This window comes from Pelagibacterium mangrovi, assembly GCF_036662815.1.
GTDB lineage: Bacteria > Pseudomonadota > Alphaproteobacteria > Rhizobiales > Devosiaceae > Pelagibacterium > Pelagibacterium mangrovi.
On the sequence record NZ_JBAFXA010000003.1, the window covers coordinates 113,137 to 170,434 of the forward strand.

Below are 57,298 nucleotides of genomic sequence, written 5' to 3' on the forward strand. Positions count from 1 at the left end.
CCTGAAATTCCATCGCGTCATTGACGGTTTCATGGCGCAGACCGGCGATCCGCTGGGCAATGGCACGGGTGGTTCGGATTTGCCGGATCTGGCGGCCGAATTCTCGAACGAATCCTTTGTCCGGGGCACGCTCGGAATGGCGCGGTCGATGAGCCCGGATTCGGCCAATTCGCAGTTCTTCATCGTTACAGCGGATTCCCCGCACCTCAACGGCCAATACACCCTGTTCGGCAGTGTCGTCTCCGGCATGGAACTGGTCGATGGGCTGGAAAAAGGACCGGCCAGCGCCAATGGCGCTGTCGCAAATCCCGACATCATGGTTTCTCTGCGCGTCGCAGAGCCCGAATAAACAAGAAGGAACGCCAAACATGGCCGATTACGCCGATCCCGAAAACACGATCCTCATGGAAACCAGCAAGGGCAATATTGTCATCGAACTGCGCCCCGACGTTGCGCCCAACCATGTCCAGCGCATCAAGGAACTGACTCGCGAGGGGTTTTACGACGGCATCGTCTTCCATCGGGTGATCGACGGTTTCATGGCCCAGGTGGGTTGCCCCAAGGGCAATGGCACCGGCGGATCGGACAAGCCCGATCTCAAGGCCGAATTCAGCCAGGAAAAGCATGTGCGCGGCACGGTTTCGGCCGCCCGTTCGTCCAACCCGAACTCGGCAAATTCCCAGTTCTTCATCTGCTTTGACGATGCGCCCTGGCTCAACGGTCAGTATTCGGTGTTCGGTAAGGTGATCGAAGGCATGGATGTCGTCGATCAGCTCGAGCGCGGCGAACCCGTCCGCAATCCGGACCGGATCGTTTCGATGCGCGTCGCCGCCGACGCGGCCTAAGCGATTGCCGGTCCACGGAACGATGCGATGAAAGTCGACCTTTTCGACTTCGACCTTCCCGAGGACCGGATCGCGCTGCATCCGGTTTCGCCGCGCGATAGCGCGAAGATGCTGGTGGTCGGTGCCGACGGATCGCTTGCCGATCGGATCGTCACCGACCTTGAAGAGATATTGCAGCCGGGAGACGTGCTTGTCGTCAACGACACGCGCGTCATTCCCGCAGAGCTGAGGGGAATGCGGCATCGCGATGAGTTCGTGGCGTCCGTCTCCTTCAATCTTCACAAGCGGGTCAATGGCAATACGTGGCTCGCTTTTGCGCGTCCGGCCAAGCGGCTGAAGGCGGGCGACCGGGTCGTGTTCGGCGCGACGTCCGAAGTCTGCATGCTCGATGAGTTGGCCGCTACGGTCAAAGCGGTCGAGGAGGGGCAGGTGACGCTCGCCTTCGATTTCTCCGATGCCATACTCGATGAAGCCATCAAGGCGCGTGGGGCCATGCCGTTGCCGCCCTATATCGGGGCGAAGCGGGACATCGAGGACCGCGACAAGACCGATTACCAGACCGTCTATGCCGAGCATGATGGCGCCGTCGCGGCGCCGACGGCCGGGCTGCATTTTACGCCCGAACTGCTGGAACGGCTGGAAGCCAGGGGCGTATCGATCGAGCATGTGACGCTGCATGTGGGAGCAGGGACCTTCCTGCCGATGAAGGCCGACGACACCGAAGACCACAAGATGCATGCCGAATGGGGCGTGGTTTCGCCCGAGACCGTCGAGCGCATCAAGGCGGCGAAAGCGGCTGGGGGACGTGTCGTGGCCGTTGGGACCACGAGCTTGCGGTTGCTCGAAAGCGCGGCGCGGCTGACGGGTGCTCTCGAACCCTTCGCCGACGAGACCGATATCTTCATCACGCCAGGTTTCGCGTTCCAGGTGGTCGATGTGCTGATGACCAATTTTCACCTGCCACGCTCGACGCTGTTCATGCTGGTCTCGGCCTTTTCGGGCTTAACGACCATGCACAAAGCCTATAAGCACGCCATCGACGCGCACTATCGCTTCTATTCCTATGGCGACTCCTCGCTGCTGTTCCGAGCCGACAGATGACCGAACATTTCCAGTTTACCCTTTCCACCGCCGACGGGATGGCGCGGCGGGGGCAGATCGACACGCCGCGCGGTGAAATCCGCACGCCGGCCTTCATGCCCGTGGGGACCGCCGGAACTGTGAAGGCGCTCTATCCCGAGCAGGTGCGCGAGACCGGCGCCGATGTCCTTTTGGGCAACACCTATCACCTGATGCTGCGGCCCGGCGCGGAACGCGTGGCGCGGCTGGGCGGATTGCACGAATTCATGGATTGGCAGCGGCCGATCCTCACCGATTCCGGCGGGTTTCAAGTGATGAGCCTCGCCAAGCTCAGAAAGCTCGATGAAAACGGGGTGAAGTTCAAATCCCATATCGACGGCTCGTCATACGACCTTACGCCAGAACGTTCGATCGAGATTCAGAAGCTGCTGGATTCCGATATCATCATGCAGCTCGACGAATGCGTGGCGCTGCCCGCCGAACATGACGAGCTGGAACGGGCGATGGAGCTTTCGATCCGCTGGGCCGAGCGTTCCAAGAAGGCATTCGACGACGCGAAGGGCAGGGCGCTGTTCGGGATCGTCCAGGGGGGCGATGATCCCCGACTGCGTTCGCGCTCGGCCGCTGGGCTGGTCGATATCGGCTTTCACGGCTATTCGGTCGGCGGGCTGGCCGTGGGCGAGCCCCAGGATGTGATGTTCAAGGTGATCGAGGAGATCACGCCTGAACTGCCGACGGACAAGCCGCGCTATTTGATGGGCGTGGGCAAGCCCGACGATCTGCTCGGCGCCGTTGGGCGTGGGATAGACATGTTCGATTGCGTGCATCCCACGCGTGCCGGACGGCACGGCCATGCCTATACGCGCTTTGGCGTGGTCAACCTCAAGAACGCGCGCCACAAGGACGACCCGCGGCCGCTGGACGAAGCCTCGCCCAACCCGACCGCACGCCGCTTTTCGCGCGCCTATCTGCACCATCTGGTTCGCAGCGAGGAGATTTTGGGCGCGATGATCCTCAGCCAGATCAACCTCGCCTACTATCAAGAGTTGATGGGCGGCATGCGAAATGCAATTGAGGAACATGCTTTCGACGCTTACTGCGCGTCTGTCCGTGAAGGCTGGGCCAAGGGCGATTTGCCCGCTCTGGAATAGGTGAACACGATGTCGAACAAAATTCGCAAGGCTGCTTTCGAGGACCTCAAAAAGCACAAGAAGCGGCTTTCGGGGACGACGATGCGCGAGCTGTTCGCACATGATCCCGAGCGGTTCTCGGCCTATTCGGCGCGGTTCGGCGATATCCTGCTCGATTATTCCAAGAACCGGGTGGACAGCCAGTCGATGACGGCGCTGTTCGATCTGGCCCGCGCGGTCGAGGTGGAAGGCCGGCGCGACGACATGTGGGCGGGCAAGCCCATCAACATCACCGAGCACCGCTCGGTCCTTCACATGGCGCTGCGCCATTTCGGCGACGAGCCGGTGCTTTCCGACGGCGCCGATGTCATGCCCGCCGTGCGCGACGTTCTCTCGCGCATCAAGGGATTTTCCGATGATGTGCGCGATGGCGGTATTCGCGGCGCCACGGGCGAACAGTTCACCGATGTGGTCAATATCGGCATTGGCGGGTCGGATCTGGGACCCGCGATGGTGACCCTGGCGCTCGCGCCCTATACGCGGCCGAACCTGCGCGCCCATTACGTTTCCAACGTCGATGGCGCCCATATCCACGATACGCTCAAGGGGCTCGATCCGGCAAAGACGCTGTTCATCGTCGCTTCCAAGACCTTCACCACCGACGAAACGATGACCAACGCGCACACGGCGCGCGCCTGGGTCGCGAAATCCCTCGGTGAAGTGGCGGTAAACGACCATTTCGCCGCCGTTTCCACCAATATTGAAGGCTGCAAATCCTTCGGTATTCGCGAGGACAGGATCTTCGGCTTCTGGGACTGGGTCGGAGGACGATATTCGGTTTGGTCGGCTATAGGCCTGCCTGTGGCGATCGCGGTCGGATACGAAAATTTTGAGGCTTTCCTGCGCGGCGCTGGGGAGATGGACCAGCACTTCCTCACCGCGCCGCTCGAGCAGAACCTGCCGGTGATCATGGCGCTGCTGGGCGTCTGGTATCGCAACGCCTGGGGGTTCGCGACCCATGCGGTGCTGCCTTACGACCAGCGCCTGTCGCGGTTTTCCGCCTATCTGCAGCAGCAGGACATGGAGTCGAACGGCAAATCGGTGACGCTCAACGGCAAGAGCGTCGGCTGGGAAACCGGTCCCGTCATCTGGGGAGAGCCGGGCACCAACGGCCAGCACGCGTTCTATCAGTTGATCCACCAGGGCACGAGCGTCATCCCGTGCGATTTCCTGCTGGCGGCCAATCCGCATGAGGAGCTGCCGCCCCATCACGCCAAGCTCGTCGCCAACTGCCTGGCGCAGTCCGAGGCGCTGATGCTGGGCAAGTCCAAGCAGGAGGTTCTTGACGAACTGAAGGACGCCGGCATGGACAAGGACGAGATCAAGGCCTTGACGCCGCACAAGGTGTTTCCGGGAAACCGGCCGTCCAACACGATACTCTATTCCAGGCTCGACCCGGCTACGCTCGGCAAGCTGGTGGCGCTCTACGAACACAAGGTGTTTGTGCAGGGCACGATCTGGAACGTCAATTCATACGATCAGTGGGGCGTCGAACTGGGCAAGCAGCTTGCCAAGGCGTTGCTGCCCGAAGTGGAGAAGGCAGAGCCCGCCGGTTCGCACGACAGCTCCACGCAAGGCCTCTTGGCCCATTTCCATTCGCTGAAGGGCTAACGATGACCATCACCTCCGAAGAAGAACTCGAACGCCTCAAGGTCATCGGCCGCATCTGCGCCGTCGCGCGCGACACCATGGCCACGGCGCTCGAACCGGGGATGACGACGCGGGAGCTCGATGACATCGGGCGGAAAGTTCTCGAAGATCATGGGGCGCGGTCCGCGCCGGAGGTGACTTACGACTTTCCCGGTGCGACCTGCATTTCGGTCAACGAGGAAGTCGCGCACGGCATTCCGGGAAATCGCGTCATCGCCGCCGGCGATCTGGTCAATATCGATGTGTCGGCGGAAAAGGACGGGATTTTTGCCGATACGGGCGCTTCCTACATCGTTCCGCCCGGCACCCCCCGGATCGAAAAGCTCTGCCGCGACGGGAAAAAGGCCATGTGGACCGGGATTCGCGCTGTGAAATCCGGGGCGAGGATGGCTGAGGTGGGCGAGGCCATCGGCAAATTCGCCGGCACCAATGGCTATACGCTGCTGCGCAATCTGGCCAGCCACGGCATTGGGTACAGCCTCCACGACGAACCGGGTGAAATCCCCACATGGCCCGACCGTTCCGAGCGCCGCCGGATCGCCGACGGTCTCGTTTTCACGGTCGAACCGTTTCTGTCATTGGGTGGGCAGATGGCCGAGGAAAAATCCCTGAACGATCCATGGACGCTGGTCAGCGTTCCGGCTGCGCCTTGCGTCCAATACGAGCATACCGTCGTTGCAACGCGGCGTGGCGCTGTTGTCGTGACGCTCGCCGCTTAGACGATTTGTTTTGCCGCGAGCGCTCTAAAAGCTCGTCCGAATACCGATCATCGTCGCGTTGGCGCTGCCGCCGCCGCCAAAGGTATTCCAGGCGCCGGATCGGTGATGCAGGCGCCAGAACATCTCGGTTTCGGGATGGTCCGCCGCGGACACGCTGATTTCCGGGCTTAGGTAAAAGAGAAGGTCGCCGGGCAGTCCGTCGCCGGCTTCCCGCTCGGCTTCGACGCCCATCGTGTCGGTGACGGCGCTGGCCCCGAATGTCAGGGCGGGCGTAATCCGCAGAGTGTCGGCGATCACGAAACCGTCGTAGCGCCCCACGACGCCAGCCCAGACTTCTCCGGTGGTTTCCGCACCGGTCCGAACGGCGGCGCCGGCCTCGATGCCGAGTTTGAAATTTTCGACGGGCTCGACCAGGAAATGCTGATAGCCGCCGCCCAGGACGATGGCGTTTTCATATTCCGCCGTGAACGGGTTGAGCATTTCCCCCTCATGGGAAGCGCCCATGCGACCGCCGAAGATGAAAATCTTTTGGTCTTCGGACGGCACGGGTGACGTATCGAATTGGGCAAACGCCGGAGTCGCGACCACGACGGCAGCAAGGACGAGGGCAAAACGTTTCATGGCAAGAATTCCCGCCCACTTGATGCGGGCTGCTAATTAATTGACGAGGAACGCGACGAGAACGTGCAGGTTCCTGGGCTTTCGGCCTTTCGGATCGGGGTGATGCTGGAAAGCCATATAGGTCCGCGCAAATGCGACACAAGTTTGTCCACATCGCGTTTCCCCGGGCTTCGCCGAAGACGGAAGGGCATTAAGGCTAAGATTGTGTTAGCGGGGCAGCAGGACGATCGCGAGGGGCGCGGCCACAAGCAGCACGAGGATGGCGATCATGCGCAACGGCAATGACGAACGCAGCCAGCTCGGAGAGGCCAGCGATACGGCAAAAACAATCAGGGGCGATATCAGCGCCGATTGGAGAAATTCGAGGCGCAGGAAATTTTCATATCCTGCCAGCCTGAGCGCGATCCAATAGCCCCCGACAAAGCCTGCCAGCGCCGCCATCAGCATGAGAATGACGTCGGCAAATATGGCGATCATCTTATCGAGATAAGCGCTGGAAAAGAACAGCACCAGGCCGAACGCAACGAGAAACGCCGCCGTGAGCGTGATCGGTAGCCTGAGATCGGAAAGAACGGCAACGGTATCGTGCGGCCGGTAGCTCGCCAGCGCGCCTTGGAAAGGCACGGGGAAGGGCAGGGCGACCAGCCCCCAGATCAGCGCAAGCAGAACCAGGGCGCTGAGCGCGAAGAAGGCGGCCGTGATGGCGATCGCCTTGAGCCTGCTCGAAACCGGATTCATGGATTATTCGGGCCTGTCGATGAACACCGAATAGGCCGCGTAGCAATAGGACGTCTCGCAATCGACGAGGTCGAGCTCGAGTTCGATGCGGCCATTGGCTTCCGAGACGAAAGTGACGATGGGATAGAAATCGTCCAGCCGATCCTCGCCCAGCAGTTTGCCGGCGGCGTTGTAGATGCCCAGATCGAGATCGATACAGTCTTCATCGCAATCGCCCATCACCTGGATCGAGGTGTTGGCGGGAACGTCGAGTTCGATACGAGCGGTTTCGCCTTCGTCGAGCCGCAGCACGCCGAAGGAATCGAGCACATGACCGGATTCGGTATAATTGATGTTCTCGAGAACCTGCTCGTACAGACGAGAAATGTGAACGTTCTGGGCAAGCCCGGGCGTTGCGGTCATGGCGATGCCCGCCGCCGAAAGTGCCGCGAGGCTGAAGCGAATGAATGCCATATGGTGTCCCCGTATCCTGTCGCGCCTAGCAATAATGCGACACTGCCGGCGCGGCAAGCCGAACAAAAGCTAGAGCGCTTCCAGCAAAAGTGGATACCACTTTTGCGGTTCGCAAGCGCGACGAACAAAGACCTAGAGCAATTGAGCGATTCGAAGAAAAGCGAAAATGCTCTACGGCGCCATATTGAGGGGAATGGGTGACGGCTCGTTGATCACCGTGATCCGGACGCGTTCGTTGGCCGCGAGATAGGGATCGTTGACGAAGTAGGGCTCACTGCTGGCCCGGCCGACGACGGAATGCATGCGTTCCTCCGAAAGACCGAATTCTCCGAGGATGGAGCGCACGGTATTGGCGCGGTCGGTCGAAAGCTCCCAGGCGGTATAGGCCGGGTCGGAATAGATCACACCGGCCGCGGTATGGCCCGAAATACGCACCTGATTGGGCAGGCGTTCGAGGGTGGGGGCGATGGCGGCGATGGCGGCACGCATCCATTCGTAGGGATATTTCGAGCCTTCCTGGAACATCGGGCGGCCGCGTTGGTCGACGATCTGGATATCGAGCCCTTCGTCGGTGGCCTCGACGATGAGATTGTCGGAAATTTCCGTTATTTCGGGCAAGGCTTCCCAAGCCTGGCGGATGCTCGCCGCAGCGCTGTGGAAGAGTTGCGGATTGGTTGCCGAGAGATCGGTGGGGGAATCCTTTTCGGCGGAGTCCGCGTCGCGAACGTTGCCGGAGGCGGAATCGATCGCCGCGTTCTCCCGGCCATCGATATCGGCAATGCCTTCGATGTCGGAATTGCTTGCCATCGCACCCATGGAATCCATCGCGCGGCCGGCCATGGCGCCGCCCGCTCCGCTCAGGCTTTCGCTCACATTGGGCGGGGCGAAATAGTTGGCCAGCCCTTCCTTTTGCTCCGGCGTGGTCATGCTGATGAGCCACATCAGCAAAAAGAACGCCATCATCGCCGTTACGAAGTCGGCATAGGCGATTTTCCACGCGCCGCCGTGGTGGCCGTGGCCGCCCTTTTTGACCTTTTTGACGATAACGATTCCGTTGGCGCGCGACATGGCTTGGGCTCCCGGCGGCTACTGGGCGAGTTTGAGATCGTTGGTGGCCTTGTCGACCTCGGCGAAGGTCGGGCGGTCTTCGGACATCACCGCCTTGCGCGCGAATTCGACGGCGATCACTGGCGGATAACCGGCGACATGGGCCAGCAGACCGGCCTTCATCGAAAGAAAGTATTTCGACTCGGCCTCATTGGTGTTGCGCAATGCCTGGGCCATGGGAGCGAAAAAGCCATAGGCACAGAAAACGCCCAGGAACGTGCCCACGAGCGCGCCGCCGATCAGGTGTCCGAGCACCTCGGGAGGTTCGGTGATGGCGCCCATCGTCTTGATGACGCCGAGAACCGCCGCAACGATACCGAGAGCCGGCGTCGCGTCCGCAAGCGCCTGTACGGCAGAGACGACGCGCTCCTGCTCCTGGTGGTGGGTTTCGAGTTCCTCGTCCATCAGGGCTTCGAGTTCGTGGACGGCGTAGGTGCCCAGCGTGATCATCCGCAAATAGTCGCACATGAATTCCACGGCATGGTGGTTCTTGGCGAAGGTGGGAAAGCGGGCGAACAGATCGGACTGCTCGGGATTTTCGACGTGCTGTTCGAGGGCGAGGAGGCCCTTGGATTGCACCAGTTTGTAGATCGAAAACTGCAGGCCGAGCAATTCGACGTAGGATTGCTTGTTGTAGCGCGGCCCGCGAAACAGCGAACCCATGATGCCGAGGCTTTGCTTGAGCACCGCCTTGGGATTGCCGATGATGAAGGCGCCCATGGCCGCGCCCAGAATGATAACCGCCTCGAACGGTTGCCAGAGAACCTCCAGATGGCCGCCCATGGCGGCATATCCGCCCAGAACGGATAGGAAGATGATGATGGTTCCGGCAATCAGTCGCATGCGTCCTGCATCCCTTGGAGATGGGCACCATTCTGTGCCGCGCATTGATCTATACGCGGCCAAGGTTACCGAACTCTGAGTCGGAGGGCAGGGGTGCGACAGGATGTACCAGGGTCTTTAGACCTTGTTATCTTTTCTCCCTGCGGGCATCATTGTCCGAAAGCACAAGGAGGAAGTTGCTTATGTTTAGAATTGCCCTTGCCGGAACTCTCGCTCTCCTGAGCTCCACCGCATTTGCCCAACAGGCGGAAGGCGATGCCAATCAGCCCTTCGCCGCCGGCGCCCCTCTCAGCATCGTCAACGAAGCTGGCGAAGAGACCACGCCGACCGACAACGTCCGCGTTTTCGGCAGCTTTCACTTTGCCGAGAGCTGCACTTTCGATCCCGATCGCAACCTCATCCTGGTGATGAATGCGGGAGCGCCGCAAGAATCGATCGAAAACGATGGCTATGTTTCGCTGCTCAACCCGGACGGCACCGTCCACACGAGCAAGTGGATCGGCGCAACTCGCGACGGTTTGACCCTCAACCATCCCTTGGGCAGCGCCATTGCCGATGGCACGCTCTACGTTGCGGACCAGAACACCGTCCGTACGTTCGATCTGGAAACCGGTGAGCCCGGCGACGCCTATGAGATCGAAGATGCAACGATGCTCAATGGCATCGCCGCGTCGGAAGGCACCGTTTATGTGTCCAATACCCGTGAGCCCGAACGCATTTACGCGATCAGCCCCGAGGGTGAAACCTCGGTGTTCGCGGAAGGCGCACCGCTCGCGGCCCCCAATGGCGTGGCCATCGATGGCGAGGGCAACATCGTCGTCGTCAATATCGGCAACAACGAAGTGCTGACGTTCAGCCCCGATGGGGAACTGGTGGGAACCGAAAATGCCGTCGAAGGCGGCAATGACGGCATCGTCATTCTCGAAGACGGCACCAAATATGTGAGCAGCGTTCGCTTCGGCAGCATCTCGCGCATCGCACCGGGCGAAGAGGCCGAAATCATCGCCTCCGGCATCCCGAGCGCAGCGTCGATCTGCTACGATTCCGCTCAGAACCAGATCGTGGTTCCGATGAACCCCCACAACGCCGTGGCATTCGTCGGTCTCGAATAGAATCCAAAAACCCTGTGCTCGGCGCTTTGTGCGCCGGGCATGGATTTGCTGACTGCAATTTGGAAAAGTCGGCGGTTTGGTGGGCTCGTCGGGATTCGAACCCGAGACCATTCGATTAAAAGTCGAGTGCTCTACCAGCTGAGCTACGAGCCCGTAACGCTGCGATCATATCGATCGGCCGGCGACGCGCGGAACATAGTGGTTGGCCGGATCGAGTCAACCCGTTTTTGTTGTCTTGATACGCTAAAGCGGCCAGGGTGCACCTTCGTAAGGCGCTGGGTTGCATGGCAATTCCAGCCGCTCCAGCCTGCCGCACATCGCTTCGGCCGACGCAAGATCGGGCAGGGGCCCAAGCACTATGCGAGCAAGCTCTTCGGCATCGGCTTGAGCGACGAGCGGAGCAGTGCCCAGCAAAAGCGTGCCCGCCGCCGTGGAAATATCGGCATAGGTCGCCTCAAGATTTTCGTGCTCGATCGACTCGCCGACGGCAATGCCCTGCAATCCGATATGGGTGATGATCGAAAGCGCGCCCTGGTCGAGCGGTGGGGGCAGGGGCTGTTCCGCAGCTTCGGGCGCCAGTTCATCGAACAGCGGGCTATAGCGCACCACCATGGTGCCGCCGTCGACCTCATAAACCTCCGCCGCCGTTTCGGTGATGGCGGCGGTTAGCAGCGAGCGGTCGATATCGCTTTCGAGCGGCAGCGATTCGATCAGCAGCGGCAGGCTCATCTCGACGGCCGCAAGGCGGCGGATGACTTCGCCATTGTCATCATCGAGAAGATTGAATCGGGCAAGAAGCGCGCGATAATCGCCCACGATGCGGTTGCGGTCCTGCTCGAGTTCGGCCAATTGGGCGCGCATTCGGTTGAAACCGCCCGTTTCGCGATAGGGCGTATGCAGGCCGCCAAGCGCATGCGCGGGAACGAGAAAGGAAAGATTGGCCGCCAGAACGGCGAGTGCGCCGCATGCGAGCGCGGCGATGCCCCAATGGGCGATTTCGACGCGTTCGGTCGGAAGGGAAAACCGTTTCGGCCTTTGCACCTAAATATATCCCGCTTTATCGGCGAATCAGATCAAACCACACTCTATAGGCTCAAACGTAAACGGAGCCGTTACGCCGGTCTGTCAGGACAAATGCCAACACCGTGCTGCCATAAAGATGGGCGAGACGGGCGAAAAGAAAGACGCTTGGGGACATCGACATGACCGATCTTATGGCAATCGTTCTCGCCGCCGGCGAAGGGACACGGATGAAATCGGGCCGGCCCAAGGTCCTCCATGAGGTTGGCGGGCGACCGATGGCCGGCCATGTGCTCAAGGCGGCGCGCGACGCTGGCGCCGGAACGATCGCCATGGTGACCGGGCCGGGCCATGAGGCAGTGCGTCAGGCGATGGCGCGGATAGACCCCGAGGTAGTGTTCTTCGAGCAAGCCGAGCGCAAGGGTACGGCCCATGCCGCTTCGATGGCGCAGCCGGCCTTCACCCAGGCCAAGGGGTATATCGCTGTCGTCTATGGGGATAATCCGCTGTTGCGGGCCGAAGATTTCAAGCGCGTGACGGACCGGCTCGATGCCGGGCTGGATGCGGCGATCCTGGGGTTCGAACCCGCCGATCCCACAGGCTATGGCCGCTTCATCACCGATGGCGACAAGCTTCTGGCCATCCGCGAACATAAGGATGCCAGCGAAGAAGAGCGCGAGATCACCCTCTGCAACGCCTGCATCCTTGCGTTCCGCGCCGAGGTGTTCCAGGCTCTGATCGACAAGGTGGGCACCAACAATTCCCAGGGCGAATATTACCTCACCGATCTCGTCGAACTCGCCAATGCGGCCGGACATTCGGTGGGCTACGCCATCGCTCCGGAAAACAACGTCATGGGCGTCAACGACCGCGCCCAGCTTGCCAAGGCCGAGGCGGTGTTCCAGGAGTTGAGGCGCGAGGATTTCATGCGCGCTGGCGTGACACTGCACGATCCCGCCAGCGTCTATTTCTCCTTCGATACCGAGATCGCGCCCGATGTGGAGATCGAGCCGCATGTGGTTTTCGGCCCGGGCGTCAGGATAGAGACCGGCGCAGTCGTTCACGCCTTTTCCCATATCGCGGGCGCCCATATCGGGGCCAATGCCAGCATCGGCCCATTCGCGCGATTGCGTCCTGGAACCGATCTTGCCGACGACACCAAGGTGGGCAATTTCGTCGAGGTCAAGAACGCGCGGATTGGGCAGGGGGCCAAGGTCAGCCATCTCACCTATATCGGCGATGCGGACATCGGCGAGCAGTCCAATATCGGTGCCGGCACGGTGACCTGCAATTACGACGGATACAACAAGGCAAGGACGGTCGTCGGCGCCAACGCCTTTATCGGCTCCAATTCCGCGCTGGTCGCACCGGTCGAGATCGGCGACGGCGCTTACGTGGCGTCCGGGTCGGTCATTACGGAGCCCGTGCCCGCCGATTCCCTGGGCATAGGGCGATCGCGGCAAGTCAACAAACCTGGCTACGGCAAGGCGCTCAACGAGCGCTTCAAGGCCATCAAGGAACAGAAATAGGGGGCCAGCATGTGCGGCATCGTCGGTATTATTGGAGTCGAGCCGGTCGCCGAACGGCTGGTGGACGCGTTGCGGCGGCTCGAATATCGCGGCTATGACAGTGCCGGCGTTGCAACGCTGACCGGCGCAGGTCTCGACCGCCGGCGAGCCGAAGGCAAGCTCAACAATCTCGCCGGGCGGCTGGCCGCGTCGCCGCTCGAGGGGGCCATCGGGATCGGGCATACACGCTGGGCAACCCATGGCGGCGCCACCGAGAACAACGCCCATCCGCACGCCACCGAGAAGGTGGCCGTGGTCCACAACGGAATCATCGAAAACTTCAAGGATCTGCTCGAAGATCTTGCGCGCGACGGATATCTGCAGAACAGCGAAACCGACACCGAGGCCGTCGCGCTTTGGGTTACGCGCGAACTTGATCGCGGAGCGACGCCCCGGGACGCCGTTGCGCGAACGCTGCCGATCCTGCGGGGCACGTTCGGGTTGGTCTTCCTTTTTGCCGGCAATGACAGGTTGCTGATTGCCGCACGGCAGGGCTCGCCGCTGGCGGTCGGTCATGGACGTGACGAGATGTATCTGGGCTCGGATGCATTCGCGCTTGCGCCATTCACCAACCAGGTGACCTATCTCGAAGAGGGCGATTGGGCGATCGTTACGCCCGGCAAGGCGGAAATCTTCGATTTCGAGGGCAATCCGGTTCAGCGCATACAACAGATTTCGTCGGCATCGGCGGCTTTGGCCGACAAGGGCAATCATCGCCATTTCATGGCCAAGGAAATCTATGAGCAACCCGAGACGATCTCCCATACGCTGGCTCACTATGTAAATCTCGCGTCGGAAGCCGTAGATCTCCGCGAAACGCTGCCGTTCGATTTTGCCAAGCTTTCGCGCCTGACGATCACCGCCTGCGGCACTGCATATTATGCGGGGCTGGTCGCCAAATACTGGTTCGAACGCTATGCACGGCTGGCCGTGGATGTGGATGTGGCTTCCGAATTTCGCTACCGCGAACCGCCATTGCCCGACAATGGGCTGACGCTGGTTATCTCGCAGTCCGGCGAGACGGCCGACACGCTTGCCGCGCTTCGGTACGCCGCCAAATCGGGCCAGCACATCGCGGCGCTCGTCAATGTGCAGGAATCGACGATTGCCCGCGAAAGCCACGTGGTTTTCCCGACCTTGTGCGGCCCCGAAATCGGCGTGGCGTCCACCAAGGCGTTCACCGCGCAGCTTACGGCGTTGGCCAGCCTTGCCATAGCGGCGGGGCAGGCGCGGGGTATCCTGAGCGCGTCCGAGGCCCATACCTTGGTGCGCGCCCTGATCGAACTGCCCAGCGCGATCTCCGAGACATTGCGCCACGAACCGCGCATCGAGACCATCGCGCGCCAGCTCGCCCGGGCTTCGGACGTTCTCTATCTCGGACGCGGGCAAATGTTTCCGCTGGCGCTCGAAGGCGCGCTCAAGCTCAAGGAAATTTCCTATATCCACGCCGAGGGCTACGCCGCCGGTGAGCTCAAGCACGGCCCGATCGCGCTGGTGAACGAGGAAATGCCCGTCGTCGTCGTCGCTCCGTCCGATCCGCTCATGGAAAAGACGCTTTCCAACATGCATGAGGTTGCGGCGCGCGGCGGCAAAATCATCCTGATCACCGATGCCCTCGGCCGGCAGGAAGCTGGCGATGATGTCGGCGAGATCGTGGAAATGCCGCGTGTCCATCCGTTCATCGCGCCGATCGTTTCGGCGATCCCGGTCCAGATACTGGCGTATCACACAGCGGTTTTCATGGGCACGGACGTCGATCAACCGCGCAATCTCGCCAAGTCGGTGACCGTGGAGTAGGGAGTTTTGCTCCTTCATGCCGTCGCATGGAGGAGCAGCTTCTGTTCTCGACACCATAACGTGACAACCGCATACAATTAGCGACAACTGCCAGGAGGATTGCCTTGGAGTTACAATGCACTAGCCGGAAACCTCGAAGCGAGCGAGGCAACGCGTTGGCTGCAACCTTCTCCGCGGCCAGCCTCCCACCCCACTGCCAGCGTCGTTGCTCTTCCGATTAAGAGCCCGACTGTCTGTCAGCCTTCAAGCGCAGCCACTCAGCCTCGATAACGCCGACCCGGCTGAAAGATGTGCCAATGTCTTGCGCAATGCGTTGAGCGTGCGAGGGCTTTAGTTGGGCGATCCACTCAACCTCGCGTGAGTCACCCTTGTCCCTCTCCATTGGCCCCCAAGCCAGACAGTTGCGCCGTGCCGCCTTTGACCTTGCCATGACTCAAGGAGAATCGCGACAATCCTAGTGCAGGCCTCATGCGTTATGCCCAGATATGTCACGGCTGCAATTTGTTGGACTGCCGATTGTCGTCACGGCAGGCGCCTCCCGCCTTCCCGGTGTGGCGCAGAAGGATAGGGCGGCGGGAGCGAATTAGCTCTTCGGACCACTTATTTTCTGAAAGAATAGACGCGACTAACCTTCGATTCGCCAAAGAGACAGGATGCCCAGGAAAAGCCGTCCGGTTGAACCCGAATTCCAAGCAATACTCCATGCCTTTCTGGAATTCAGCGTTAAGCGCAAGGGTAGCGGAGCATTGGCGAAAAACGTTGAAACCACCGCGGCTAAGTCCCTATCGGCCTTCATGACGGCAAACCCGGGGGCGCCGCTCTCGTTCGAGGCTCTGGTATCGGCCAAGGGAGCCGACGTTGAGGAATTTCTCGGACAGCTTCAGGTCTCCACCGCGGCATCATATCGTTACGCACTTAAGCGCTTTTTCGATTACCTGGTAGCGCATGGCCACGCCAACGCAAATCCTGCGGACGAATGTGAATTGGTGTTGCACGCTCCACTGTCCACGCAACCAGCGCTGACGGAGGAAGAGTGGGACGATCTCCTAGCTTTGGTTGGGAATGAAACGAGACATTCGGCCCCCTGGATTGCAGCCCGAAACGTCGCCGTTCTCACGATGTGCCGCAGCCTGTCGCTTTTGCCAGGCGAGCTCGACCGCATAACCGTGCAAATGTTCCGATCCGGGGTCGTCAGAGTAGAGAAGCGACGTAGAACCGAGATGCGCGTCCTGAAATTGGATGACGAACCGAAGGCGGCGATCTCGCGGTACCTGGCCCTCTTACCGACCAAACTGGATGATGAGGACGCATTGTTCCGACGCGCGGACCTACAACCAGCCCGCATGTCGGTGGTGCTCAACGGTATTAAGGTTCGGGCAAGGGAGGCCGGCATCCGCTTCCGGATCAACCTGATCCCTCCGAAAAGGCGGATTGAAAATAGGGAGGAGCCTTGGCCGTCCTCAGACGTCGAAGTCGACCTTGAGAAACTATTCGTCGTCTTTCGTCAGCTTCACCCTCGATGGACCAGCTAGCCGAAATGGAGATCGATGGTGTCTGGTAGGGCTAGACGTGCGGTGCATGAAGGAATCGTTGTTCGGCAATGGTTGAATCGGCTGAAAGCGCTTGCGCTGTCTCCGTCTTCGTATCCGAAGACAAAGCTAAGCCGGATTCGTACCTGGGCCATTGCCGAATTGGTGTACTCGAGCGGCGTGGCACCTGCCGAAATCATTTCGTTGCGACCTCGGGATTTGGACAGCCGACGTCCCGCGCTCTTCCTGCTTGCGAGAGAAATACCGGTGACGCAGGCCGCTCTCGAAGCGATCGAAGCTTGGACGTCCGTCTCTACAAGTTATTGGGGCAGGAATTCGGCCTATCTTTTTTCGTTGGTTCAACAACCCGACGCGCCGATGACGACCGAAGGACTTGCGATTGAATTCAACGACATCGGCGACCAGATCGGCTTCAGGATCAGTGCCCGCGAACTCCGAAATGCCTTGATCCTCGAATTGTTGCGGTTAGGGATGCCGGCTGACCAGCTTGCCTACATCACCGGTATGTCAGCAAAAAAGATCGCCGCGATGTAAGTAGCGCCGCGCCACGAGGCCACCTGGCTTCCGATATCTGCCCTCAACCGCGGGCTCTCTATGGAACTCGGGCTAAACCGTCATCGTAGCTCGGACTGGGAGCGCTGGCGACGGTATAGCTGCCGGTATCGAGCACATCGTCAGATGGCCCCTTCATGGCCATCAACCCGGACAAATAGGCCTTTGTACCCGCGGTTCTGATTGCCGCGAAGAGAGCAGGATCCGTCATCGCCAGTTCAGGTTCGGGCCCGAACTTGATAACATCCATGAAATCGCGCAGGGCCTGCCACTGCCGTTGCCGAACCATGGGACCGACGACATTTTCCCCCAAGGCATAACGCACAAGGCGGTCAACAGTCCTCGCCCAACGTTCCCGGGGCAACGAGAAATGGGGCGTTTTCCCACGCGAAAGTGCGTTGCACGCGAGAAAGACCTTCACCGGCAGGTTCTTCTCTCCCGCTTCATAATAGGCGTACATCCTCAATGACAAACCGAGGGATTCCGCAGCCTTCTCTCGGGAGAGCGCAAGACCGTCTCGCCAGGAACGAAGAAACTTCGCTCCCTTCTGACCGGAGATCGGCCCCTCATCAGTGCGATGGTCATTTGACTTATGCATCGTTCGAACCCAATTGTGCAATGGTTGCACGGAGATCAATATGACGATTGGCAAAGATGAAATCAAGGCATTGCTCGAGAAGCTCGATGATAGCCTGGAGACGCCGCAGACTATCTGCCTGATCGGTTCCATCGCATTGATCCTGATGGGTCATGCCGAGCGCAATACACAGGATATCGACGTCTGGGCCCAAGCCTCCGATTTCGACGAGATCGCCATGCGACACGCCGCCGAAAATGCCGGTCTGCTGTATAATCCTTTGGATGAGATTCCCGAACTGCCCTACATTCAGATCGTCCATCCTGGTATCGTTCAAGTCCCCGGATATGACGCCGTAAGCGGGAACTGGTTCGACCAGCCTCCGCACGTCTTGTGGAAAGGTCGACATCTTACGGTGCAGTGTCCGCCGCCCGAGGTGATCGTCGCCTCCAAGCTTCGAAGATTCAGCGATCGCGACGTGACCGACAGCATTTGGTTGATTTCCCACAGCAAACTCGCGGCAGAGGCGATCATGGAAGCAGTCAAGCTGTTGCCGGAAACCTATCGGGAAGATGCGGAAGACAACCTCGCGATGCTGAAGGCAATCATGTAGCGAGGTGGCGTCGAATGCCTGCGACAAGGGTCGTCCTTATGCAATGAACCCCCGAGGGCATGCATTTGTCCAAGAGGCCCGGAGTCCGGCGGCTTCCGTGATCTTCACATGAGGCCGGAACGTGGGCATGTGCAGTCAAACGGCCTTCAAGGTGCGCGGTCTGTTTCGTACGTCGCCTGTTGTACCCGGGGGCTCCTGAATATCTGGAAACAATCGAGGGGTTGACGTAGTTCATGTTTTGTTCTCTTATGCCCCTACCTTCACGTAAGCAGCACGTGACCTTCCCCTGAAATTGTTCTCGCCGGCTTCCCACTCGGGAGGAGCGAGTCATTCCAAAAGGAACACGTGATGACAAAAGAGACACCCGCGGGAGAACCCGCGGACCTGCTGGCCCGCGCCTACATCGATGCCCTGGCGCAGGCAGAAGGTGTAAAACACAAATCGATGCTGCATAGGCTATCGGAACAGGATCCTGTAGCAGAAATGCTTGCCGACCTTGAGGGTGAGCCTTCTGAAGACGGCCCACAGCTTCGCGTCGATCTTGTTGCGGCCGCCGTGCTGACGGCCCGGGCAATTGCGGCCGAGCCTGGGCTTGCCAAGCGCCTCCGCAGGGAAGCGCCGATCGTGACCATTGCTACACATACTGCCGATATGGCACCCCTTGTGACCTCCATCATTGAGGATTGCGCAACTGCGGATCATCGCCGCAAGAAAATCCTCGGGCGCGACGGCACCGAAAAGAGTCACACGCCGGAGCGGAACAATCCAGATATTGTGCTCTCCTTGAATCGGCGCGATCTGATCGTTGGCATTGCACCCGATCCTAAACGGCACCTGCCGAGCGCATTGCTCCGGACTGCCGAATATCGTCTGTCGATTTCAGCGTTGGACGAAAAAGCGTTGCGGTTGATCTTGGAAGCCATCACCGGCATGGTCCATACGGGCCCTATCGACACTGATCTAATCAGAGCTACCGACATTTCGGATCTGAGCCTGGCATTTCGTGCCGGCCTCACGCCCGAAGAATGCCTCGCACGTCTCGCCGCGACGGTACAAAGCAAGACCGAGTATTTGGCGGATGGTCCCACGCTCGAAGAACTCGATGGCTACGGTACAGCAAAGACATGGGGCCTGGAACTCATCGCCGATCTCGCTGAATACAGGACAGGGCGATTGCCTTGGGACATGGTGGATCATAAGGGGCTGTTGCTTTCCGGGCCGCCGGGCACGGGTAAGACCACTTTCGCTAAAGCGTTGGCGAAGTCCGCCGGAGTGCCGCTGATTGCCACGAGCGTGGCGCAGTGGAATGCGTCATCGTATTTGTCGGGCACGCTGCAGGCCATTCGCCATTGTTTTGGTGAAGCCCGTCGAGCTGCACCTGCCATTCTCTTTATTGATGAGCTCGACGGTATTTCCGATCGCGCCGCTCTGCGCGGTGACTACGTCGAGTACTGGTCGCAGATCGTCAATTTGTTGCTCGAGAACCTTCAAGGCATAGAGGATAGGCCCGGCGTCGTGGTGCTGGGCGCGACGAACTATCCAGACAGGATCGATCCGGCGATCAGGAGGGCCGGGCGGCTCGATCGGGAGATTACCCTCGAAAAGCCCGACAGGGAAACCTTATGCAAGATTTTCCGGTATCACCTCGGCTCAGATCTTCTTCTTGGGGATGATCTGATGCCGGCTGCGCTGGCGGCTGGCGAGGCGACCGGTGCGGATGTCGAAGCTTGGGTGAGGCGCAGCAAAGCTGCGGCCCGCCGTGCTCGGCGTGAGCTCACTCTAGAGGATCTACTCAAGCAGATCCGTTCGGGCGAACCCGGGTTGTCCGCCGAAACCCGTCGACGCGTTGCCGTTCACGAGTGCGGCCATGTCATAGTCGGTACAATGCTGAACGCCGGGCATTTGGTTGGTGTGTCGATCAGCGACCGCGGAGGCGCTGCCGAATTCGATAAGGGCGTCAGTGGAGCGATGACCGGTGATGCTGTCGAGCGTCAGATCGCTGTATCGCTGGCCGGGCGGATCGCCGAAAAGTTGATCTTGGGCGACGTCGGAATAGGGTCGGGAAACGGTGCCTCATCGGATCTCGCAAAAGCAACGCGGATGGCCGAACTGCTGGAAACGCACTATGGGCTCGGCACCTTCGGGCCGGTTCATCTCGGTGATCGACCCTTCCAGGATCTGACTCGCTATCCGGGACTCTTCGAAGCCGTCAGAGCGCGGCTTGACGCGGCGGAGGGCCGTGCCGAAGCCATTCTGTCCGAACATCGGATCGTCTTGGAAGCGCTGGCGGGAGAGCTCGGCCGTCGCGGATATTTGTCGCCCGACGACATAGAAGCGATAATCGCCGGCCAGGCGATGCCTGCCAACACTGGTCGGGAGGCGGCAGAATGAGGAGTCCGTGGGTAAACATTGGAACTCCAGCCTCGGGTGGATATGCACCCGAGGACCTTGATGACTTCCTGGAAGCGACGGAGGAGTTCGAACTGGAGCATCACGTCGAGCAGGGTCATGTGTTGCGGCAATTGACCCGGATGCTACGAAAGCTATCCACGGCCAAGGCGTTGCGGAGTGAGTTCGATTATCGGCAAGAATCGTAACGATCGTCGGCAGATAGGAAGCGGTGCCGTTCCGAAGGACTGTCTCGGCAGTCCTTCGGGGCGGATCTTTGGGATCGGCAGATCACCTTGCTTTACTTCGAAGGCTCGGATCCTGCCCATCAGGAAGAAGAAAATGTCGAGGATGTGTGTGCTATTATGAAATGAGCGGGCGTTTATAAATGAGCTGGCCGTCCCAGCCCGAGTGAAAATCGCTGGTGTACTACATCCGCTCTTCCTACAGCCTCGGCGACGAACCGGTGGGCGTCAGCTACCCGGCACCGGCCTATCCGCAGAAATCGGTGCACTCCTTAGCGCAACGGCGGAGCACTTAGTCTCGAGGTGGGCGCTCGACTGCCCCGACTGGGTCAATCTCCCTCCGTTCATGGGAGATGGTCGCGCACGTTTTTACCCCGCCGATATAAGGGTGAGGCCAATACTTATTGTCGAGAGCCCGCCAGCCTTCCGGAGAAGGGTGCTGTTCACTGTTGCAGAGCCGCTGATCCGCGCGAGGTTTCCCGGAGACTCGAAGACGGAAATGCCGTTCAGGACAAGTGACAAGAGTTGTCCGGTGTGGAGCCCCTCTCAGACAGGGCAACGACTTCCAGAGCGACACCCTTTCTCGGCGTCTGGACGCCAATCACCCAACGAAATGGCATTTAGAGTCGCCGGCTGATGCTTAGGTCCTCGATCTCGTCCAGATCCGCCAGTGAACGACGTAGGCAAGGAGCTACGTCAACGCAATAAGCATTAGCTCCACCGGGGCTATTTCCGGCCGCCACGTCGGGAATGTCCGGAGCAGTGCCTGAAGAGACAGACGGGCCTCATCAGCCGCAGCCGCCAACCCTCGTCGTCTTCCGTAACGAGAGTTGTACCTGTGGTAACCATTCGTGACATAATTATCCGCCCGTCATCGGCGGGAAAAGGGCGATGGTTTCGGCCCCGTCGAGTGTCGCCTGTTGGTCGACGAGTTCATCGTCGATCGCGGCGCGTATCAGTAGCCGGTTTTTCGTAGCCAGAGCGAAGCCTTCATCACGTTCGGCCAGCCAGGTAATCAAATGGTCGACGGTTCTCACCGCTTCGGGCGGCTCGATCTCGTCGGAGTCGCGGCCGAGCCGTTCGCGGAGCCAGGCGAAATAAAGAACTCTCATACGTCGTCCTCATCATAAAACGGCCGGCTACGTGCCTGCCAATGCCCCGACTCCCGGTCTACATGGCACGGCTCCGATCTGCCTCAGCCGCCTGTCACCGACATATGCCGTTCGACCGCCGGTGCCGAACGGCGGGAGATGACGAAATCGTGCCCCTTGGGCTTGAGGATCATCGCCCGTTCGAGCGCCGCATCGAGCCCTTCCGGCCCGCCTTCGCGCAAGGCGGCGCGCAGATCCACGCGGTCCTCCTGGCCCAGGCACATATAGAGCTGGCCGGTGCAGGTCAGTCGCACGCGGTTGCAGCTTTCGCAGAAATTATGGCTGAGAGGGGTGATGAAGCCGATGGTGCCGCCAGTCTCGGCCACCTGCATATACCGCGCCGGTCCCCCGGTGCGCTTGGCGATCGGGGTAAGCGTATAGCGCTCGGCCAGCCGATCCCTAACAGTACGCAGCGAGAGGTGCGTGTCCGCGCGATCGAACGAGACTTCGCCCAGCGGCATTTCCTCGATCAGTGTCAGCTCGAATCCTTGGGCGTGCGCCCATTCGAGCATCGGGACGATCTCGTCTTCGTTGACGTTCTTGATCGCCACCATGTTGAGCTTGACCGCAAGGCCTGCGGCTTTGGCCGCTTCAATGCCCTCGATGACCTGGGGCAGCCGGCCACGACGGGTGATGGCGGCAAATTTTTCGGCATCGAGCGTATCGAGCGAAACGTTGACCCGCCGAATGCCCAACTCGGCAAGCCGGATAGCATGCTTGGCCAATTGGCTGCCATTGGTGGTGAGCGTCAATTCGTCCAGCGCACCGGTGGCAAGGTGTTGGGCCGAAAGCGTCTCGATCAATTTCATGATGTCGCGCCGCACCAGCGGCTCGCCGCCTGTGAGGCGCACCTTGCGCACTCCGCGCGCCACGAAGGCGCCGATGACCGTCTGGATTTCCTCGAAACTTAAAACCTCGCTCTTGGGCAGGAACACCATGTCCTCGCCCATGCAATAGGTGCAGCGGAAGTCGCATCGGTCGGTAACCGAGACGCGCAAATAGGTGACGTGGCGGCCGAAGCCGTCGACGAGCGGACGCGGTGAGGATGTTATGGGCGAGTTCATAGCAGAGACTATAGATGCACGGTGCAGGTTGGTAAATCGCCGGGAAAACGGCTTCCCTCGCAGCGGCATGTGGACTACGCTTCCGGCAGCCTCCGTCTGGCGCCATGGGAGGAGAGAATGGGGCAGGGTGGAACGTCCTTTAGCGACGTCCGGCCGATCTCCCGCCGATCGATGATCGGGGGAGTGGCGGCGAGTATTGCCGGACTCTTGGCCATTTCTCACGGACGGGCCGAAGAAGGCAGTTTTCGCTTCGGGCTCACTCCCGTTTTTCTGTCCGACGATCTCGAGCTTCTGACACGTCTCAGCGCGTATTTGGCGGCCGCGATGGATGGTCCGGTCGAACTCCTTACGCGCAGAACCTATCAAGAGATCACTGCCATGTTGGTCTCGGGACAAGTTCATGGCGCGTGGATCTGTGGCTATCCTTATGTGCAGTTCCAGGACGAATTGGAGTTGGTCGCAGCACCATCTTGGCATGGGAGACCCTTGTATCAGTCCTACATGATTGTGACCGCAGGTCGCCCGGTGTCGGATTGGCACGAAACGCGCGGAGATATTCACGCCTTCTCGGATCCCGATTCCAATTCCGGATTTCTGGTGACGCAGGCGCTCCTCGCGCAACATGATCTACAGCCGGCGAACTTCTTCCGCAGATCGTTCTTCACCTATGGGCACCGCAACGTCATCCGGGCCGTCGGCGCGGGCCTCGCGAATTCGGGGAGCGTCGATGGCTACGTCTGGGAGGTGATGCGGGAGACCGAGCCCGATCTGGTCGCAAAGACACGGATCGTCCGGAAATCGGAATGGCTGGGGTTCCCTCCGATCGCGAGTTCGAGAGCTCTGGCGGGTGACCCGAGGCTCTCGCGGTTTCATGCGGCTCTGGTCGGAATGGGAGAGAATCCGGCAGGGCGCGAGATTCTCGACCTTTTGCGGCTTGACGCCTTTGTCGATGTGGATGCTGAACTGTTCGATCCGATCGCTGCCAAGGTCGAACTGGTGAGGAGGAGTTGATGTCACGAGTGTGGCGCTTCAGATCCATCCCGGTGTCATATCGCGTCCCGTTGATCGTCGCCCTGTTGGTGCTCGTCATCAGCGTTGTGATCTCCGAGCGGGTCCTCGACCGGTTGTCCGACAGTCAGCACGCCCATCTCGAAGGAATCGCCAGCACCTATCTCGATGGCCTGGCGTCCGGGATCATGCCGGCCGTGTTACGCGAGGACGTATGGGAGGTATTTGACGCCCTTGATCGTTCGGCTCTGTCGTACCGTGCCCTGGCGCCGGTTGAGACCGTCGTCACCGATGCCGAAGGCATGGTTCTCGCGTCTATCGATCCGATGGCCGTGCCCGCGTTCTCGTCGCTGACGGCAGACTATAGGGCGCGCTTTCCAGGGCAAGGGGTCGCGATAGAAGATGCCACGATGACCGGATATTCGTTGCGCAGACTGATCCATCAGGGCCAGGAAATCGGTTCCATTTACGCAGTCTTTGACGTGTCGCACCTGTTCGCCGAACGCAAGGAAGTGCTTCTCACGCTGCTGCTGACAAACGGGGCGCTCGCAGGCCTCTTTGCCCTGGGCGGCTTTTTTCTCGTTCGGCGAATGGTCAATCCTATGCTCGTACTCGAACGACATATGCTCATGGCGTCGCAGGGGGCGGCCGAACCCATCCCGACCGCGGATATCCCTTCGCACGACCGAGAGGTCGCCAACCTGTTTCATGGATACAACAACCTGGTCCGGGCCGAGAGAGAACGCGCGAATTTCGCGCTTCGCCTTGCCGAGGAGGAGAGGATCGCGAGTCTGGGGCGACTGGCTTCGGGCATGGCTCACGAGATCAACAACCCTTTGGGCGGGCTATTGAACGCGCTCGACACCCTGCGCACGCATGGCGCCACCCCATCGGTTCGCGAGACCGCCATCAGTCTGATCGAACGCGGCCTGCAGGGGATCGGCGACGTAGTCAGGGCAGCGCTGGCGATCTACCGCCCCGATCGCACCTCGCGCCCTCTGAGGACTGCAGACATAGACGATGTGAGGCTACTCATTCGACCCGAGATCAACCGGAAGCACCAGAGGTTGGAATGGACCGTAAGATGGGACGACGAAAAGGGATCGTGCCCAGGTGCCGTTCGACAGGCTGTTCTCAACCTGTTGCTCAACGCCAGCGCGGTCACGCCTGAATATGGGAGGATCGGAATGGATGTGGCGTCGGACGGCCACCATCTGCGTATCGGAGTGCGCGACGAGGGGCCGGGGATGCCCCGCGAGATCGCCGCAATTCTGACGGAGGACGATCCTGGGTCGGCCGTGCACCCGGGTCATGGCCTCGGTTTGTGGATGGTGCGTCGCGTGGTCGACGAGGCTGGCGGACGCATCGGCGTTGAAACCGGAGCGATGGGCGGCACGAGCGTGACGCTGGAGCTGCCGTTGAAATTAAGGGAGAGGGTCTCCAATGCTGCCTGAAGTAAGCAGGGTTTGCTTGATCGAGGATGACATGGTCATGGGAGGGTCGCTCGTACAGCGGTTGGAGATCGAGGGGCGTGAGGTATGGTGGTCGAAATCGGGATGTGAGGCCATCGAAACCGTCGCGGCCGATCCTAAGGGCATCGATGTGATCGTTTGCGACATGCGTTTGCCGGACCTGTCTGGTGAACAGGTGTTCGAGCGCCTGATCCAGCGGCCGGACTGCCCGCCATTTCTCTTCATCACCGCACATGGCGAGATCGATCAAGCGGTGCGACTTATGCGTGCCGGCGCAGCCGACTTCATGACCAAGCCCTTTGCGATGGACGAATTCCTGCGCCGCCTGGGGGCCGTCTCCCGTTCCGGTAGGAGCCCGGATGCCGATGTTGAAGGGGCGTTGGGAGAATCACGCGGCATTCGATCGGTCGAGCTGTTGTTGCGGCGCTATGCCGAAAACGATTTGCCCGTCTTCATAACCGGGGAAACCGGAACGGGAAAAGAGGTGGCGGCGCGCTTCCTCCATTCCGTCTCCTCCCGTCGGAGCGAGCCGTTCATGGCGGTCAATTGCGCCGCGATTCCGGCAGATCTGCTCGAAAGCGAATTGTTCGGTCATGAGCGGGGGGCCTTCACCGGCGCCCATCAGAGGCATCTGGGCTATGCCGAAAGAGCAAGGGAAGGCATCCTGTTCCTGGACGAAATCGGCGATATGCCGTCGTCGCTTCAGGTCAAACTGCTTCGTTTGCTCGAAAACGGCAGTTTCCACCGCTTGGGGGGAGAAGAGGAGATTCCCTTCCGCGCCAGGGTGGTGGCGGCCACCCACCGCAATCTCACTCCGGGGCCGGCCCAGGAGGGTTTCAGGGACGATCTGTACTTCAGGTTGGCCGTCCTGCCGGTGGAAATTCCGGCTCTTCGCGACCGCCCCGAAGACGTCGTCTGGCTCATGGAGCATTTTTTCGACGAGGCGGTCGAGCGTTCGGGCGCCCGGCTTCGCGGTTTCGGTGCCCTGACCATTGAGGCGGCTCTGTCCCACGGATGGCCGGGCAATATCCGGGAACTGCGAAATCGCGTGGAACGCGCCGTGGCCGTTTCGAACGGGGAATGGATACAGCCCGGCGACCTGTTCCCCGATACGGAGACAGCCGTGGACGTTGCCCGCGGTTTCCCTTCGCTGGCCGATGTCCGGGATGCCGCGGAACGTCGGCAGATCGGTAAAGCCCTAGAGGAAACCAAAGGGCAGATAGGCCGAGCCGCCAAACTTTTAGGAATCTCGCGCAATACTCTTTGGGAGAAGATGACCCGATATCGGCTCAGCGGCCGATAATGTCCTGAACGCCTGACGCCCACACGAAAGCGTGTCACCTTTTACGGACATGCGCACCTCGTCCTCGCTTTAAAACGCTTATCTCCGGTGGAAACGCGGGATGGCACGCCGATTGCAATGTCTTTCTCACCAAACAGGACGATGAGGGAGAAGAGAATGCCTCGGTGCGATAAACTGGTCGATATCGGTCGACGTCATTTCCTCAGGGGAAGCGCCTTTACCGCGGCGGGAGCAGCTGCAGCCACCATGGCGCCGGCACCCGCGGCCGCTCAGACGGCGTTGGCCCGCGTGGACTATCCCTCTAACCGGCTCGCCAACATTGCTGACCTCGTCATCGACGAACCGCTCTATGTCGCTTATCCCGATGAGGCGGCCCAAGGCGTTCTCCTCAAATTGGGAACGACCGTTGAGGGAGGCGTTGGCCCTGATCGGGACATCGTCGGTTTTTCGGTGATCTGTCCGCACAAGGGCTATCCCATGAGTTACAGCGCGTCGGACCGCACCTTGAATTGCCCCGGTCACTATTCTCGCTTCGATTGCGAGGCCGGCGGTCAACAGATCTGGGGACAGGCGACTCAAAACCTTCCGCAATACATGCTGCGGGTCGACGATGACGGCGACATCTACGCTGAAGGTGTAGACGAGCTGATCTACGGCCGCTTGTCGAACGTGCTCTGAGGGAGGACAACATGGCCTACAAAAGACAGATCGATCGCTTGCCGATCGTTCCGGTGGACGCCACCAAGCAAAACGTTGTCTGCCACTATTGCATCGTCGGCTGCGGCTACCATGCCTATAGCTGGCCAGTGAATAAACAAGGTGGCACGGCCCCCGAAGAGAACGCCTTTGGGGTGGATCTGAGCCAGCAGCAATATGCCGAGACCGAGGCCTGGTATGCGCCCTCGATGTACAACATCGTCAAGCAGAACGGGAAGGACGTCCATCTCGTCATCAAGCCCGACAACGCTTGCGTGGTGAACTCGGGGTTGGGCTCGGTTCGCGGTGCCCGCATGGCCGAGATGAGTTATTCCAAGGCGCGCCAGACCCAACAGCAGCGCCTCACGGATCCGCTCGTGTGGCGTTACGGCCAGATGCAGCCGACCGGCTGGGAGGACGCGCTGGACCTGGTTGCCCGCGTCACCGCGCGGGTCGTTGCTGAAAAGGGAGAGGACAGCCTTTTCGTCTCCGCTTTCGATCACGGCGGCGCAGGCGGCGGCTACGAGAACACGTGGGGAACCGGCAAGCTCTATTTCGGAGCGATGAAGGTCAAGAACATCCGCATTCACAACCGGCCCGCCTACAATTCCGAAGTCCACGCCACGCGTGACATGGGAGTGGGCGAGCTCAATAACTGCTACGAGGACGCAGAACTGGCCGACACGATTATGGTTGTGGGAGCCAATCCGCTCGAAACCCAGACCAATTATTTCCTCAACCATTGGGTTCCCAACCTCCGCGGCACCTCGCTGTCCAAAAAAGGCGACCAGTTGCCTGACGAAACGCACGAGCGCGGCCGCATCGTGATCGTCGATCCACGCCGCACCGTTACCGTGGCAGCCTGCGAGGCCGAGGCAGGTGCCGACAACGTCCTGCACCTGCAGATCAAGTCAGGTACCGACCTGGCGCTCTTTAATGCCCTGTTCACCGAGATCGTCGAACAGGGTTGGATCGATCAGGCCTTCATCGACGCTTCCACGGCAACCGAGCCCGGTGAGGGAAATGACGATCCCAACGGGTGGCCGGCCATCCTCACGAACTTTGCCTCTGCGGCAGAGGGCAACAGGATGTCGGTCGAGGACGCGGCCGAGATCACCGGCCTCACCCCTGACGACATCCGGAAGGCGGCAAGATGGATTGCCGAGCCCAAGGAGGGCGGCGCCCGGCGGCGTACGATGTTCGCCTATGAGAAGGGCCTGATCTGGGGCAACGACAATTACAGGACAAACGGCGCGCTGGTGAACATCGCGCTGGCAACCGGCAATGTCGGCAGGCCGGGAGGGGGCGTAGTACGATTGGGCGGTCACCAGGAAGGCTATGTCCGCCCAGGCGATTCCCATGTCGGGCGGCCGGCGGCCTACGTCGACAAACTGCTGATCGAGGGCGAGGGCGGCGTTCACCACATTTGGGGATGCGACCATTACAAGACCACGCTCAACGCGGCCGAGTTCAAACGCGTGTACAAACAGCGCACCGACAAAGTGAAGGACGCAATGAATTCGGTACCATACGGCGATCGTGACGCGATGGTAGATGCCATCGTGGCGGCTATCGAGGACGGCGGTCTGTTCGCCGTCGATGTTGACATCGTCCCCACCAAGATCGGCGAAGCCTGCCACGTCGTGCTGCCGGCGGCGACCAGCGGCGAGATGAACCTGACCTCGATGAACGGCGAGCGGCGGATGCGCTTGACGGAGCGCTATATGGATCCTCCGGGGCAATCCATGCCGGACTGTCTGATCGCCGCGCGCTTGGCCAATCATATGCAGCGTGTCTTCGAGGACATGGGGGAAAGCGATCTAGCGGCTAATTTCGACGGCTTCGACTGGCAGACCGAAGAGGACGCTTTCATGGACGGCTACAACGTCAATGCCGAAGGCGGAGAGCACGTCACCTATGAACGGCTTAAGGCCATGGGCAACAACGGCTTCCAGGAACCCGCGACAGGTTTCGAAAACGGAGCGATCGTCGGAACGCAGCGTCTATATGCCGATGGGGTGTTCGGAACCGAGGACGGCAAGGCGCGGTTCCTGCTTGCCGAGTGGCGGGGCCTGCAAGCCCCCGGAAAGGCCGAACAGCAGGCAAACTATGATTTCCTTATCAACAATGGCCGCGCCAACCAGGTATGGCAATCCGCTTACCTCGATGTCGACAATGACTTCGTCATGGATCGTTGGCCTTTCCCGTTCATCGAGATGAATCCCGAAGACATGACCAATATCGGTGTGGGTGAGGGGGATATCGTCGAGGTCTATAACGATGCCGGTTCGACGCAGGCAATGGTATATCCCACGCCCTCGGCAAGACCGGGCGAGACCTTCATGCTGTTCGGATATCCGACCGGGGTGCAGGGCAACGTGACGAGCGCGGGGACGAACGAGCTGATGATCCCGAACTACAAGCAGACATGGGGCAACATCCGCAAGATTGCCGACGCGCCGGCATCGGTCGCCCACCTGTCGTTCAAGTCCAAGGAGTATTCCGTCGGCTGACCGCGCGTCGGCCGACTCTCGACTCCATTCGCCTGCAGCCAAACCGGAGTTTCCCTTGTCCGTAAATCGCACGATCACCGGATTGCTGTTGATTGCAGCATCCATCCAACCCTCCCTCGCTCAAGATGTGGAGGCGGGACGACAGGTATTCGCCCGTTGCCAGGCCTGCCACAGCGCCGAGACAACCGACAATCGTCTGGGGCCTCACTTGAACGGTGTGATCGGCCGGCCCGTCGGGGCGGTCGAGGGGTTCGCGTATTCGGAACCGATGCTCGGTGCTGCCGAGGAGGGACTAGTCTGGGATGACGATAATCTCAGTGCGTTCCTCGCCGACCCAGCCGGGTTCCTCCCCGGAACGAAAATGGTGTTTCCGGGACTGACGGATGAGGCGGACGTGACCAACCTTCTCGCCTACCTTGCGAGCGTGGCGTCCTAGTTCCATGACGGCCCCGATCCGAGCTCGGGATTGTAGCGCAGGAGCCACCGATCGGGTCCTGAGCGTGGACACGGCGACAGCAATGGTGAACGGCATGGCCGGCCCGATCACGGAGAGCGAGCTGGTCGGTCTGCTCGACGGGGTAGGGCGGGTCCTCGCATTGCCGGTCGTCTCCGAAGTGGACCTACCGTCTTTCGACAACTCCGCCATGGACGGTTATGCCATCGGGGGCGGCGCGATGGCGGCCAACGACGCCCGATCGTTCCGGATTGCGGGCCGGATCCCCGCCGGTAGTGATGCGCCTCTATCGTTGGCGGTCGGCACTGCCGCCCGTATCTTTACGGGCGCCCCGATACCGCAAGGATGCACGGCGGTTGTCATGCAGGAGCGTTGTCACGTTGATGGAGAGTTTGTCGTCATTGATGGCAAACCTTCCCCCGGCTCGAACATTCGCCGGAAGGGAGAATATGTCGCCCGGGGTGCCACGCTATTTTGCGAAGGCCGCGTCTTGGCCCCTCAGGATGTGACGCTGTTGGCCGCCAGCGGCATTGCCGGGATACCCGTCCTTCGTCGAGTCCGTGCGGGAATACTCACGACCGGTGACGAACTGATCGAGCCCGGCGCACCGCTTCGGCACGGCCGCATCTACAATTCGAACCGCATCATGGTTCAGGCGGCTCTGCGTGGGTTGCCTTGGATCGAGTGCCGCGACGTCGGCTCCGTTCCCGACGATCGCTCGCTGCTACGCCGAGCCATGAGCGAGGCACTACAGGATCTGGATGTTCTCGTCACGACCGGAGGCGTGTCTGCGGGGGAGGAGGATCACGTGACCGATCTGCTGGCGGAACTCGGCGGCAGGTGGCACGGGATGAAAGTGGCCATGCGCCCCGGAAAGCCACTCAAGTTCGGCACGTTGGGCACCAAGCTGATCTTCGGTTTGCCGGGCAACCCCAACGCAGCTTTCGTGACCTTTCGCAAGTTCGTTCTTCCTGCCCTTCGCGTCCTCGCCGGAGCAAACGGGCAAGCCACTATCCGCAAGGGATTGGCGAACTTCACTTATCGTAAGAAGCTTGGGCGCACGGAATTCGTACCCGTTCGCGCGGCCGCAGCGACCGCTGGTGACGTGCCAATTCTCGAGATGCTGGGAGTCGGATCGTCGGCCGACGTGTCCGCCATGGCGTGGGCAGACGGTCTCGCCGAGCTGCATGCCGATGCGGAGGTTATCCGACCCGGCGACACCCTTGAATACGACCCGTTCTGACGACCTGTTGCTTCAGGCCTTCGAGCGCACCCGCATCACCAACGTAAGCGCTTTTCCGCAGTGAGGCTGCGTACTGCTCCGCTATAGGCGCGGACGGACAAGACACGACTCGTAATGCACAGGTCGTATTCCAAAGTCTCTATATTAATCAATGGTTTATACTGTCATTGAACTGTCATGAAAATGACATTAAAACGTTGGGCGTGGTTCCTAGGTTGCCCTCGTTTCCGGGATGGAGCCGAAAAAGAGATCAGTCCGGTTTCATCCAACCTTGGGGGCTCACGCCCGGACGCTTCTGACACAGAGGAAGATCAGACATGAAAACCGCACTCTACGCCGGCGCTGCGCTGGCTGTGGTCGCCGCCCTTGGCGCCACTTCCGCGCAGGCCCAGACCCGCGACCAGATTCGCATCGTTGGTTCCTCGACGGTGTTCCCTTACACCCAGGCAGTTTCCGAGCAGTTCGCTGCCGCAACCGGTGGTGCCGCTCCTGTTGTTGAATCGACCGGTACCGGCGGTGGCATGCAGATCTTCTGCGGCGGCGTCGGCGTCGATCACCCCGATATCACTGGCGCCTCGCGTGCCATGACCGAAGGTGAATATCAGACTTGCCTCGATAATGGCGTTGACTCGATTACCGAAGTTCTCATCGGCTTTGACGGGCTGTCGGTCGCCCATTCGCAGAATGCCCCGGAAATGGACCTTACCAAGGCCCAGCTCTTCCAGGCCCTGGCCGCTGAAGTTGAGGTCGATGGCGAAATCGTCGCCAATCCGTACACCAACTGGTCCGAAATCGATCCTTCGCTTCCGGACATGGAAATCACCGTTTTCGGCCCCCCGCCGACCTCGGGCACCCGCGACGCTTTCGTCGAGCTGGTCATGCTCGAAGGTTGCGAGACGTTCGAAGCGATCGCCGCTCTGGACGAAGACGCGATGGAAGAAACCTGCTCGCGCATGCGCCAAGACGGCCCTTTCGTGGAAGCCGGTGAAAACGACAACCTGATCGTTCAGCGTCTGAATGCCGACGAGAACGCCCTGGGCATCTTCGGTTACTCGTTCCTGTATGAAAACCAGGATACCCTGAAGGCCGTGGCTATCGAAGGCGTCCTGCCTGAGCCCGCCACTATCGCTGACGGTTCTTACGGCGTTTCGCGCCCGCTGTTCTTCTACATCAAGAACGCGCACCGCGGCGTCATCCCCGGTCTTGAAGAATTCGTGACGGAATACGTTTCCGAAGCGTCCTTCGGTCCGGGCGGTTACCTCGAAGAGCGTGGTCTGATCCCGCTTTCCGATGAAGAGCGTGAAGCCACCCGCACCGCAGTTGCGGACGGCGAACACTTCACTCGCTACGAATAATCTACCGAAACCGGCGCCGGTCCTTGGACCGGCGCCACTTCAAAGGTCACAAGGCGGGAGACCAAAGTGCTCGGTTACGTTCTACTAGCAATAATCGTCTTCTCCCTGGTCGCCTTTTACGTCGGAAGGGACGCCGGCAACCGCTTTGCGGCGGCGAACGGTCCCGACACTCACTCTCTTCCGGGCTATCACGGCGCTTTCGTAGCCATCTGGGTCGGCATTCCGACCCTCGTGCTCGTGTTGCTTTGGCTTGCGTTCCAGAACTCGGTCATCGAAGGGCTGCTCGTCTCGGGTCTGCCCGCCGAGCTCACGGACGGTCGGTCGGCCGCTCAGGTCAGACTGCTCGTGGCCGAGATCAAGAACGTCGCGGCAGGTATGGTTTTCGGCACGCCCGATCAGGCCATTCTCGACGCTGCGGCTACACTCAATCGCTGGCAGGAGATCGCGAGTTGGGCGATGGCGGTCGTCGCAATCGCCCTGATGCTGATCTGTGCATTCGTCGCCTATACGAGATTGCACCATCGGTTCCGCGCTCGCACCAATGTCGAGCGGTTTCTCACCGGTTTCATGATCGCCTGTTCCATCGTTGCCATCGTCACGACGATAGGGATCATCGTGTCGCTTGTTTTCGAGGCCATGCGCTTCTTTGCGATGGTCCCCGCGCATGAATTCTTCTTCGGCCTCAACTGGGAGCCGCAAATCCCCATTCGCGAGGACCAGATCGCAGGAGCGGGCGCGTTCGGTGCTGTTCCCGTGTTCCTCGGGACATTGGTGATCGCCACTATCGCCATGCTGGTCGCCACACCCATCGGCATTTTCACCGCTATCTATCTGGTGGAGTATGCGGGCGACGCCGTTCGCAATACCGTTAAGCCGATCCTTGAGATCCTCGCCGGGGTTCCCACGGTGGTCTATGGATTTTTCGCGGTGCTTACGGTCGCTCCCGCTATCCGACAGGCGGGCAATCTGCTCGGCCTGGCGACGTCGCCCAACTCGGCGCTTGCTGCTGGTGGCGTGATGGGCATCATGATCATTCCCTTCATCTCGTCACTGTCCGACGATGCACTGCGTGCCGTGCCGCGTTCGCTGCGCGACGGGTCGTTGGCCATGGGCGCGACCCGGGCCGAAACCATAACCAAGGTTCTGCTGCCTGCGGCCCTTCCGGGTATTATGGGCGGCATCCTTTTGGCGCTTTCGCGTGCCATCGGCGAAACCATGATTGTGGTTATGGCCGCAGGGCTGATAGCGACGCTCAACATCAACCCGCTCGACTCGGTCACCACCGTTACGGTGCAGATCGTGACCCTCTTGATTGGCGACACCGCGTTTGACAGCCCCAAGACGCTCGCAGCCTTCGCGCTCGGCCTCGTCCTGTTCATCGTCACGCTGTGTCTAAACATCATCGCGCTCACCATCGTGCGCAAATACCGCGAACAATATGACTGAGGAACGCAACATGGCCGAGATCGCGACCCCGAGCCTCAGCACAACCGATCCCGATTACCGCGCCGCCTTGCGCCGCCGCCGTAACGCCGCCGACCTGCGGCTGCGTCTGTACGGCATCGCAGCCATCACGGTAGCCATAGGCTTGTTGGCAATCCTCATTTTCACGCTGGTGCTCGGCGGCTACCAAGCGTTCACCCAGACGCACGTGCGGGTGGACTTCCCGATTTCCGAAGAGAACGTCGATGCCGAAGACATTGCCGCCGGCAACTGGCGCGCGGTGACCTCTGAAGCGGTTGAGATGCTTTTCCCGGAGCTCGAGGATCCCGCGCAGCTTCGCACGGCCGGGCAAATCCTAACCAACAACACCCAGTTTCTGGTCCGCGATGCCGTGTTGCGTAATCCTTCGGTGATCGGCGACACGCTAACCCTCGAAGTTCCGGCTTCGGACCCTTATGACCAGCTTAGCAAGGGCGTAATTGATCGCGATCTGCCGGAGACCAGGCGCCGCGTGTCTGACGAGCAGATCGCTCTGTTCGATCATTTGGCGACCGAAGGTCGGGTGAGCAAACCCTTCAATTGGGGCTTGTTCTTCAATGCCGACAGCCGCTTTCCTGAATTGGCCGGTCTCGCGGGGGCGATCACCGGGTCCTTCTATGCACTGCTGGTCTGCTTCGTCATCAGCTTCCCCGTAGGCATCGCCGCGGCGATCTATCTCGAAGAATTCGCGCCCAAGAACCGGCTGACGGATATCATCGAGGTCAACATCAACAATCTGGCGGCGGTGCCATCCATCGTATTCGGGCTGCTCGGTCTGGCGGTGTTCCTGCAGGTCTTCGGCCTGCCGCGTTCGGCGCCTTTGGTCGGCGGACTAGTGTTGGCGCTAATGACCCTGCCCACCATCATCATTGTCACGCGCAATTCGCTCAAGGCCGTTCCCCCTTCGATCCGGGAAGCAGCTTTGGGTATGGGTGCCTCCCGGCACCAGGTGATCCTTCATCACGTACTGCCACTCGCGATCCCGGGCATCCTCACGGGAACCATCATTGGTCTAGCCCAGGCACTGGGGGAAACCGCGCCGCTTTTGCTTATCGGCATGAACGCCTTTATCACGAGTCCTCCGGGGGGGCTGATGGAAGCCTCGACGGCGCTCCCGACCCAAATCTTCATCTGGGCCGACAGCCCGGAACGCGGCTTCGTAGCGCGCACGTCCGCCGGCATCCTGGTGTTGCTTGGCTTCCTCATTGTGATGAACGGCATTGCGATCTTTCTCCGCCAACGCCTGCAGCGCACCTGGTAACCCAACAAGGATTGTTCGACTATGGCTACCGCCGCTCCTGCGCAAAACTCTATTCACCAGACCGTGCGCACCGCCGATCCCAACGCCAACCCGACCAAGGTCAATGCCAAAGACGTGTCAGTGTTCTACGGCGAAAAGCAGGCGCTGTTCGACGTCTCGATCGACATCCCTGAAAAGTCGGTTTCCGCCTTTATCGGCCCGTCGGGCTGCGGCAAGTCCACCTTCCTGCGGTGCATCAACCGCATGAATGACACCATCGAGGGGTGCCGGGTGACCGGTGACATCTCGCTCGACAAGGACAGCCTTTACGATCCGTCCCTAGACGTCGTCGAGCTGCGCGCCCGGATCGGTATGGTGTTTCAAAAGCCCAACCCCTTCCCTAAGTCGATTTTCGAGAACGTCGCTTATGGTCCCAAGATCCACGGGCTGGCCCGCAATAAGACCGATCTTGAGGAAATCGTAGTGACCTCGCTGCAGAAGGCCGGGCTGTTCGAAGAGGTCAAGGACCGGCTTCACCAGCCCGGCACCGGTCTTTCGGGCGGCCAGCAGCAGCGCCTGTGCATCGCGCGCGCCATCGCCGTGGGCCCGGAAGTGATCCTTATGGACGAGCCTTGCTCGGCGCTCGATCCGATCGCCACGGCGATCATCGAGGAACTGATCGACGAACTGCGCACTAACTATACCATCGTTATCGTCACCCACTCCATGCAGCAGGCCGCCCGCGTGTCGCAAAAGACGGCGTTCTTCCATCTTGGCAAGCTGATCGAAGAAGGGCCGACCGAAGAGATTTTCACCAATCCGCGGGAAAAGCGCACGCAGGATTATATCACCGGCCGTATCGGCTAAGGAGGAAGACCAGATGCCCCCGTCGACAGAACACATCGTCACCTCCTACGAAGACGAACTCACCGAACTGGCCCGCTCGATTTCCGAAATGGGTGGGCTCGTCGAAAAGGCTATCGTCAATGCCACCGAAGCGTTGATCCGCTCGGACGGCGACCTCGCGCTCGCTACCGTCGCCGGCGACAAGAAGATCGACGCCATGCAGGCCCAGATCGACGACCTTGCGGTTTCGATCATCGCCCGCCGCCAGCCCATGGCGCAGGATCTGCGTCTGGTGATCGCCTCGATCCACGTCGCCAACGATCTCGAACGCATCGGCGACATGGCCAAATCCACGGCGCGCCGCTCGACCCAGATCGAGGGGCTCGCCATGTCGGTGCAGTTCAAGAACGGGCTGCGTCACATGGGCGAGCTTGCCCTGCGCCAGGTCAAGCTCTCGCTCGACGCCTTCGCCGCGCGCGACAAGGATATGGCCGTCGATGTCGTCGAACGCGACACCGAGGTCGACGCCCTCTATGTCTCGCTGTTCCGCGAGCTTCTAACCTACATGATGGAAGATCCGCGCAACATTACCATGTGCACGCACCTTCTGTTCTGCGGCAAGAACCTCGAACGCGTCGGCGACCATTCCACCAACATCGCCGAACAGGCCTATTTCCTGGCCACCGGCAAGTCTCTGGCTGCCGATGCCGAGGACGTAAAGCGCGAGCAGATCAAGGGCTGACCATATGACGCCACAGGTTCTTGTCGTCGAAGACGAAGCCGATCTCGTCGAACTGCTGCGTTACAATCTCGAGGCCGAAAATTTCTCGGTTTCCACCGCCGAAGACTCCGAAGAGGCGATGCTGCGTATCGCCGAGGCGAAGCCTGACATCATCCTGCTCGACTGGATGCTGCCGGGAGCTTCGGGCATCGAGATCTGCCGCCGTATCCGCGCGCGTACCGACACCACACATATTCCCATCATCATGCTCACCGCCCGCGGTGAGGAGGAGGAGCGGGTGCGCGGGCTCGCGACCGGGGCTGACGACTATGTCGTCAAGCCCTTCTCGCTGCCCGAACTGATGGCGCGCATCAATGCACTGCTGCGCCGCTCCAACCCTCAGCTCATCGCGGCCGTGCTCAAGGCCGGCGATATCGAACTCGACAGGACCACGCACCGCGTGCGGCGCTCGGGCAAGGAGGTCCATCTCGGCCCTACCGAATATCGCCTGCTCGAATATCTGATGGGCAATCCCGGCCGCGTCTATTCGCGCGAGCAGTTGCTGGATGGGGTCTGGGGCACGGACGTATACGTCGACGAACGCACAGTCGATGTGCATGTCGGCCGCCTGCGCAAGGCCATCAACAAGGGCCGCGCCAAGGACCCCATCCGCACCGTGCGCGGGGCGGGCTATGCGTTCGATGAACAATTCCTACGAGCCTGAGCGGAGGTCGCGTGATCCGCTGATCGACGAACTGTTCGTAGAAGGTTCGTTGACCCAGGCGGAGCGCAATCGAATCCACACTTTCCTGAGCGGAGCGCATTGCCGCAATCTTCCCGCTCGTGAACGTCGTCTCAGCGATGTCGCCAAGGCACTCCAGTTCATCAACAAGACAAGGCGGCATTCATTGTCGCCGCAATTGTTGATGATTTTGACGTACTGCGCCGAAGAATGCGGCCAAGATTACTTCTTGCCCTTGCAGTCGGATTTCTCCATTGGCGAAAAGGTCGCCCTTCGTAGAAGGGAATACGACCGGCGTAGGGAACACGACAGTCTCATCATCCGATTGCACGACACTGAGGGTAAGTCGTTTCCGGAGATCGGCTCGATGTTCGGTCGCACGGCCGGGCACACGAACCGTCTGTACGTTCGCGAAATCGAGCTGCGGCGGCTGGAGGCCGAGTTGCGCAGAAGCAAACCACACCACAGCACCGATCGGCAAGTCGACGGCAATGTCGAGAAGAGGTGATCCCGTTGGTCATGCACGGGTTGACACCGGGCATTATATCGGAATAACTCGATACATGGATACGAATTCTGCACTCAAAGCCTTTGATGCCCTATCGCAAGTCACGCGACTCGAAATCTTTCGCGTTCTCGTAAAGGTCGGCGAGGAGGGAATGCCCGCCGGCGAAATCGCCGAAGCGGTGAAGGGCCGTCAGAACACCGTGTCCAGCCACCTTGCTGCCCTCAGCCGCGCTGGCCTCGTCGCGTCCGAACGCGAGGGGCGCATTATCCGCTATCGGGCCAGCTTCCGCGCAGCAGGCGAACTCGTAGCCTTCTTGCTTGAGGACTGCTGCAGTGGCCGTCCGGAAGTCTGCGCTCCTCTTGCCGCCAATCTCGCCTGCCTGCAAACGTCCGCCACGGAGCCCTGTTGTGACTGAACCCTACAACGTCCTGTTTCTTTGCACGGGCAATTCCGCCCGTTCGATCATTGCCGAAGCCCTGCTCAACCGTGACGGGGAAGGGCGCTTCAAGGCCTTTTCAGCGGGCAGCCATCCCAAGGGAAGGGTCCATCCTTTTACCTTGGAGTTGCTCGGGAGCATGGGGATTGATACGGGTTTTGCGCGCTCCAAGAGCTGGGACGAATTCGCCGTAACCGGCGCGCAAGAGTTCGATTTAATCTTCACGGTGTGTGACGACGCGGCAAATGAGCCTTGTCCGGTTTGGCCCGGCCATCCCATGACTGCCCACTGGGGTGTACCTGATCCGGCAACAGCCGAGGGTACCGACGCAGAAAAGCACCTGGCATTCGCTGAAGCCGCGCGGCTTTTGGGCAATCGCATATCGCTACTGCTCAATCTCCCACTCGCCAGCCTCGACCGCCTGGCGCTCAAATCCAAACTCGACGCCATCGGCAAGTCGGGGGACTGATCGGCTATGACTTTCGACACAACCGCGCCCGCGCCTGCGGGCGGCATCGGCTTTTTCGAAAAGTGGCTTTCGGTCTGGGTGGCAGCTTGCATCGTCGCCGGTATCGTGTTCGGCAACCTCTTCCCGGACCTGTTCGCCGTTCTGGCCGGATTAGAATACGCCTCGGTCAATTTGGTCGTCGCCGTGCTCATCTGGGCGATGGTCTACCCCATGATGGTGGCTGTCGATTTCACCTCCATCGGCCAGGTCGGCCGCCAGCCCAAGGGGTTGATCCTCACCCTTGCGGTCAACTGGCTCATCAAGCCGTTCACCATGGCGCTCCTGGGCGTCCTGTTCTTCAACTTCCTGTTCGCGCCGCTCGTCGATCCCGCCGACGCCCAGCAGTACATTGCCGGACTGATTCTGCTTGGCGCCGCCCCTTGCACGGCCATGGTGTTCGTCTGGTCGCAACTGACCAAGGGAGACCCCAACTACACGCTCGTTCAGGTCTCGGTGAACGACGCAATCATGGTCGTTGCGTTTGCCCCGATCGTCGCCTTGCTTCTGGGTCTCACCGAACTCACCGTGCCTTGGGAGACTCTGTTGCTCTCGGTCGGGCTCTACGTCATCATCCCGCTCGTCGCCGGCGCCATCACGCGTCAGGTTCTCCTGCGCGGCACCCCGTCCGACACACGCCGCATCGACCGATTCAACGCCCGCATCAAGCCAGCTTCCGTCATTGGGCTGCTCGCGACCGTCGTGCTGCTGTTCGGCTTCCAGGGTGAAACGATCCTGGCCAACCCGCTGGTGATCCTTCTGATCGCCATTCCTTTGCTCATCCAATCGTATGGCATTTTCACCATAACTTATTGGGCGGCCTGGAAATGGAAGGTGCCTTTCTCGATCGCCGCCCCGTGCGCCCTTATCGGCACCTCGAACTTTTTCGAGCTCGCCGTGGCGGTAGCCATTTCACTGTTCGGGCTCAATTCGGGTGCCGCGCTCGCCACCGTGGTTGGCGTTCTCGTCGAGGTGCCCGTGATGCTTTCGCTCGTTGCCTTTGCCAACCGCACTCGAAACCGTTTCGAGGCCTGAAATGACCGTCACCATCTACCACAATCCCGACTGCGGCACCTCGCGCAACACGCTTTCCATGATCCGGCAGTCCGGCGAGGAACCGGTGATCATCGAATACCTCAAGACGCCGCCCAGCCGCGAAACTCTAGCTGAAATGATCGAACGATCCGGCCTCTCGATCCGCGACGCCATGCGCAAGAAAGAGGCCCCGTATACGGAACTCGGCCTGGGCGACCCCGCCGTCACGGACGATCAATTGCTCGACGCCATGCTGGCCCACCCGATCCTGATCAACCGCCCCTTCGTCGTGACACCGAAGGGCGTGCGCCAATGCCGTCCCTCAGAAAGGGTGCTTGATATCCTGCTTAACCCCGATATCGGCCCATTCACCAAGGAAGACGGCGAAGTGGTGATCGACGAGAACGGAAAGCGCCTTGTCTGAAATCGATACCTTCCCCGCGCTCGACGAGGAACAGTTCCGGTCTATCGACGAAACGGCCCTCATTTCGCCCCAACATAAGACCCACGCCCCACGCATTCTGCTCCTCTATGGTTCCCTGCGCGAGCGCTCCTATTCGCGCTTCGCGACACAGGAGGCCGCACGCATCCTTCGTCGGTTAGGCGCCGAAACGCGGATATTCAATCCAGAGGGCCTGCCCCTTCCGGACGGCGCTCCCAATGATCACCCCAAGGTGGCCGAACTGCGGGAGCTCGCGCTATGGTCCGAAGGCATGGTCTGGTGTTCGCCCGAGCGCCATGGAGCCATGACCGGTGTGATGAAGTCCCAGATCGACTGGCTCCCGCTCTCGATGGGCGGCATCCGACCCACCCAGGGGCGCACGCTCGCGGTCATGCAGGTCAACGGCGGTAGCCAGTCCTTCAACGCGGTCAACCAGCTTCGGGTGCTCGGGCGCTGGATGCGGATGGTGACCATCCCCAACCAGTCCTCGGTACCCAAGGCCTTCAACGAGTTCGACGAAGCCGGCCGCATGAAGCCCTCGCCCTTCTACAACAGGATCGTCGACGTGATGGAGGAACTGGTGAAGTTCACGCTACTGGTCCGCGACCGCGCCGACTATCTGGTCGATCGATACTCCGAGCGGGTGGAAAGCGCGGAGGCGGTGTCGAAGAGGGTTAATCAGAAGGGCCAGTAGGAAGGCCCTGGCTCGCCGCGAATTGCCAGTTGCCGAAGTGGACCAGCATTCCATTCGAGATCGGCGGGTCCTCGTGAACGGCCAGCACTGCGTTAAGGAGTCCCGATATTGTTTTGTTTGTCATTTGAGGCGAGCCAGTCTGACGCCGAGACAGCCGAATGCCCCGTTCACAGTTGCGAGCGTGAGATCTGGCAAAAACTCATTTTCCGCTTCTAGGGCCTGAACGAGCGCTCTTCCTGATAGTCGTCCGGCGCTTCGTAGTCCCAGTCGGCGCCGAATGGCCTATTTAGGATGTCGAGAACCTCGGGTGCACTGAAGATCCGGTTCCGCTTGTAACCGGTGCGCTCGGACAGAATGTTCGCCTCGATCAATTGGTCTATGCCGGCCTTTGCCGCGTTGAAGCTCACGCCGAGAATGCTGGCCATTCGACCAATCGTCGTAACGGGATAGTGGGGCAGGACGTCGAGCATCAGCGCCGCAGCCGAATTCGCCCGGAACCGCCGCCTGTCGAGCCACATCGTATGGAGGCGTTCGAGAGCATTCCGGGTCGTCATCAATTCTTTCTCGCTCGCAACGACCGCTTGCGAGAAATAACCCGCCAGCGGAGCGAACTCTAGCCGCTGCTGCGCCTGCTTGAGGCCGTCGTAATAGGCTTGCCTATTTGCATCGATGTATCCCGACATATAGATCGGCGTCAATTTCTCTGCAGCCATCATCAACGGCAGCAGCAGGCGCCCAACGCGGCCGTTGCCGTCTCGGAACGGGTGAACCGCTTCGAAATGGGCATGGGCGATCGCCATTCGCATCATGAGCGGTTGGGTGAGCACATGCTCTCCATTGTCCCGCAGGTAATCGACCAATTCGTGCAGGCACGGTTCGATGTCGTCGGGTGGAGCGGGATTGTAGGTCGAGTTTTCTATGCCTCGCCCCCCGCCGATCCACACGACTCGCGTCCGGAACTGCCCCGGCTCATCATCGTAATGGTCGTCATCCTTCATCACCGAAGCATGCAATTCCCGGAACAAGTCGATGGTGAAAACGTCCGGTCCGAGTTCAGATGCTCGCGCGAGAACGGTATCGAGAACGCGGGCATATCCTCTTACCTGGAGAGCGGCTGATTGCGCGTCCTCATCCTGTTCTTCGACCGATAGGAGTTCATCCAGGGTGCTGTTCGTACCTTCGATCGACGAACTACTGACGGCCTCTTTGCGAGAGAGCACGCGACTAAGCACGTAGGGATCATGATACTCTTGCGCCATGACCTCAATGCGCGCCATCGCGGCGACCGCTTCATGCTGCACCTTGGCGAAGGTGCCCAGACCAACGGACCGGGTCTCCGGTGGCGGCGGAACCATACCATAATGGGATTCGAATGGAGGCGGATAACGTGTAAGCCGCTCACGGACGGCTCCGACCAATGCATCGCGCTTCATCGATAACCTTCAACAAGCAGCCTCGGTTGGTATTCATATTGAGGGTTTTTGGTGAAAAGTTCAATAAGCAAACTTTAACGCATGAGTGTTGAAGGTTCTCGGTGTGCGACCCTACGATCACCGAGTGCTGGAGACCTGACTGGTGGAAGTGGCGGCACGACATTGTCATCGACGCAGTACCGGTGATCTCTACCGCGACGAAGGTCGCCGGGTCTTGCTTGCTCGCGCGATGCAGCCAACTTCCCACAATGTATCTACAGGTACGAAAAAAGCACCGTTGCAGTCCCGGCAGCGGGATAACCAGTTACGCTCAACAAGGATTTGAAAGAACTCGGTCTTATTAAGCCCCGATGAGGCCAGACAGAAGTCGATATCGCGGTAATCGGTTCGCCAAATATCGGTAACCGGATACCCAAGCGCTTTGCCGAGGCGCCGTGCCAACAATGATGAGAGGACTTTCCCCTCGTCGAGATGCAGAGCTACCAGATCGGCTATAAATCCAAGAGCGCGAATTGGCTCCCGCGGACACAAGATGCCCTGTGTCCTCCGGAAGGCTTCGACAATCCCGGTGGGGATGTTCGCCGAAAGGTCATCACACCGAAGCCAACCGAAGCCCGCCTCCGCCCACTCCACGAGTTCGAGTTCACTTTCAGGCAGTGGGTGTTTGGTGGCGAAGCCCTTCGCCAATAGGGCGCCGATAGCTCTCACAACGTCGACCACCAAGTCGACGGGCAGCGGGTCCAGAATGGAGCAGGTGATGCGCTCCCGACGTCCGAGCCGACCCAGAAGGTACAGTTGGCAAGGCAAATCTTTTGGTTCGGGCGTTATAGTTGGAGATGCGATGACGTCTTCGGCAGGGCACCGATCGCACGACGCCAAATGGCGATCGTTCCACGTCAGAGGTTGGCCGCAATCACATTGGCTGACGAGCGGTCCATGCTCGGGACAATCTGATATGAAATCCAGTTCCCACTCGAAAGGAGCGGCAGGCATGGAAGCCAAACAATGTTTGCACACGCGGCGGTGAAACTTGCTCGTTTTCGTCAACTGTATGCGATGACCGGAAAAGTCGACATCGTGTTTGGTCCAAATTCCCGGCAGCGTCGCGAGCTCGTCCTGTCGCAAACCTAAAGCAGCAGCCACCTCGTCGGGCTGCGACCGTGCCAACAATCGGGGCCCGGTAAGGCCGACCCTTTTCAAGAAATCGCGCTGCCGCGGCCACCCGTTCTCCATGCAGGCACGGATTGCATAGCTTCGGGCGCTCTCGAACGCCATGGGCTCGATGATCACGGACGGATTGCGCTGCCGGGGCGTCATGACAAACGCCTCCCGCCGCCACCCACCTCGTCGTTGAACGGGTTATGGTGGTCCGCCAAGTCCATCTCGTACGTCACGACATCCCTGAGCACCTTGCGGTCGATAGCGGGGAGGTTTCGATGGATGGCGTAGTCGGTTGCTTCCTGAAGGAGAGTTTTCGCAACGCCGATTACGCCCTGGCTGTAGTGCCACATGGGTTCGGCTATGTCGCGTTCGTCGATAGCGCTCTCACGATCAAACGGTAGATGAGCCTTCATCTCCCGCATGAAAGTAACGAATGCGGATTGCGAGACATCTGCGTTCTCGTCGTCCCAGGGGGGACAGGGCAGGGGTTCGAAGATGTGGCGCTTCGTCGTGAGGTCCGCAGTCTGCTTGTCCGAGGACAAAACCTCCAGCGTACCCTCGATGCCTGCAGCAGCCACTTCAGTATGCCCGGTCTTGCACAACGCTTTGAACAAGACGACTGCCTGGTTCCTGGCCGCGCCCGTCACCCGACCGATCTCTTGAACATCATCGAATATTACCAATTTGACGCCCTTGCCGCGCAACTGCCGAGTGAAAAAAGCGGTCATCTCGTTCAAGTTGCTAAATCTCGGAGGGTCCTCGTCCCGAGCGAGTGCTCGCGCCACATGGGTGCCGAGTGCCTTAACCGTCGGATTCTCATGTATTTCGATCCTCATGACGGGGTGCTTCAACCTGCCATTCGCGTCCTGCACCGTGACGTACGACACGTCGGCGACCTCAGGAAAGTCGTTCTCTCCCGGCTTCACGTTCTCGACAAATCCGCCGAGCTGCTGAGCCTTCTGGATCATGAATATCTTCTGTGCCGTGCTTTTACCGACGTGGGTTGGACCGACTATCGCGTAAATGTTTCCTTGCGTACTCGTACCCGCACGTCGGAACATGCTCTCAAGGCCGGCAACGATACGCCGCGTAATGTGCAGTGAGGTCATGCCGTGGCCCACCGCCATATTGCGCTCGAAGGGGGTCATGCTTGCATACTGGCCTGTCATAATTTGAACGGTCCCTCTGGCAGCGACGGCAACTCCGAGTGACTCTCGGGTTCGGGGTGAGGCTTACTCTCTTGGCTGGACGCGATGTTTTCCGATGCTAAAACGACCGAGACCGGCAACTTGGCGTTCGGGTTGGGAACGTCGGGAGAAAAGCCGGTTGATTGGGGTAGAGCAGGGACCTGCTCACCGGCCCGGGCGGCCGCGTCGATCGAGTGCTCTATGGCTCTTGATGCCGGCCCCGGTCGTGCGTAGGCGCCTCCGAGCTTGTTATAGGTCTCGAAGTCGTGTCGGATACTCATGTTGTGGCCGGAGAATTCACGAGACAAGCTGACGGATTGGTCAACCGGCGGAATAGCGAGGTTCGCGCCGGCCTTTGTCGGAGGAGAGGTAACGACTTTCGCGCGCCGCGGCTTGCCCCGCCTCACGTCGTTTGCCATGACCTGGTTGACACGACCGTCTCTCGCTTTCCTGCGTTGGTCCGGCGTGGCCTTGTTGCGTTTGGCTTCGCGATGCTTTGCCAAGGCTTGATCGTGGCTGAGATTGAGGCCTGCGAATCTGCCTTGGAGGTAGCCTTCGACATGACCTGCACCAGTCAATTGCCCGACGAGGATGACGTCCGGCTGGTACCGGGGAATGAATACTACGACGTCGACATTCCCGCCCGCTTCGAAAAACATTTGCGTCAGCTCGGGGGATCTGTACTTCAGGCCGTTGAGCTTGATGCCATGTACCGTTAGCTTTGCCGACACCGGCTTACCCGGGAAAAGGCTGGGGTCCGGTGGCATCTTCCAGGCGAGCGTCTGATCCATGAGGCGCTTAAACCGATGAATCCGGATTTCGCCGGTGCCGGGTTCGATTTGCTGGTTGTAGTAATCCACGACATAGGCTACCGCGGCCTCGACCGCCTCTTGCTCGGTACATTCCGGCGCCGCCTTGTCTGGATCTCGCTCCTGCGCGTTAGATCCCACATATCCCGGTTGACTCACGATGTGTTGGTGCATGAAGTCGCCCAAGCCCTTTTCGACGCCGCCTTTGAGATGTCCACTGGCTGCCGGCATATCATCGATCTCGAACCCGAGCTTGGTGGCCATGCCGGCCAGTGCCGAACCTCGGTGCGTAGCATGACGGTCGAGAACGAGCACGTCGGGAACACCGACAATCGGCCAATCATTGACGAACTTATATTTGAAGGAATTCAGGTAGTCCTGCTTGGGCAAAGCGGACATTCGGATCGCTTCGTGCATCGTGAACCAGTTAGACTTCTCGAACGAATGATGCAAACCGGTGATCGCACCCGAGCACTTGTCTTTTAGGAATGTAATCTCCATGCGCTTGGGCTTGCCGTCGACAATAACCACCAGTTGGTCCACGACCGTAGAGTCACCCTCGACCCGCTGCAGTGGCAAGTCGACGATCGGCCCCTCTCCGATACCGGCGGCAAGACGCCGTGCCTCCTTTCGATTGGTCCGATAGGCCATGCGCTCATAGAAATTGCGGCGCCGAAACCTGTTGCGAACCAGGTTCGCTCCGATATGGCGCTGGTCGGCATCGACCAGTGGATGCAATGACCAATTCGGATCACTGAAAACACGATCAAGCAACAACGGAATGGGGTGCTTCTCGAGGGCAGCTTGGCCGATGCTCTCCCGAAGCGTGTGGATGAAGGGATGCGCGCGCCAGTCCTTGGCCTCGACCGCGATAGATACCAAGTCGTCAGCGAGCTGCTGGACGTTGGCCAAGCTTTCGACTTTATTTATTCTCGAGGTAATGAATTCGGTGATTAATCCCTCCACAAGCTCGATCACGGGACGATAACTATCTTTGTCATACGGTCGGCGATTGCCTCTGAGGTGTGCCAAATCCAGCAAGGATCGGGGATCTTTCAGACTTGCGATCCACAGGAGGTCCCAATGACGCCTGATACGTTGCGGGCTGGGCAGTTTTATCTCTGGCCCTAGGGTGCTCGAAACTTCTGCGATGACCCTCTCGATAACTGCCTCCTGACGACGCATCACCGGCCCGAAGCGATCGAGAGCTCGGCAGATGGCAGCTCGTGCTTCGGCGCGCTCGCGCAATTCAGGATCGAAGAGGTGCCATTCGGAAGAGAGAACTTCGCGTACCGACGCGGGTAACGCTTGGTGAATCCGGTCAGGAACGATGTCCCATTTTCTGACGAGGAGCTGCAGCTCGTGCCGGGTGAGCGAGTACTCCTTGTCTGAGCCCGCACGTTGGAACAGTCTTAAACCCGTGATCGGATGGACATCGACAATGGTGCAGCGCCGCCGTTTGATCCAAACGACAGAGCCCTTCGCCAGGTCTTTTTCCGTTACGATGACCTGCTTCATTCGACAGCCTTCCGATTCCGGAAGCTGGTCTCGGGCAGAAAATATGATCCAGCATCGAGTTCAATCGCGCCGCTGCGATCAAGGCAGCACGCGATGGCCATGGCGGCGCCCGCATACCGACCGATTTCGTGTGAGAATTGGCGAACTGTCATTATGCTGGGAAGGCTCGGCAATAATGCGGCGGCTTCCCGCAGAAGGTCGGTGGGAAGTTGCGCCGAAAGCGCTCGGCGCATGGTTTTGGCATTGTGTAGGCGCGGTTCGGTCCTGATTTCGAGCTCGGTAAAGAGGGCAAAATCCATGCCCATGCCGTTCGCCGCCTCCTCCATAGCCGCGATCCGGCGTTCCATGTAGAGCGCTTCAGCCGGGTGGCTGCAGGAAGCCGGGTGCACAATGGCGGCCGGCTTGCATTCGACCAGGAGATCGCGACGCCCGTGGCGGCGGATCCACATGTCGGGATACCACCTTTCGGTCTTGCTCCCGACTACAATTTCAATGGCGCCGGGTTGCGCTTTTGCGTCGACGACATCGCGCATCATGAAGTCCAGGACGATCCAGAAATCTTTCTCAATGAGCGACTCGAAGGCTTTCGTGGCACGCTCGAGACAGAATAGGGGAACGATGCCCGTATAATTCGAGCTTCCCGCCGAGCGGACGATGCGCGCCTCGGAACCGCGTATGGATTCGTGTTTCCGCTTCTGCCGCTTTAGGACCTGATCGGCAAAAGGGTAGGGGGCGTCGACCGGAGTTCCGACACCTGTCAACAAGCGACGTGCACCAAGGCTTAACTCGGTGCTCTGAGACGTTGTCTCTATATTCGGCATTTCGGACGAGTGGACGCTTTTTGACATGTTCCGGGGGCGCAGACGTTCGTTCACGCACTCCAGAGCGTCATTCGCTTGACTTAAGCCAAGCCGCGATGCAGCATCCTGGTGTGCTTGACGCACAGAAATTGAAAGTGGCCGGTCCTTTTCGTAGTGGTGGGGGCCGGTATCGATGGGCATCCTTTGGCGAGGATGCCCTTTTCGTTTGGTGATGAGCTTTAAGAATCCCTAGTTGCGACTTCAAAAATTGTCCGTCGAATTTCTGCAAAGGAAAAGCGGAAAATTCGAATCCGGCTCGACTCGTGCATTTCAGGCCAGGGCGAAAAGCAGAGTCTGGCCAAGGATTTAGCAAGCTTTATTATCGTAGATCCTTACTCTCGGTGGGGGTGTAAGCTCCGGAGATAATTGAGCTTTTTCCCACTCCGACTGGTCCTTCCCTGACCACATTCACTAGCCCCTGGAAGGGAGTGTGCGATCATCTCGATCTGCGGTCGATCGCATTATCGGCAGGGCTCGTCGGTGCGGCTTGTAAGAATCTTATGCAGCCGTTGACGAGGATTCGATTCGCTTTGCGATTCGAAAGATGGTCCTGGACGGAGCAGGGTGGTACCCCTAAGTCCGGAAGACAAATCTGCAGTCAGCACACCCTGAGCTAACATGGCCAACAACTGATCGATCGGATTTGACTGAGAAATCGCAATCTCCGCCAAGACCGCCTTGGCGGGTGCTCCTTCAGCGCGTGCGGAGGCTGCTTCGAGAGACTTGTACCGGACAGCGGGGTCGATAGTGAGCCGCTTCCTCGACCAAACGGCTCGTCCGGTCGAGCACAATGGTTCGACCCGCAGGGCCGCGCGACTGAGGCGCAGGATTGCGCCGCCATAGCTGTCAAAGAGGTGGCGGTCTTTCGTATCGCTCAACAGGCAAATGAAAACGGTCGAATTGATCGTTGCCTTAAAAGCGAACTCCACTCCCGGTGGCCAGCTCCCAGGCTCAAGAGGATCGAGTGATGTCACGACTGGATCGAGTGCAGCCTGTATAAGGGCGTCTCTTTGCCAACGCCTCGGGTAGTGAATGGCGTCGCCACTCTTGAAGCAGTGAAAACCAGGATATCGCTTTAGGTCTACGGCAGCAGGCTCATGGTTGCTCATCGGAGTGCATCTCGAATGAACGACAGTAGGCAGCGAAGGCCGCCTGCATCAGCCTTGGCAGCATTTAAGACCATTGAATATGTGGTCGTCAATAGAAAGCTAGATATCTAGATATCCACCGAAAGGTGAACATCACTTGTCCAGCGAGAAGACGTGGCACGGCCTATGCTGGGAAAATCAGTCGTGGTAGGAAGAGCTCATGCGCTCCAAGCCCGACTCGCAGCCAAGTAACGAGCGTCGTGACGGACGTCGGCCCTTGCTCGTTTACCTCGATCCCAAACTCATCCAGGCCTTGAAAGTTGAGGCTCTGGAAAAGCGGACGCATGTCTATCTGTTAATGGAAGACATCCTGAAGGAAAGACGACGCGACCGGCCCTGAGCCGGTGTTGTAATCCTTTGAGGCTCCGAAAAATTTTGGTCCCTCACGGTCATCTTATGCCGTCATTTCAGTTGACGGTTGTTGTCACTTTATGATGTCGCTTAGGACCTCCAAGCCACGCGTGGGTGTTGTGTTACGGGGTAGGTTGTCGGCTTATGGAGTCGAAAACAGCTTCGGCGGTTCGATTATCTCAGCAGGCAATATATCAAATTCGCATAATCTATATTATGGAACTTTTTGGTGCAGTGATTGCTATGCGATATCTCGAAGCCTGTGCGAATCTCCTGAAATTAGGCATGATAGCCGCTCCATAGGCCAGCCAGAGCCGGCAATTCGAAGATGAAGCGCGATATCGTCAAGCTTGGTGGTCATTCGGTCGTCGTGATTGGCGAGCAACTCTTCGCCTATCCTGCTCTGGCCAACGACCTCATAGCGCTGGCTTGGGAAAATGATGCGCGTGTCGTTGCCGTGCGTGTCGACGATCTGCCCGAGGATGCTTTTGCCTTGCGGTCGGGGCTTTTGGGTGAGATGGCGCAGAAGTTCGCGAACTACCGGCTGCAACTCGTCATCGTCGGTGATGTTGCGGACTATCAGGCCGACAGCAAATCGTTTCGTGATTATGTTTATGAAACAAACCAAGGCGATACGCTTTGGTTTTTACCCGACATGGCAACTCTGGAAAGCCGGCTGGGATAAACTTTCCGCATGGGGAAAGCTAGGATTCGAGTGCTATCCCTATAGGGCAATTTCAATTTCCATGCCGTCATATGCCGGTTCCACATGGGCTGGAACTTGGCCGGCGAGGACGTCGAAATCCATATCGACGTGAAGATTGGTCAAAATGGCCCGACGTGGTGCGTGGGCTTCGATCAGCTCCAGGGATTCCTCAAGGCTCAGATGGCTCGGATGCGGCGCGTAGCGCAGCGCATCGATCACCCAGGTATCGAGGCCTTCCACAGCAGCCAGAGAGGTCGAAGGGATGCCGGACAGATCGCATGAATAAGCAAAGCGGCCGACGCGAAATCCCAGAGATGTAATGGAGCCGTGCTGCTGTTCGAACGGCTGGATAGCGATAGAACCTCCCGCTCCCTCGATCACCACGCCTTCGTCTGCGGCAATGGAATGGGCGTTGAGAATTGGCGGGTATGGGCTGTTTTCCGGGGCCGTAAAGCAATATCCGAACGCTTCGCGCAGGCGAACCTCCGTGGCGATCGACATGTAGACATCCACGCGCCGTTTCGCGTTGAGCGCCAGAACCCTCAAATCGTCGATGCCGTGGGTATGGTCGGCGTGCTCGTGCGTGAACAAAACGCCGTCGATTGCAGGCACTTGGGCATCGAGCATCTGCTCGCGCAGATCGGGGCCTGCATCGATAAGAATGCGGGTGACGCCCTCGGCATCCTCTCGTGTGCCGGTCAGGAGCAATGCACAGCGCCTGCGGCGATTCTTGGGATTGTTAGGATCGCACGCGCCCCAGACGTTGCCGATACGCGGCACCCCGCCCGATGACCCGCAGCCGAGAATTCTCGCAGTGATACGGGTGGCGGGCTGATCGATCATTTCTCGAATTTCGCCTTTGAAAACAGGCGTTTGAAATTGGCTGTGGATTGCTCGGCTATGGTTTCGAACGGCACCTCGCGCAACTCGGCCAGCTTTTCGGCGGTATGACGCACGAAGGCGGGCTGATTGGGTTTACCGCGATGCGGAACCGGGGCGAGATAAGGCGCATCGGTTTCGACGAGGAACCGATCATCGGGCACGAATTTGGCGACGTCCTGGATTTCCTGAGCGTTCTTGAACGTCACGATGCCCGAGAACGACACATATCCACCCAAGGCGAGCCCGCGCCGGGCGAGTTCCGCGCCGGACGAAAAGCAATGGAGAACGAAGGGGAAGGCCCCCTGCTCCGTTTCCTCTTCGAGGATGGCGATCATGTCGTCGTCGGCCGAGCGGGCGTGAATAACGAGCGGCAGTCCGGTCCGGCGCGAGGCGGCGATGTGGTTGCGGAACCCCTGCGCCTGAGCGTCGCGTGGCGAGGAATCATAGTGGTAATCCAGCCCGGCTTCGCCAATGGCGATGCATTTAGGGTGCTGCGCCAAAGCGACGATTTCGTCGACACTTATGTCGAGTTCCTCATGCGCATTGTGCGGATGCGTGCCGATGGAGCAGAAAACGTCGTCATGGGCTTCTGCGATAGCCAACAGCTTGTCGAAGCGGCGGATGCGGGTGGAGATCGTGACCATCCGCCCTACCCCGTTTTCGCGCGCGCGCGCCAGCACGCCGTCAATATCGTCGGCGAGAACGTCGAAATCGAGGTGGCAATGGCTGTCGACGAGCATCAGGCTGCGCCTTCGTCCTTTTCCACATAGCGCGGGAAGATGCCCTGCGGCGGCGGAAGCGGCGTTCCAGGTGCCAGGCGGCCATAGCTGCCCAACTGCTCGAAGGACCGTCCTTCAGCATGCAGACCAAGCAAATCCAACAGCTTGGCGCTCGATTCCGGCATCACCGGCTGGGCGAGGATCGCCACCTGGCGCACGATTTCGATGGTCACGTACAGCACCGTCGCCATGCGCGCCGGATCGGTCTTGCGCAGCGCCCAAGGTTCCTGCGCAGCGAAATAGCGGTTGGCGTCGGCGACGACCTGCCAAACGGCGTTGAGCATCTGATGGATGGCCTGATCGCCCATGGCCTCGCGCGAGGCTTCGAGCAATGCGTCGGCTGCCGCGAGAATAGCCTGGTCGTCGGCTGAAAATTCGCCAGGCGTCGGAACTTGCCCGTCGCAATTCTTGGCCACCATCGACAGCGAACGTTGGGCCAGATTGCCCAGATCGTTGGCGAGATCGGCGTTGATGCGGTTGACGATCGCTTCGTGATTGTACGAACCGTCCTGCCCGAACGACACCTCGCGCAGGAAATAATAGCGCATGGCGTCCAGACCGTATTTGTCGACCAGCCCGAACGGATCGACGACGTTGCCGACCGATTTGCTCATCTTTTCGCCGCGGTTGAACAGGAAGCCGTGGGCGAAAACCCGCTTGGGCAACTCGACCCCGGCGCTCATCAGAAACGCCGGCCAGTAAACGGCGTGGAACCGGACAATGTCCTTGCCGATCATATGGATATCGGCCGGCCAGTACTTCCAGCGCTCGGCGCTTTCGTCCGGATACCCCGCCGCCGTGATGTAATTGGTAAGCGCATCAACCCACACATACATAATGTGCTTGGGATCGTTGGGCACCGGGACGCCCCAGTCGAACGTCGTGCGCGAAATCGAAAGGTCGCGCAGGCCCGATTTGACGAAGCTCGCGACCTCGTTGCGCCGTTCCGCCGGCAGGATGAAGCCCGGATTGGCCTCGTAATGGGCGAGCAGCTTGTCGCCATAGGCGGAAAGGCGGAAGAAATAGCTCTCCTCCTCGACCCATTCGACGGGCGAACCCAGCGGCTCGCGCCGCACGCCATCGTCTCCGAGCGTGGTTTCCTTCTCGTCGAAAAACGCCTCCTGGCGCACCGAATACCAGCCCGAATAGGAGTCGAGATAGATGTCGCCCTTGGCGAGCATTTTCTCCCATATCGCCTGGGATGCCGCGTAGTGGCGCGGTTCGGTGGTACGGATGTAGTCGTCGTAGGAAATGTTGAGCTTGGCCCACAGATCCCTGAACACCTGCGAGTTCTTCGTCGCCAGTTCGAGCGGGGTGATCCCTTCCTTTTCGGCCGTCTGCTGCATCTTCTGGCCGTGTTCGTCGGTGCCGGTCAAAAAGAACACGTCCTTGCCATCCAGCCGGTGAAAACGCGCGATGACGTCGCTGGCGATGGCGGTATAGGCGTGGCCGATATGGGGAACGCCGTTGGGATAGAAGATCGGCGTGGTGATGTAAAAGGTCGGGCGGCTCATGGGCGTCTGTCAGCTCACGGGAGTGGTTCTGCGCACATGGTCGCGGATCAGATCGAACACCGCGACCAACGTCTGCCGCCGGTCGAGATTGTAGATATCGGCATCGGCGACAAGGGCGTTGGCCTTCTCCCATAGTGTATTGGCCGACGCAAGGCGGAAACGCGCGGAAACGCCTTCTCGGGCGGCGGTTTCGGCCTCGGCGGCCAGCCAGTCGCGGATGACGTCCTGCGCAAAGGCCAGTTCCGCGCCCTTGGCTGCGGCCAACCCGTCGGCGATCTTCAAATGTGCGCGGGTGGGATGGGATGCCGGGGCCTGAAACCATGTCTGGAGCGCATCGAGCACGTCGCCTTCCTCCAGCATCAAGGCCTCGAAACCGCGACGCGGGCGCCCCTGCGCAAAGCCGACGGCGCGGGAGAGTTCGTCGGGCGCGATAGCGGTGCGGATGCCCGAAATGACGCCCTCGACCTCCGCATCTGCAATCGGCCGCAAACCAAAGCTCTGGCACCGCGACCGGATCGTCGCGAGCATTCCCCCCGGCCGGTGCGATATCACGATGAACATCGTCTCGGCGGGCGGCTCCTCGAGTGTCTTCAGCAGCGCGTTGGCCGAATTGACGTTGCAGTCGTCGACGCTGTCGATGATGGCCACGCGATACCCCGCCCTGCCCCGGGTTTGATGCAGCGAATCGCGCATGGCCCTGACGTCATCGACGCGGATGGCGGAAAAATAGCGCTCGCTATTGGCCGGATCGGCTGCGCGCCGCAGAACGAAGAGATTGGGGTGCGAAAGCGCGGCGATCTGTGCCGACACGCGCGCTTCGGTTTCGTCGGAGGTGCGCGCCAGCACCGTGCGAGCGAGTTCAAATGCGAATGTCGCCTTGCCGACGCCGCGTGGACCGTGAAGCAGGATCGCGCTTGGCAGCCGCCCCCGCTCCAGGGCGCTCATCAGCGATTGAAACGCGCCGTCATGCCCGACCAGCCTGCTGAATTCGGGCGTCGGAACGCCCTCGATCTGGTCTGCTTCGCGCCGTTCCACGCTCACCGGGTCAGCCCCTCGCGCGCCAGATCGGGAAAATGATCCATCAACGCGCCCCAGACCGCCGCGGCCAGCTCGTCTTCCTCCGTATCGGCGGACAGCACCACGCAACGGCCTGGATTGGCGATGGCGATTGCCAAAAAATTGTCGCGCAGGCGGCGGTGAAAGGAGAGGTCCTCCTTCTCGAAGCGGTCCGCGAGGGCCGGCATGCCGTCGTCCATAGCGCGCTGACGCACGCGCTCGAAGGCGAGGTCGGGGTCCATGTCGAGGATGATCGTCAGGTCCGGCGTATGGCCGTGAAGGGCCAGATGCTCCAGCGCGTCGATCAGTTTGTCGTCAACGCCGCCGGTCAGCCCCTGATAGGCCCGCGTGGAATCCGCGAAGCGGTCGCAAATGACCCATTTTCCAGCCGCCAGCGATGGCGCGATCAACTCGTCGACGTGATCGAGCCGTGCCGCCGCGAACAGCACGGCTTCCGCGCCCACGCCCCAGCTCTCGGGCTTTCCTTGCAGGATGAACGAGCGGATCGCCTCGGCCTTGGGCGTGCCGCCGGGCTCGCGTGTGCGAACGGCGGCGATGCCCAGTTCGGCCAATCGGCCGGCGAGCCGGCGCACCTGGGTCGATTTGCCCACGCCTTCACCACCTTCGAAGGTGATGAAACGCGGCTTTATCGATCGCTCCTGGTCTGCAGCCATGGTGTCCGTTCTGCTCTCGTTATGCCGGCGAAGCCCGGCTGGTCAGATCCAGCCGAAGGCCAGTTCCCAAAGAGCATCGGTCGCCTTGCGCACGATGTCGCCCTCGCCCACAGATTCGGCCGCATAAAGCGGCGCGCTCTGGATGAGCTGGTCATCGCAAAGTATGTTGAGTTGCGCAAGCCTGTCGCCGGTCTGGACGGGCGGCAGGATCGGTGCGGTGTAGGCAATATTGGCCGAAAGGCACCGCCTGTTGCCCCTCGGCAGATAAATGTCGATGCTGCCCTCGCCCACAAGGCCGACCTGGGCTTCCGCGCCGCCATAAACGCTGGCATAGCCCACGATGGCATTTTCGGCGAAAGCCGGAATGCGCTCGAAGCTGCGCGCGCCCCAGGTGATGAGCTTGCGCGCTTCTTCATTGCGTTGATTGACGCTCTCCATACCGTGCAGCACGCCTACCAGCCGCCGCCCGCCCTCGGTGGTCGAGACGACGATGCCATAGCCCGCCGAATTGGTGTGGCCGGTCTTGAGGCCATCGACGCCGATCCCAAGGTTCAGCAGCCCGTTGCGGTTCGATTGGGTGATGCCGTTCCAGGAGAAGTCCTCGACGGCAAATACCGGGTAATAGTCGGGAAATTCGCGGATGATGTAGCGGCCCAGATCGGCGAGGTCCCGCGCCGTCACATACATTTCGGGGTCGGGCAGTCCGCTCGCATTGGTGAAGTGGGAATCCTCGAGCCCGATATCGAGCGCGAATTCGTTCATGATCGCGGCGAACGATCCTTCGCTGCCGGCAATCCCTTCGGCCAGCGCGATTGCCGCGTCATTGCCCGATTGGATGATGACCGAATGAAGCAGATCGTCCACGCTGACCTGCGAACCGAGCTCGGCGAACATTGTCGATCCGCCCGACGGCGCGCCGCCGGTGCGCCAGGCGTGTTCGGAAATGAAAAATTGGTCGGTGAGGTCCAAGGCGCCGCGATCGACCATGTCGAGAACCACGGCAACCGTCATCAGCTTGGCCATGCTGGCCGGCTCGATGGGCGTATCGGCTTCCTTCTGGAAGAGGACGGTTCCCGATTCCTGATCGACGAGAATGGCATAGGGCGCGCCGGTGTCGAAATCGAGCTGGGCACTGGCATAGCCCGCCAGAGCAACCACAAACGCGATGCCGACAAGCGCTGCGCGCCACAGGCGCCCCAAACGAACCATGAGCTTTCAGCGGCGCCTTGGCGCCGCTCCCAACTTAAGCCTTTCTCGATTAATACAAAATCGTAGGCGACAAGCCAAGGGATGTGGCCAGTTCCTGCGCGTCTGTAGCGGTCACACCTTCGCGAAGATGGCTCAGCATCAGATGCGTCACGGTTTGTTCGCCCTGAACGACAGTCGTGGTATCGACGGCGCCCAGCAGCGCAAGCTCGGTTGCGACCGCGCGGGCGGCGTCTTCGTTGTCGAAAGTGCCGAGTACCATGCGGATCGGCGTGCCCGTAGGCTCCGCGACCGGTTCGAAATCCTGAACGGCGCCATAGGAAAGCACCTGGAACGGAATATAGTCAGGCGCGGCCGGTGCCACGGCGGCGTTTGCAGCCTCGCTGGCCGTCGTGGGACGAGCCACCGGGGTGGGCGCTGCGACGGGAGCCGGCGC

At 60.1% G+C, this 57,298-nt stretch carries 55 protein-coding genes and 1 tRNA gene (2 of these 56 running past the window's edge); 34 read left to right on the forward strand and 22 right to left on the reverse strand.

The genetic code is table 11. From position 1 onward, the window contains the following. The 6 genes in view from V4T21_RS05675 to map are tightly spaced (at most 27 nt apart) and all read left to right on the forward strand, a layout consistent with a single transcriptional unit that may run on beyond the window. Positions 1–349, forward strand: partial view of a peptidylprolyl isomerase gene (locus V4T21_RS05675; RefSeq protein WP_332714326.1) — the 3' portion only. It extends 272 nt beyond the left edge of the window; only the last 349 of its 621 coding nucleotides appear in the window; its start codon lies beyond the left edge, outside the window; its stop codon occupies positions 347–349. 19 nt (positions 350–368) lie between these two features. Beyond that, complete coding sequence (locus tag V4T21_RS05680; protein WP_332714328.1) at positions 369–845, forward strand: peptidylprolyl isomerase; 477 nt, start codon at positions 369–371, stop codon at positions 843–845. Between the two features lie 27 nt (positions 846–872). After that, positions 873–1,946, forward strand: a complete 1,074-nt coding sequence (queA, locus tag V4T21_RS05685) for a tRNA preQ1(34) S-adenosylmethionine ribosyltransferase-isomerase QueA (protein WP_332714330.1) — start codon at positions 873–875, stop codon at positions 1,944–1,946. Further along, positions 1,943–3,076 carry a tRNA guanosine(34) transglycosylase Tgt gene (gene tgt / locus V4T21_RS05690; protein WP_332714332.1) on the forward strand — a complete coding sequence of 378 codons (1,134 nt, stop codon included), beginning with the start codon at positions 1,943–1,945 and terminating at the stop codon, positions 3,074–3,076. The genes queA and tgt overlap by 4 nt, the downstream gene beginning before the upstream one ends. A gap of 9 nt (positions 3,077–3,085) precedes the next feature. Next, a complete protein-coding gene (gene pgi, locus V4T21_RS05695; protein WP_332714334.1) occupies positions 3,086–4,726 on the forward strand; it encodes a glucose-6-phosphate isomerase in 1,641 nt (546 codons plus the stop codon). 2 nt (positions 4,727–4,728) lie between these two features. Further along, positions 4,729–5,484: a type I methionyl aminopeptidase gene (map, locus tag V4T21_RS05700; protein WP_332714336.1), complete on the forward strand. Its 756-nt coding sequence runs from the start codon at positions 4,729–4,731 to the stop codon at positions 5,482–5,484. A 24-nt stretch (positions 5,485–5,508) separates the two neighbouring features. Here the strand turns inward: map and V4T21_RS05705 are convergent, their stop codons facing one another. The 5 genes from V4T21_RS05705 to motA form a co-directional block, all read right to left on the reverse strand. After that, positions 5,509–6,105: a hypothetical protein gene (locus V4T21_RS05705; protein ID WP_332714338.1), complete on the reverse strand. Its 597-nt coding sequence runs from the start codon at positions 6,103–6,105 to the stop codon at positions 5,509–5,511. Between the two features lie 207 nt (positions 6,106–6,312). After that, positions 6,313–6,843, reverse strand: a complete 531-nt coding sequence (locus tag V4T21_RS05710; protein ID WP_332714340.1) for a hypothetical protein — start codon at positions 6,841–6,843, stop codon at positions 6,313–6,315. A gap of 3 nt (positions 6,844–6,846) precedes the next feature. After that, on the reverse strand, positions 6,847–7,296 hold the full coding sequence (locus V4T21_RS05715; protein ID WP_332714342.1) for a hypothetical protein: 450 nt from the start codon (positions 7,294–7,296) through the stop codon (positions 6,847–6,849). A 171-nt stretch (positions 7,297–7,467) separates the two neighbouring features. Continuing rightward, on the reverse strand, positions 7,468–8,364 hold the full coding sequence (locus V4T21_RS05720) for a flagellar motor protein MotB (RefSeq protein WP_332714344.1): 897 nt from the start codon (positions 8,362–8,364) through the stop codon (positions 7,468–7,470). A gap of 18 nt (positions 8,365–8,382) precedes the next feature. Continuing rightward, positions 8,383–9,246, reverse strand: coding sequence for a flagellar motor stator protein MotA (motA, locus tag V4T21_RS05725; protein ID WP_332714346.1), 864 nt, complete (start codon positions 9,244–9,246; stop codon positions 8,383–8,385). A 182-nt stretch (positions 9,247–9,428) separates the two neighbouring features. On the opposite strand from motA, the gene V4T21_RS05730 reads away from it, so the two are divergent. After that, positions 9,429–10,358, forward strand: coding sequence for an SMP-30/gluconolactonase/LRE family protein (locus V4T21_RS05730; protein WP_332714348.1), 930 nt, complete (start codon positions 9,429–9,431; stop codon positions 10,356–10,358). 77 nt (positions 10,359–10,435) lie between these two features. Here the strand turns inward: V4T21_RS05730 and V4T21_RS05735 are convergent. Continuing rightward, positions 10,436–10,511, reverse strand: a tRNA-Lys gene (locus tag V4T21_RS05735). 90 nt (positions 10,512–10,601) lie between these two features. Beyond that, complete coding sequence (locus V4T21_RS05740) at positions 10,602–11,399, reverse strand: hypothetical protein (protein ID WP_332714350.1); 798 nt, start codon at positions 11,397–11,399, stop codon at positions 10,602–10,604. A gap of 161 nt (positions 11,400–11,560) precedes the next feature. On the opposite strand from V4T21_RS05740, the gene glmU reads away from it, so the two are divergent. The 4 genes from glmU to V4T21_RS05760 all read left to right on the forward strand — a co-directional run bounded on the left by glmU (position 11,561) and on the right by V4T21_RS05760 (position 16,827). Then, on the forward strand, positions 11,561–12,907 hold the full coding sequence (gene glmU / locus V4T21_RS05745; RefSeq protein WP_332714352.1) for a bifunctional UDP-N-acetylglucosamine diphosphorylase/glucosamine-1-phosphate N-acetyltransferase GlmU: 1,347 nt from the start codon (positions 11,561–11,563) through the stop codon (positions 12,905–12,907). 9 nt (positions 12,908–12,916) lie between these two features. Then, entirely contained in the window at positions 12,917–14,743 is a 1,827-nt protein-coding gene (gene glmS / locus V4T21_RS05750; protein WP_332714354.1) for a glutamine--fructose-6-phosphate transaminase (isomerizing), read from the forward strand. Between the two features lie 653 nt (positions 14,744–15,396). Further along, complete coding sequence (locus V4T21_RS05755) at positions 15,397–16,275, forward strand: tyrosine-type recombinase/integrase (RefSeq protein WP_332714355.1); 879 nt, start codon at positions 15,397–15,399, stop codon at positions 16,273–16,275. Between the two features lie 42 nt (positions 16,276–16,317). After that, a complete protein-coding gene (locus tag V4T21_RS05760) occupies positions 16,318–16,827 on the forward strand; it encodes a tyrosine-type recombinase/integrase (protein WP_332714358.1) in 510 nt (169 codons plus the stop codon). Between the two features lie 58 nt (positions 16,828–16,885). Here the strand turns inward: V4T21_RS05760 and V4T21_RS05765 are convergent, their stop codons facing one another. Then, positions 16,886–17,443, reverse strand: a complete 558-nt coding sequence (locus V4T21_RS05765) for a helix-turn-helix domain-containing protein (RefSeq protein WP_332714360.1) — start codon at positions 17,441–17,443, stop codon at positions 16,886–16,888. 40 nt (positions 17,444–17,483) lie between these two features. On the opposite strand from V4T21_RS05765, the gene V4T21_RS05770 reads away from it, so the two are divergent. Both V4T21_RS05770 and V4T21_RS05775 read left to right on the forward strand, forming a co-directional pair. Further along, positions 17,484–18,035, forward strand: a complete 552-nt coding sequence (locus V4T21_RS05770; RefSeq protein WP_332714362.1) for a DUF6036 family nucleotidyltransferase — start codon at positions 17,484–17,486, stop codon at positions 18,033–18,035. Positions 18,036–18,383: 348 nt separating this feature from the next. Next, a complete protein-coding gene (locus V4T21_RS05775; protein WP_332714364.1) occupies positions 18,384–20,426 on the forward strand; it encodes an AAA family ATPase in 2,043 nt (680 codons plus the stop codon). 1,102 nt (positions 20,427–21,528) lie between these two features. On the opposite strand, the gene moaD is transcribed toward V4T21_RS05775, so the two are convergent. Together moaD and moaA are read right to left on the reverse strand one after the other, a co-directional pair. Next, a complete protein-coding gene (gene moaD, locus V4T21_RS05780) occupies positions 21,529–21,780 on the reverse strand; it encodes a molybdopterin converting factor subunit 1 (RefSeq protein ID WP_332714366.1) in 252 nt (83 codons plus the stop codon). 83 nt (positions 21,781–21,863) lie between these two features. Next, positions 21,864–22,883, reverse strand: coding sequence for a GTP 3',8-cyclase MoaA (gene moaA / locus V4T21_RS05785; RefSeq protein WP_332714368.1), 1,020 nt, complete (start codon positions 22,881–22,883; stop codon positions 21,864–21,866). A gap of 117 nt (positions 22,884–23,000) precedes the next feature. Between moaA and V4T21_RS05790 the strand changes: the two genes are divergently transcribed. From V4T21_RS05790 to arsH, 19 genes are all read left to right on the forward strand, one after another. After that, a complete protein-coding gene (locus V4T21_RS05790; RefSeq protein WP_332714370.1) occupies positions 23,001–23,894 on the forward strand; it encodes a substrate-binding domain-containing protein in 894 nt (297 codons plus the stop codon). Beyond that, positions 23,894–25,345, forward strand: a complete 1,452-nt coding sequence (locus tag V4T21_RS05795) for a sensor histidine kinase (protein WP_332714372.1) — start codon at positions 23,894–23,896, stop codon at positions 25,343–25,345. Before V4T21_RS05790 ends, V4T21_RS05795 begins: the two co-directional genes overlap by 1 nt. Positions 25,346–25,361: 16 nt before the next feature. Then, positions 25,362–26,666, forward strand: coding sequence for a sigma-54-dependent transcriptional regulator (locus V4T21_RS05800; RefSeq protein ID WP_332714374.1), 1,305 nt, complete (start codon positions 25,362–25,364; stop codon positions 26,664–26,666). A gap of 156 nt (positions 26,667–26,822) precedes the next feature. Next, on the forward strand, positions 26,823–27,344 hold the full coding sequence (locus V4T21_RS05805) for an arsenate reductase (azurin) small subunit (RefSeq protein ID WP_332714377.1): 522 nt from the start codon (positions 26,823–26,825) through the stop codon (positions 27,342–27,344). A gap of 11 nt (positions 27,345–27,355) precedes the next feature. Then, complete coding sequence (locus V4T21_RS05810; protein ID WP_332714379.1) at positions 27,356–29,875, forward strand: arsenate reductase (azurin) large subunit; 2,520 nt, start codon at positions 27,356–27,358, stop codon at positions 29,873–29,875. Between the two features lie 127 nt (positions 29,876–30,002). Further along, positions 30,003–30,311, forward strand: coding sequence for a c-type cytochrome (locus V4T21_RS05815; protein WP_332715049.1), 309 nt, complete (start codon positions 30,003–30,005; stop codon positions 30,309–30,311). Positions 30,312–30,315: 4 nt separating this feature from the next. Continuing rightward, positions 30,316–31,572: a molybdopterin molybdotransferase MoeA gene (locus tag V4T21_RS05820; RefSeq protein WP_332714381.1), complete on the forward strand. Its 1,257-nt coding sequence runs from the start codon at positions 30,316–30,318 to the stop codon at positions 31,570–31,572. 317 nt (positions 31,573–31,889) lie between these two features. Beyond that, a complete protein-coding gene (locus V4T21_RS05825; RefSeq protein WP_332714383.1) occupies positions 31,890–32,927 on the forward strand; it encodes a substrate-binding domain-containing protein in 1,038 nt (345 codons plus the stop codon). A gap of 66 nt (positions 32,928–32,993) precedes the next feature. Beyond that, positions 32,994–34,373 (forward strand): phosphate ABC transporter permease subunit PstC, encoded by a 1,380-nt coding sequence (pstC, locus tag V4T21_RS05830; RefSeq protein WP_332714385.1) that lies wholly within the window; start codon positions 32,994–32,996, stop codon positions 34,371–34,373. 10 nt (positions 34,374–34,383) lie between these two features. Then, entirely contained in the window at positions 34,384–35,670 is a 1,287-nt protein-coding gene (gene pstA, locus V4T21_RS05835; RefSeq protein WP_332714387.1) for a phosphate ABC transporter permease PstA, read from the forward strand. Positions 35,671–35,691: 21 nt separating this feature from the next. Further along, the gene (gene pstB, locus V4T21_RS05840) at positions 35,692–36,516 is read left to right on the forward strand and encodes a phosphate ABC transporter ATP-binding protein PstB (RefSeq protein WP_332714389.1); all 825 of its coding nucleotides are present in this window, start codon (positions 35,692–35,694) and stop codon (positions 36,514–36,516) included. A 13-nt stretch (positions 36,517–36,529) separates the two neighbouring features. Next, the gene (phoU, locus tag V4T21_RS05845) at positions 36,530–37,237 is read left to right on the forward strand and encodes a phosphate signaling complex protein PhoU (protein WP_332714391.1); all 708 of its coding nucleotides are present in this window, start codon (positions 36,530–36,532) and stop codon (positions 37,235–37,237) included. 4 nt (positions 37,238–37,241) lie between these two features. Continuing rightward, positions 37,242–37,940 (forward strand): phosphate regulon transcriptional regulator PhoB, encoded by a 699-nt coding sequence (gene phoB / locus V4T21_RS05850; RefSeq protein WP_332714393.1) that lies wholly within the window; start codon positions 37,242–37,244, stop codon positions 37,938–37,940. Next, a complete protein-coding gene (locus tag V4T21_RS05855; protein WP_332714395.1) occupies positions 37,918–38,466 on the forward strand; it encodes a hypothetical protein in 549 nt (182 codons plus the stop codon). Before phoB ends, V4T21_RS05855 begins: the two co-directional genes overlap by 23 nt. A gap of 55 nt (positions 38,467–38,521) precedes the next feature. Then, entirely contained in the window at positions 38,522–38,881 is a 360-nt protein-coding gene (locus V4T21_RS05860; RefSeq protein ID WP_332714397.1) for an ArsR/SmtB family transcription factor, read from the forward strand. After that, positions 38,874–39,371 carry an arsenate reductase ArsC gene (locus V4T21_RS05865; protein ID WP_332714398.1) on the forward strand — a complete coding sequence of 166 codons (498 nt, stop codon included), beginning with the start codon at positions 38,874–38,876 and terminating at the stop codon, positions 39,369–39,371. Before V4T21_RS05860 ends, V4T21_RS05865 begins: the two co-directional genes overlap by 8 nt. A 6-nt stretch (positions 39,372–39,377) precedes the next feature. Then, the gene (gene arsB, locus V4T21_RS05870; RefSeq protein WP_332714399.1) at positions 39,378–40,442 is read left to right on the forward strand and encodes an ACR3 family arsenite efflux transporter; all 1,065 of its coding nucleotides are present in this window, start codon (positions 39,378–39,380) and stop codon (positions 40,440–40,442) included. Between the two features lies 1 nt (position 40,443). After that, a complete protein-coding gene (gene arsC, locus V4T21_RS05875) occupies positions 40,444–40,866 on the forward strand; it encodes an arsenate reductase (glutaredoxin) (RefSeq protein ID WP_332714400.1) in 423 nt (140 codons plus the stop codon). Beyond that, positions 40,859–41,578, forward strand: a complete 720-nt coding sequence (gene arsH, locus V4T21_RS05880) for an arsenical resistance protein ArsH (protein WP_440589632.1) — start codon at positions 40,859–40,861, stop codon at positions 41,576–41,578. Before arsC ends, arsH begins: the two co-directional genes overlap by 8 nt. Positions 41,579–41,790: 212 nt before the next feature. Here the strand turns inward: arsH and V4T21_RS05885 are convergent, their stop codons facing one another. From V4T21_RS05885 to V4T21_RS05905, 5 genes are all read right to left on the reverse strand, one after another. Then, positions 41,791–43,011, reverse strand: coding sequence for a Fic family protein (locus V4T21_RS05885; RefSeq protein WP_332714401.1), 1,221 nt, complete (start codon positions 43,009–43,011; stop codon positions 41,791–41,793). 189 nt (positions 43,012–43,200) lie between these two features. Next, on the reverse strand, positions 43,201–44,328 hold the full coding sequence (locus tag V4T21_RS05890; protein ID WP_332714402.1) for a TniQ family protein: 1,128 nt from the start codon (positions 44,326–44,328) through the stop codon (positions 43,201–43,203). Next, a complete protein-coding gene (locus tag V4T21_RS05895) occupies positions 44,325–45,341 on the reverse strand; it encodes a TniB family NTP-binding protein (protein ID WP_332714403.1) in 1,017 nt (338 codons plus the stop codon). Before V4T21_RS05895 ends, V4T21_RS05890 begins: the two co-directional genes overlap by 4 nt. Beyond that, the gene (locus tag V4T21_RS05900; RefSeq protein ID WP_332714404.1) at positions 45,338–47,686 is read right to left on the reverse strand and encodes a TnsB C-terminal domain-containing protein; all 2,349 of its coding nucleotides are present in this window, start codon (positions 47,684–47,686) and stop codon (positions 45,338–45,340) included. Before V4T21_RS05900 ends, V4T21_RS05895 begins: the two co-directional genes overlap by 4 nt. Next, the gene (locus V4T21_RS05905) at positions 47,683–48,687 is read right to left on the reverse strand and encodes a hypothetical protein (protein WP_332714405.1); all 1,005 of its coding nucleotides are present in this window, start codon (positions 48,685–48,687) and stop codon (positions 47,683–47,685) included. The genes V4T21_RS05900 and V4T21_RS05905 overlap by 4 nt, the downstream gene beginning before the upstream one ends. A 1,167-nt stretch (positions 48,688–49,854) precedes the next feature. Here V4T21_RS05905 and V4T21_RS05910 point away from each other — a divergent pair. Continuing rightward, positions 49,855–50,034 carry a hypothetical protein gene (locus tag V4T21_RS05910; protein ID WP_332714406.1) on the forward strand — a complete coding sequence of 60 codons (180 nt, stop codon included), beginning with the start codon at positions 49,855–49,857 and terminating at the stop codon, positions 50,032–50,034. Positions 50,035–50,373: 339 nt separating this feature from the next. Continuing rightward, positions 50,374–50,730, forward strand: a complete 357-nt coding sequence (locus V4T21_RS05915; protein WP_332714407.1) for a DUF4180 domain-containing protein — start codon at positions 50,374–50,376, stop codon at positions 50,728–50,730. A gap of 39 nt (positions 50,731–50,769) precedes the next feature. Here the strand turns inward: V4T21_RS05915 and V4T21_RS05920 are convergent, their stop codons facing one another. The 7 genes in view from V4T21_RS05920 to V4T21_RS05950 are tightly spaced (at most 49 nt apart) and all read right to left on the reverse strand, a layout consistent with a single transcriptional unit that may run on beyond the window. Then, positions 50,770–51,594, reverse strand: coding sequence for an MBL fold metallo-hydrolase (locus V4T21_RS05920; RefSeq protein WP_332714408.1), 825 nt, complete (start codon positions 51,592–51,594; stop codon positions 50,770–50,772). After that, a complete protein-coding gene (locus V4T21_RS05925) occupies positions 51,591–52,373 on the reverse strand; it encodes a TatD family hydrolase (RefSeq protein ID WP_332714409.1) in 783 nt (260 codons plus the stop codon). The genes V4T21_RS05920 and V4T21_RS05925 overlap by 4 nt, the downstream gene beginning before the upstream one ends. Beyond that, positions 52,373–53,926: a methionine--tRNA ligase gene (gene metG, locus V4T21_RS05930; protein ID WP_332714410.1), complete on the reverse strand. Its 1,554-nt coding sequence runs from the start codon at positions 53,924–53,926 to the stop codon at positions 52,373–52,375. Before metG ends, V4T21_RS05925 begins: the two co-directional genes overlap by 1 nt. Before the next feature lie 9 nt (positions 53,927–53,935). After that, positions 53,936–54,967, reverse strand: a complete 1,032-nt coding sequence (locus V4T21_RS05935; RefSeq protein WP_332714412.1) for a DNA polymerase III delta subunit-related protein — start codon at positions 54,965–54,967, stop codon at positions 53,936–53,938. Further along, on the reverse strand, positions 54,964–55,656 hold the full coding sequence (tmk, locus tag V4T21_RS05940) for a dTMP kinase (protein WP_332714414.1): 693 nt from the start codon (positions 55,654–55,656) through the stop codon (positions 54,964–54,966). The genes V4T21_RS05935 and tmk overlap by 4 nt, the downstream gene beginning before the upstream one ends. 42 nt (positions 55,657–55,698) lie before the next feature. Then, complete coding sequence (locus V4T21_RS05945; protein WP_332714416.1) at positions 55,699–56,865, reverse strand: D-alanyl-D-alanine carboxypeptidase family protein; 1,167 nt, start codon at positions 56,863–56,865, stop codon at positions 55,699–55,701. Positions 56,866–56,914: 49 nt separating this feature from the next. Further along, positions 56,915–57,298: the final stretch of a septal ring lytic transglycosylase RlpA family protein gene (locus V4T21_RS05950; RefSeq protein ID WP_332714418.1), read on the reverse strand. Its footprint extends 672 nt past the window's final position; only the last 384 of its 1,056 coding nucleotides appear in the window; its start codon lies off the right edge, out of view; it ends in the stop codon at positions 56,915–56,917.

Excerpts from the sequence above, each read along its gene's own strand:
- V4T21_RS05790 (WP_332714370.1), top strand. The coding sequence starts at position 23,001 with ATGGGGCAGGGTGGAACGTCCTTTAGCGACGTCCGGCCGATCTCCCGC.
- V4T21_RS05755 (WP_332714355.1), top strand. The coding sequence starts at position 15,397 with ATGCCCAGGAAAAGCCGTCCGGTTGAACCCGAATTCCAAGCAATACTC.
- V4T21_RS05890 (WP_332714402.1), bottom strand. The coding sequence starts at position 44,328 with ATGACGCCCCGGCAGCGCAATCCGTCCGTGATCATCGAGCCCATGGCG.
- moaA (WP_332714368.1), bottom strand. The coding sequence starts at position 22,883 with ATGAACTCGCCCATAACATCCTCACCGCGTCCGCTCGTCGACGGCTTC.
- V4T21_RS05715 (WP_332714342.1), bottom strand. The coding sequence starts at position 7,296 with ATGGCATTCATTCGCTTCAGCCTCGCGGCACTTTCGGCGGCGGGCATC.
- V4T21_RS05680 (WP_332714328.1), top strand. The coding sequence starts at position 369 with ATGGCCGATTACGCCGATCCCGAAAACACGATCCTCATGGAAACCAGC.
- pstB (WP_332714389.1), top strand. The coding sequence starts at position 35,692 with ATGGCTACCGCCGCTCCTGCGCAAAACTCTATTCACCAGACCGTGCGC.
- V4T21_RS05885 (WP_332714401.1), bottom strand. The coding sequence starts at position 43,011 with ATGAAGCGCGATGCATTGGTCGGAGCCGTCCGTGAGCGGCTTACACGT.
- V4T21_RS05945 (WP_332714416.1), bottom strand. The coding sequence starts at position 56,865 with ATGGTTCGTTTGGGGCGCCTGTGGCGCGCAGCGCTTGTCGGCATCGCG.
- V4T21_RS05770 (WP_332714362.1), top strand. The coding sequence starts at position 17,484 with ATGACGATTGGCAAAGATGAAATCAAGGCATTGCTCGAGAAGCTCGAT.
- V4T21_RS05895 (WP_332714403.1), bottom strand. The coding sequence starts at position 45,341 with ATGACAGGCCAGTATGCAAGCATGACCCCCTTCGAGCGCAATATGGCG.
- V4T21_RS05730 (WP_332714348.1), top strand. The coding sequence starts at position 9,429 with ATGTTTAGAATTGCCCTTGCCGGAACTCTCGCTCTCCTGAGCTCCACC.
- V4T21_RS05810 (WP_332714379.1), top strand. The coding sequence starts at position 27,356 with ATGGCCTACAAAAGACAGATCGATCGCTTGCCGATCGTTCCGGTGGAC.
- V4T21_RS05775 (WP_332714364.1), top strand. The coding sequence starts at position 18,384 with ATGACAAAAGAGACACCCGCGGGAGAACCCGCGGACCTGCTGGCCCGC.
- metG (WP_332714410.1), bottom strand. The coding sequence starts at position 53,926 with ATGAGCCGCCCGACCTTTTACATCACCACGCCGATCTTCTATCCCAAC.
- arsC (WP_332714400.1), top strand. The coding sequence starts at position 40,444 with ATGACCGTCACCATCTACCACAATCCCGACTGCGGCACCTCGCGCAAC.
- V4T21_RS05920 (WP_332714408.1), bottom strand. The coding sequence starts at position 51,594 with ATGATCGATCAGCCCGCCACCCGTATCACTGCGAGAATTCTCGGCTGC.
- tgt (WP_332714332.1), top strand. The coding sequence starts at position 1,943 with ATGACCGAACATTTCCAGTTTACCCTTTCCACCGCCGACGGGATGGCG.
- V4T21_RS05900 (WP_332714404.1), bottom strand. The coding sequence starts at position 47,686 with ATGAAGCAGGTCATCGTAACGGAAAAAGACCTGGCGAAGGGCTCTGTC.
- phoB (WP_332714393.1), top strand. The coding sequence starts at position 37,242 with ATGACGCCACAGGTTCTTGTCGTCGAAGACGAAGCCGATCTCGTCGAA.
- glmU (WP_332714352.1), top strand. The coding sequence starts at position 11,561 with ATGACCGATCTTATGGCAATCGTTCTCGCCGCCGGCGAAGGGACACGG.
- V4T21_RS05710 (WP_332714340.1), bottom strand. The coding sequence starts at position 6,843 with ATGAATCCGGTTTCGAGCAGGCTCAAGGCGATCGCCATCACGGCCGCC.
- V4T21_RS05820 (WP_332714381.1), top strand. The coding sequence starts at position 30,316 with ATGACGGCCCCGATCCGAGCTCGGGATTGTAGCGCAGGAGCCACCGAT.
- V4T21_RS05925 (WP_332714409.1), bottom strand. The coding sequence starts at position 52,373 with ATGCTCGTCGACAGCCATTGCCACCTCGATTTCGACGTTCTCGCCGAC.
- queA (WP_332714330.1), top strand. The coding sequence starts at position 873 with ATGAAAGTCGACCTTTTCGACTTCGACCTTCCCGAGGACCGGATCGCG.
- V4T21_RS05860 (WP_332714397.1), top strand. The coding sequence starts at position 38,522 with ATGGATACGAATTCTGCACTCAAAGCCTTTGATGCCCTATCGCAAGTC.
- tmk (WP_332714414.1), bottom strand. The coding sequence starts at position 55,656 with ATGGCTGCAGACCAGGAGCGATCGATAAAGCCGCGTTTCATCACCTTC.
- V4T21_RS05915 (WP_332714407.1), top strand. The coding sequence starts at position 50,374 with ATGAAGCGCGATATCGTCAAGCTTGGTGGTCATTCGGTCGTCGTGATT.
- phoU (WP_332714391.1), top strand. The coding sequence starts at position 36,530 with ATGCCCCCGTCGACAGAACACATCGTCACCTCCTACGAAGACGAACTC.
- glmS (WP_332714354.1), top strand. The coding sequence starts at position 12,917 with ATGTGCGGCATCGTCGGTATTATTGGAGTCGAGCCGGTCGCCGAACGG.
- V4T21_RS05705 (WP_332714338.1), bottom strand. The coding sequence starts at position 6,105 with ATGAAACGTTTTGCCCTCGTCCTTGCTGCCGTCGTGGTCGCGACTCCG.
- V4T21_RS05855 (WP_332714395.1), top strand. The coding sequence starts at position 37,918 with ATGAACAATTCCTACGAGCCTGAGCGGAGGTCGCGTGATCCGCTGATC.
- pstA (WP_332714387.1), top strand. The coding sequence starts at position 34,384 with ATGGCCGAGATCGCGACCCCGAGCCTCAGCACAACCGATCCCGATTAC.
- V4T21_RS05795 (WP_332714372.1), top strand. The coding sequence starts at position 23,894 with ATGTCACGAGTGTGGCGCTTCAGATCCATCCCGGTGTCATATCGCGTC.
- V4T21_RS05825 (WP_332714383.1), top strand. The coding sequence starts at position 31,890 with ATGAAAACCGCACTCTACGCCGGCGCTGCGCTGGCTGTGGTCGCCGCC.
- V4T21_RS05905 (WP_332714405.1), bottom strand. The coding sequence starts at position 48,687 with ATGCCCATCGATACCGGCCCCCACCACTACGAAAAGGACCGGCCACTT.
- map (WP_332714336.1), top strand. The coding sequence starts at position 4,729 with ATGACCATCACCTCCGAAGAAGAACTCGAACGCCTCAAGGTCATCGGC.
- V4T21_RS05910 (WP_332714406.1), top strand. The coding sequence starts at position 49,855 with ATGCGCTCCAAGCCCGACTCGCAGCCAAGTAACGAGCGTCGTGACGGA.
- moaD (WP_332714366.1), bottom strand. The coding sequence starts at position 21,780 with ATGAGAGTTCTTTATTTCGCCTGGCTCCGCGAACGGCTCGGCCGCGAC.
- pgi (WP_332714334.1), top strand. The coding sequence starts at position 3,086 with ATGTCGAACAAAATTCGCAAGGCTGCTTTCGAGGACCTCAAAAAGCAC.
- V4T21_RS05720 (WP_332714344.1), bottom strand. The coding sequence starts at position 8,364 with ATGTCGCGCGCCAACGGAATCGTTATCGTCAAAAAGGTCAAAAAGGGC.
- V4T21_RS05805 (WP_332714377.1), top strand. The coding sequence starts at position 26,823 with ATGCCTCGGTGCGATAAACTGGTCGATATCGGTCGACGTCATTTCCTC.
- V4T21_RS05765 (WP_332714360.1), bottom strand. The coding sequence starts at position 17,443 with ATGCATAAGTCAAATGACCATCGCACTGATGAGGGGCCGATCTCCGGT.
- arsB (WP_332714399.1), top strand. The coding sequence starts at position 39,378 with ATGACTTTCGACACAACCGCGCCCGCGCCTGCGGGCGGCATCGGCTTT.
- motA (WP_332714346.1), bottom strand. The coding sequence starts at position 9,246 with ATGCGACTGATTGCCGGAACCATCATCATCTTCCTATCCGTTCTGGGC.